This is a genomic window from Methylobacterium sp. SD274 (assembly GCF_017355285.1).
Taxonomy (GTDB): Bacteria; Pseudomonadota; Alphaproteobacteria; order Rhizobiales; family Beijerinckiaceae; genus Methylobacterium.
Map to the genome: position 1 here is coordinate 114014 of NZ_JADIJP010000001.1, position 55814 is coordinate 169827.

Consider the following 55814-nt stretch of genomic DNA (forward strand, 5'->3'; position numbering starts at 1 on the left):
GGTTGGCGGTGGCAAGCGCGATGGCACCGCCCGAGCCGCCTTCGCCGATGACGACGGCGACATTGGGCACGCCGAGGGCGAGACAGGCCTCGGTGGAACTGGCGATGGCCTCGGCCTGCCCACGCTCCTCCGCCTCGATGCCAGGGAACGCGCCGGCCGTGTCGACGAAGGCGAGGACGGGAAGGCCGAACCGATCGGCCAATTCCATCAGCCGCACTGCCTTGCGGTAACCCTCGGGCTTGGCCATCCCGAAATTGTGGCGCAGGCGGCTCTCGGTGGTGGAGCCCTTCTCCTGGCCCAGCACGCAGACGGCTCGGCCCTCGAAACGGCCGAAACCGGCGACGATGGCCTGGTCTTCGCCGAAGGTGCGGTCGCCTGCCAGGGGAGTAAACTCGGTGATCAGCCCGGCGCAGTAGTCGATGAAATGCGGCCGCTGCGGGTGGCGTGCCACCTGCGTCTTCTGCCAGGGCGTCAGCGTGGCGTAGATGTCCGACAGGGCGGCGGCGGCCTTGCCTTCGAGTCGGCCGACCTCTTCGCTGATGGAGACCGCACCGTCGCGGGCGGCCATGGTCCTCAGCTCCTCCAGCTTGGATTCGAGCTCGGCCACCGGCTTCTCGAAATCGAGATAGGAGCGCGTCACCGACATCGGTCAGAGATCCTTGTTCGTCGCCATTGGTGCGCCGGGATGCCGTGTCGGAGACAACGGCGACGGAAGGCGTCCGGGGCGGGCGGGAAAAGCCGCGATTGGCCGGGGGTGTTGGCGAAGGAACACCGCCTGTCAACCATCCTGGCTCTCAGAGCCGGCCTTCGCCCTACACGACGATAGCCTTAAGCTTGGCCTTGGGTCATGGTGCCGTCATCGTTTGGCGTCCACTCTCCAGCCTGTGTGTATGGCGTCTGGGACGCTATGGAGAGGTCCGCGCCCGTGACAGCGTTTCTCAGCGGCGAATCCCACGTCCTCGTACTCCAGGGCGGTGGCGCACTCGGCTCCTACCAGGCCGGCATCTACGAGACGCTGGCGGCCGAGAACATCCTGCCCGACTGGGTGGCGGGCATCTCCATCGGCGCGATCAACGCGGCCCTGATCGTCGGTAATCCGCCCGAGCGCCGCGTCGAGCGGCTGAGGGCGTTCTGGGAGCAGGTCTCGTCGGGCGTGATGGGCTCACCCTGGTTTCCCGGCGAGAAGGCGCGTGCGGCCTTCAACGAGGCCAGCGCCAACTGGATCGCCACTTTCGGCGTCCCCGGTTTCTTCACGCCACGCGTTCCCCCGGCGACGTTCTATCCGCCGGGCGCCCCGGAGGCGCTGAGCTATTACGACACCGCTCCGCTCAGGGCGACGCTGGAGCGGCTGGTTGATTTCGACCTCATCAACGAGGGGCGCACCCGGCTCAGCATCGGAGCCGTCAACGTGCGCACCGGCAATTTCGTTTATTTCGACAATCGCTGCGACCGCATCACGCCCGAGCACATCATGGCGTCGGGGGCATTGCCGCCGGGTTTCCCGCCGGTGACCATCGACGGCGAGCAATATTGGGACGGCGGCATCGTCTCGAACACGCCGCTGCAATACATCCTGGACGAGGAGCGCAGCCGTGACCTCGTGGTCTATCAGGTCGATCTCTTCGCCGCGCGCGGGCCGATGCCCCGCACCCTGGTCGAATCGGCCGAGCGCGAGAAAGACATCCGCTTCTCGAGCCGCACACGGCTCAACACCGACAAGAACCTCGAAGCCCGCCGCGCGAAAGCCGCGTTCCGCCGCCTGGCCGAGAAGCTGCCGCCCGAGCTGATGAGCGACGAGGACGTCGCCTACCTGCGCCAGGTCTCCCACGCCAATTTCACGACCGTGATGCAGCTGATCTACCGGCGGAAAGCCTATGAGGGAAACTCGAAGGATTACGAGTTCTCTCGCGTCACCATGCTGGAGCATTGGGCGGCGGGTGCCGGTGACATGCGCCGCTCTCTGCGCTCTCCAGCCTGGTGCGACCGAGTGCACGACGAAACCGGCGTCGCCGTGTTCGACCTGACGCGGGACGCCCGCGACTGACGTCATCCCGACCGCTTCATCCCGACCGCTTAATCCCGGAGGCCTACACGCCATGACCCGTGACGAGATCCTGCAAGTTCCCTCGATGCCCGCCTTCAGTCCGAGCTATCCGCGCGGGCCGTATCGGTTCCTCAGGCGCGAATACCTCATCATCACCTACGAGACCGATGCCGAGGCCCTGCGCCGGGCGCTGCCCGAGCCGCTGGAGCCCCACCCCGAGAACCTCGTCTATTACGAGTGGATGAAGATGCCGGATTCCTCCGGGTTCGGCGATTACGAGGAGAGCGGATCGGGCGCCGTCGCCACCTATAATGGCGAGGCCTGCAACTTCTCGATCCAGATGTATCTCGACGACGAGCCGCCGATCACGGCCGGCCGCGAGATCTGGGGCTTCCCGAAGAAATGGGGCGTGCCTCGCCTCAAGGTGATGAAGGACACGCTCACCGGCACGCTCCATTACGACGAGGAGCGCGTGGCGATGGGCACCATGACCTACAAGCACAAGAGCCTGGAGAATGAGCTCGACACGGTGAAGGCCGGCCTCGGCCGCCTCAACGTCAACCTCAAGCTCCTTCCCGACGTGACCGGCGCACCGAAAGTGGCCCAGCTCGTCGGCTATCGCTTGGAGAACATCACCGTTCACGGCGCCTGGGACGGCGAGGCGCGCCTCGACCTGATCCCGCACGTGAATTGTCGGGTCGCCGACCTGCCGGTGAAGCGCATCGTCGGCGGCCGGCACATGATCGTCGACTTCACCTTGCCCTACGGGCAGGTGCTGCACGACTATCTCGCCTGATCGCCCAGATGACCCGAGAGGCTTCCATGATCCTGAAATCCAAGACCGCCATCGTCACGGGGTCCACCAGCGGCATCGGCCTCGCCTATGCCCGCGCCTTCGCCAAGGAGGGCGCCAACGTCGTCATCAACGGCTTCGGCAAGCCCGAGGATATCGAGAAGGAGCGCGCCGGGATCGAGGCGGATTTCGGTGTGAAGGCCGCCTATTCCCCGGCCGACCTGACGAAGCCCGGCGAGATCGAGGGATTGATCCGCCTTGGCGAGGAGACATTCGGCTCGGTCGACGTGCTCGTGAACAATGCCGGCGTCCAGTTCGTCTCGCCGATCGAGGATTTCCCGCCCGAGAAATGGGAGCAGATCATCGCGCTCAACCTTTCCTCGGCCTTCTACACCATGCGATACGCCATCCCCGGAATGAAGGCGCGGGGATGGGGCCGCATCATCAACACCGCTTCGGCCCATTCCCTCGTGGCCTCACCGTTCAAGTCGGCCTACGTTTCGGCCAAGCACGGCATCGCCGGCCTGACCAAGACCGCCGCCCTCGAACTCGCCACCCATGGCATCACCGTGAACTGTATCTCGCCAGGCTATGTCTGGACGCCGCTGGTGGAGGCGCAGATCCCCGACACGATGAAGGCACGGGGCATGACCAAGGAGCAGGTCATGAACGACGTGCTGCTGGCGGCCCAGCCGACCAAGCAGTTCGTCACGGTGGAGCAGGTGGCGGCCCTCGCCGTGTTCCTGTGCAGCGACGGTGCGAGCCAGATCACCGGCGCCAATATCCCCATGGATGGCGGTTGGACCGCGCAGTAGCGCGCAGCGAAAAGCCCGCCCCGTCGGCATGACGGGACGGGCTCGTTTCAAGCGGAGCTGGTGTTCAGCGGCGGCCGTGCAGGAGCAGGGCGAGGCCGTAGCCGACGGCTCCGGCGATCACGAGGGCGATGAGCGGGTTCTCTTCGACACGGCTCTCCACGGCGCGGGCGCCATCGCGAACGTAGCTGCCGCCGCGGTCATAGGCATCGCCGGCATAGTCGGAGACGTTGCCGGCCACATCGCGAAGGGTGTCCTTGGCCTGACCGTAGACCTCCTGGGCGCGGCCCTCCGCCTCGCGGTAGCGGCCTTCCGCCGAGGTCCGCGACGATCCGACGGCATCGCCGACGGCGCTCTGCACGCGGCCGCCGAGGTCCTTGGCCGTCCCGACGACTCGATCCGTATCAACCATGGGTCAACTCCTTCAGAATCGCAGATGCGTGAGCGGCGCTCCCAAGGCGGCGCCCGCATCCGATGGTCACAGAACGTGCGAACCGGCCAAGCGCACCATCGCAAGACAACTTTCTTCAGCGAGCGGTTTACGGGGTGTGTCGCTCCCGTGCTTCGATGAGCAGCAGACGCCCCACCTCGGATACCGCCCTGGGAAGGACCGCCAGGGGATCGCGCCGTTTTCGCGCGAGCGACGCGGATCGCCGCCATGCCGCCCGGACGGGTGGGATGTGGAGGAACAGAATCGGGCAGGGCTCGGCCAGCGCCTGGAAGTAACTGGCGTTGCACAGGTAGCGGCCAGCATTCCGGGATGGGATCGCCGAAATCCCCTGCCGTTTCAGGTAGACGAGGGCGCGGGCCGCGATGGGGGCTTCGCGCTGCGCTGGTCCCTGACGGTCGAGCCGCAGGGTGGTCGGAATCCGCCCCGATGCATCGGGAAACAGCCGGCTTGCCCGGTTGAGGGCGCGAGCCTCGACGCGAACCCGTTTGGCGCGGCCAGCGACGCCGATCATCAGCACGGCGGCCGGGCTCTGGGCGAGGGCCGGCTTCAACGACTCGGAAAGAGCCGCATAGGCGGTGCGCAGGATGAGCGTGCGCACCGGGAACCCGGCGATGCCATGCCGGCCGAGATGTCCGACCTGCCGAGCAAGAGTCTCGCTCGGGTTGCGCGGCATGCCGGGGAAAGGGCCGAACCCGGTGACGAGGAGATGCCCCCCCGTCACAGCCCGATCAGCGTCGCGATGGCCTCCGCGCCGGCGGCCGGGGAGGATTCGCCTCGCGCCACGCCGGCTTCCGCCTCGGCCGTCTGCTTGCGCACTTCCGGCGAACCGACGAGCCGCTGGTGCAGGCGTTCGTGGACGAGGGCCCACATCCACTTCACGTCCTGAGCGCGGCGCTTCTTGGCGATTTCGCCTGTGGCGGTCAGCTTGTTGCGGTGGTCGACCACCTTGTCCCACATGGCGTCGAGACGCTTGTTGTTGAGGCCGGAAATGGTCACCACCGGCGGGGTCCAGGTCGAACTCGGAGCGCTGAGGATATGGAGCGCCGCCCGGTATTCGCCTGCTGCCGCGTTGGCCCTGCGCTCGCCCTCGCCATCGTCGGCCTTGTTGACCGCGATCATGTCGGCAAGTTCGAGAATGCCCTTCTTGATGCCCTGCAACTCGTCGCCGGCGCCGGGCAGCATCAGCACGAGGAAGAAGTCGGTGAGGTCGGCCACCGCCGTCTCCGACTGGCCGACGCCCACCGTCTCCACCAGGATCACGTCGAATCCCGCGGCTTCACAAAGAAGCATGGTTTCGCGGGTCTTGGCCGCGACGCCGCCGAGGGTGCCCGATGAGGGGGAGGGGCGGATGAAGGCGTTCGGGTCGAGCGCCAGCTGGGCCATCCGGGTCTTGTCGCCGAGGATCGACCCGCCGGTGCGGCTGGAAGAGGGGTCGACCGCCAGCACCGCTACCTTGTGGCCGGCGGCGGTGAGGTTGGCGCCGAGATTGTCGATCGTGGTGGACTTGCCGACCCCTGGCACCCCCGTGATGCCGACCCGGATCGCCGTGCCGGTCTGGGGAAGCACCGAATCGATGAGGCTGCGCGCTGCGGCGCGATGATCGGCCCGTTTCGATTCCGCCAGCGTGATCGCGCGTGCCAGGGCTGCGCGGTCGCCCGCGAGCAGCCGGTCGCGCAGGGAGTCGATGTCGAGAGAGGGAGGAAGCGCCATGAGCCCTTCATGCCGGGCCGGCTCGGTTTCGTCGAGGGGGCACGTGCCCCCTGAGCTGGCCGGCCTGTACCCGACCGGCCACAGGCCGGCCTCTGCCCGCTATTCACATCGGCCCCCGCCACGCTCATGCCCTGCCATGGTCACGATCGTCACCGACACGGTAGGAGGAGGGGCCGGGACTTGAAGCGCCGGGCCGTCACGAGGCCGTCAGTACGCCATGATCCGAAACCACCTTGTTGGGGCATCCCTGCCGACCCGCCGCTCGCTGTTCCGCGCCGCCGCGCTCATGGGCGCTGCTAGCCTGACGCCGGGCCTCGCCGGCTGCGTCGCCGACGGGCTCGTCACCGGTGGGACCGGACCCGAGCGCCAGTCGAATCTCGACGTCAGCCCGATCCTATTGGTGGCGACGACGCGCAAGCCCGTGGGCAACCCGCCCAAGAGCCCGTATTTCAGTTCCGAGCGCGGCCGCGGCCTGAGCTTTGCCGAGGTGCGGCTCTCAGCGCCGGACCGGTCGCTCATCGGCAAGGTCTCCTCCGTGGTGTCTGGCGATTGGGCGGTGACCGCCGTGCCGCAGGTGGAGACCGGGGCGGGCGCGGCGGCGGCTTTCACCCAGGCGGCCTTCGGGCGCGACGTGCTGATTTATGTCCACGGCTACCGAGAGAGCTTCGCCTCGGCGGCGGTCAGCGCAGCCCGGCTCTCCGACGGCATACATTTCAAGGGCGCATCGGGCCTGTTCACCTGGCCGTCGGCGGCCGCCACCTTCGATTACGGCTACGACCGCGAGAGCGCGCTTTGGTCGCGAGATGCGTTCGAGGACCTGTTGAAGTCCCTGGCCAGTTCGCCGAGCGGCGGACGCATCAACATCGTTGCCCATTCCATGGGAACTCTCCTGACCCTGGAGACCATCCGTATGCTGCGTGCCGAGGCCGGCGAGGCGGCGATGGCGCGGATCGGCGCCATCGTCCTCGCGGCGCCCGATATCGACATCGACCTGTTCACCGGCGCGGTGGAGCGAATGGGGCCGGACGTCTCGAAGATCACGGTGATCTCTTCGACCAACGACCGCGCACTGGAACTCTCCGGTGCCATCGCGGGCGGCGTCGTCCGTGCGGGCGCGGCCGACCGCGAGCGGCTGGAGGCCCTGGGCGTGAGGGTGGCGGATGCGTCCGATTACGGCGGCGGCCTCATCAACCACGACTTGTTCTTGTCGAATCCCGAGGTGCAGGGCGTGGTCAAGCGCGCGATCGGCCGGGCGGCCGGTGGAGCCTGAGCGCAGCACCGCCCCGGACAACGCGAGAGGTCTTGGTGTGAGGTCTTGGTGTGAGGTCTTGGCTTGAGGTCTTGGCTTGAGGTCTTGGCCTCGGCCCCGTTCGCCCCTACACGAGCGGCTGTCGGGCTGACGATTCCCACACCGACGCGGCCGCCTTCCGGCGCGCCCAGAACGAGGATTGTGCGATGTTCACTCTCGATATCGATGGCGTGGCCATCGCGGTCATCAACGGGACCGAGGAAACCGCTCGCGACCTGTTCACCTGCGACGGCTTCAAGGAAGACATCCAGGCGATGAAGAGCGACGGCAAGGTGCTGTGGAACGGCACGTCCGAGCTCAAGATCCGCCCCGCCACTGAGGATGAGATCGAAATCTTCGAGGATGCTCTGGCCGAGGACGATTCGGAGGAAGACGCTCCGTTCGAGCCCGACATGCGTCATGCCAAGAGCGCCGAAGAGCCCGATGAGGACGAAGACGAGGACGGCGAAGACGACGCCGACATCGTGTTCCTCGTGGATATCGACGAGGATGCCGGCCTCGATTCCTAAGGCCTGATCCCGCAGGATCATCTCACGCCGATCGCCTCGCCCGGACACGGGCGGGGCCTTGTATCGCGATCCCTTCTGCCAGCCGTTGACGGTGGCTTCTGCGAGCTATCCCTGAGCCGCTGGGGCATCGGCTGGGATCGGGCAAGGTCTCGAACACGGCGTGGGCGCGATGCCTGCCACGAGTCTCGGCACAGAGTGAGGACCGCATGACTTTCCGCTTCGAACACCTCCATCTTCGCAGCCAGGACGCCGTCGCGGCCGCCGGTTTCTACGTGGAGACCTTCGGCGCCCGCGAGCTCACCCGTGACGGCGGCGCCACCGTGACCCGCGTCGTCCTCGACCTCGGTGGGCTCACCCTGTTCATCGAGCATGCACCGGAAGCCGGCCCTTCTGCCACGCCGCCTAACCGGGGCATCGAGCATATCGGCCTGGCGGTCGACGACCTCGACGGCACGGTCGCCGATCTGAAGCGTCGCGGCGTCGCCTTCGTCATCGACATCACCGATGTCCGCCCCGGGCTTCGCACCGCCTTCCTCGATGGGCCGGACGGGGTTCGGATCGAGTTGCTGCAGCGCGGCTGATCCGATCAGTTCGCGGCCGGTCGCGCCGCCTGGGTGGGTATCCTGGCGGGCGGGACCGGCGCGTCGCCCATGGCCTTGGCGGGTGCCACCGGCGCCGTCTTCTTCGGCGTGATGGAGCCCGTGATGACCGCATCCCGCATCGGTACCGCCGGCGAATCGATGCCGTAGATGTCGTCGCGGAAATGGGCGCGACCATCCGGCGTGGCGTAGCCGGTGAGATACACGAAGGTCACCGGGATCTGTTTCGGCAGCTTGATGTCGACCCGCTCGTTGGTGGCGATGTTGGCCTCGATCTCCATAGGTCCCCAGGTCGAGCCGGGGCCGTTGGGGCCGGGCGTGCCCTCCAGCAGCCAGCCCGCCAGTTCCTTCACCTGAGCCACCCGCACGCAGCCATGCGAGTGGAACCGTACCTCCCGTGCGAACAGCGATTTCGACGGCGTGTCGTGCATGTAGACCGCCTGCTTGTTCGGCATGTCGATGCGGACCTGACCGAGGGAATTATCGAGGCCCGAATCCTGGCGAAGCGTGTAATTCGCCGCCTTCTCGCCCGCCCAGTCGATCGTCGTCGGATCGACCTCGACGCCCCCGGGGCCGAGGATGCGGATCCGCTCGCGGGCGAGGTAGCCCGGATCCTTCCGCATCTTGGGGATGATCTCCTTCTTGATGATGGAAATCGGCAGGGTCCAGGTCGGGTTGAGGTTCACGTCGGTGATGCGCGCCTCGATCCTCGGCGTCGCCTTGTCGGGCTTGCCGACCACGGCCACGTAGCGGCGTACGACGACGCCGTTTTCCACCGCCTCCACGGCGGCGGAGGGAATGTTCACCACCACGTAACGGTCGCCATAGGGAAAGTTGGAGCCGATTTGCCGCGCGGCCGAGGCCGAGAGCTGGCGCTGGCGGGTCGCCGCCGGCACGTTGAGGGCGGTCACCGTCTGGCGGCCGATCATGCCGGTCTCGGGCAGACCATGGCGGGCCTGGAACGCCTTCACCGCCGAAACGAGGACGGGGTCGAGCAGGTCCGAACTCGGCACGCCGGCCGGCAGGTCCCCGGTGAGCACGAGGTGCTGTCGGAGTGCAGGGATGTTCGGGTCGCGGGCACCCGGCTTGATCGTCAGATCGGCGGGCAGCGTACCCCAGCCGCCGGCATCGACGATGGCCTGATAGCGCTCCGCCATGCGGAACGTGTCGAGGAAGGTCGAGGGGGCAAGCGTCGGCACCGGATCGTCAGAGACCCGCGCCACCACGAGGGGAGGGAGTTCCCGGGATTTCTTCGGCGCCGCCGGAGCCGGCTCCGCTCCCTGAGCCAGCGGGGCGGATTGCGGGGCCGCGTTCCCCGATGTTTGTGCGGATTTCGGGGCCGCATCGGTTTTCGGGCTGGGCTCGGCCCTGGGAGCAGGCTTGGCGGTGGCGGGCGGGGCCTCCGGAAGGGATGGAGCCGGTTCGGCTCGAACTCCTGTGAGGCACAGCATCAGCGCGAGCGGCGAAAGGCCGGCACGCAGGATCGACGGGAACACGACGCAACGCGACGACACAGGCAACCCTCGTGAGCAGAGAGGTTCGGATCATGCGGGCCGGATGGTTACCAAGTTCCCACCCATTCCCATCCGCAGGCCCTGACAAATCGGGACGCCTCGCCCTACCTCCAGGCCAATCCGAAACGTCGAGGAGGTCAGGCCATGATTCATCATCCCGCGATCCGGAGTGGCGGCACGGCCGTCGTGACGGGGGCCGCGAGCGGCATCGGCCTCGCCGCCGCCAAGCGGTTCGCCGCCTCGGGCATGAGGATCGTCCTCGCCGACCTGCCCGGCGAGACGCTGGAGACGGCGCGTGCGGAGATCGCGGCGACGGGCGCGCAGGTTCTGGCATGCCCCACCGATGTCGGCCGGCGCGAGGACGTGGAGGCCTTGCGCGAGGCGGCGGGCGGGCCACCCGCCATCGTCATGCTCAATGCCGGCATCGAAGCGGGCGGCCGCCTCTTCTCGGACGAGGCGACGTGGCGGCGCATCCTCGACACCAACCTCTGGGGCGTCGTCAACGGTATCCAGGCCTTCGCGCCCGCCATGGCCGAGGCGAGCGCACCCGGCGCGATCATCGTCACCGGCTCGAAACAGGGGATCACCACGCCGCCGGGCAACACGCCCTACAATGTCTCGAAGGCGGGCGTGAAAGTGGTCACCGAGGCCCTGGCTCACGACCTGCGCGGGCGCGACGGGTCCAAGGTCAGCGTGCATCTCCTCATTCCGGGCTTCGTCTATACCGGCCTCACCAGGGCGCGTGGCGTGGCCGAGAAGCCCGACGCCGCCTGGACACCGGAGCAGACGGTGGAGTTCATGGTCGAAGCGATGGGGCAGGGGGACTTCTACATCCTTTGTCCCGACAACGAGACCACCCGCGCCCAGGATGAACGCCGCATCGCCTGGACGGCGGGCGACGTGATCGAGAACCGGCCCGCGCTCTCGCGCTGGCACCCCGATTACGCGGATGCCTTCAAGCGCCATATGGGCTGAGCGAGGGCTCGGCCCTTTTATCGGCCGATTGGCCTGTTGAAGCTTGGGCGTGCGCTTGGTCCCGGCTATGGCGGGTGCCTTGCATGGTACGGGACGGATGTCGGTCCTCACGAACGCGATCCACGGCAACAGCCCCGTCATCGGGGATATCAGAACGGGAGCCGCCCTTTGGCCACCATCATCCCAGTCGCTTCCTTCGATTGCGTCGTGTTCGGCGCCACCGGCGATCTGACCACGCGCAAGCTGTTGCCGGCCCTGTATTACCGCTACAAGGACGGCCAGATCCCCGGCACCAGCCGCATCATCGGCGCATCGCGTTCGGAGATGAGCGCCGATGCCTTTCGCGAGCGCGCACGCGATGCGCTCAAGCGCTTCGTCCCGGCCCGAGATCTCGTCGAGGACAAGCTCGGCGCCTTCCTCGATCACCTCGATTACGTAGCCGTGGACGGGGCCGGCGACGACGGCTGGGAGGATCTCGCCGCCAAGCTCGCGGAGCGGCCGGACCAGGTCCGGCCCTATTATCTCGCCACTTCGCCCGACCTCTACGGCTCCATCTGCCGTAACCTGTCGGTCCACGGGCTCATCGGCGAGAAATCGCGGGTCGTGCTGGAAAAGCCGATCGGCAAGGATCTGAAGTCCGCCCGCGCGATCAATGACGCGGTCGGCGAAGTCTTCCCCGAAGAGCAGATCTTCCGCATCGATCATTACCTCGGCAAGGAGACGGTGCAGAACCTGCTCGCCCTGCGCTTCGCCAACACGATTTTCGAACGTCTCTGGACGGCGGACGTCATCGATCACGTGCAGATCACCGTGGGCGAGACGGTGGGTGTCGAGGGCCGGGCCGGCTATTACGACACGTCGGGGGCGCTCCGCGACATGGTGCAGAACCACCTGCTCCAGCTTCTCTGCCTGATGGCGATGGAGAGCCCGCTCACACTCGATGCCAATTCGGTACGGGACGAGAAGCTGAAAGTGCTGCGTGCGCTGAAGCCGATCACGCCCCACGATGTCCAGTCCGTCACCGTGCGCGGCCAGTACGCGGCCGGCGCAGTGGACGGCAAGCCGGTCCAGGGGTACCGCGCCGATCTCGGCGGCGAGACGGAGAGCCGCACGGAGACCTTCGTCGCTCTGAAGCTGGAGGTGCAGTCCTGGCGCTGGGCCGGCGTGCCGTTCTACATCCGCACCGGCAAGCGCCTGCCCCAGAAGCTCTCCGAGATCGTGGTGCAGTTCCGCGCCTCTCCCTTCTCGATCTTCCCGGCCGAATCCTTCGGGCGCGAGCCCAACCGCCTCGTCATCCGGCTTCAGCCGGAGGAGGGGATCAAGCTGGAAGTGATGACGAAGGACCCCGGTCCGGGCGGCATGCGGCTGCGCCCCACCAATCTCGACATCTCGTTCGAAGAGACCTTCAAGCAGCGCTATCCCGATGCCTACGAGCGCCTCTTGATGGACGTGGTGCGCGGCAACGCCACCCTGTTCATGCGCCGCGACGAGGTGGAGGTGGCCTGGGCCTGGGCCGATTCGCTGCTGAAGGCCTGGGCCGACCGGCCCGAGCCGCCCCGCGCCTATCCGGCCGGAAGCTGGGGGCCAACCGCTGCCATCGCGCTGATCGAGCGGGATGGACGGACCTGGCACGAGGAGGTGCACTGACCGGAGGGAGGCTGCACACAGGAGAGAAGTTATTTGTGTGAGGCTAATAAAAACAACTAATCGGGCACTCCCTCGACAGGCCGTTGCCCGACGCCTACACGTCTGGAGAGTATCGCCCCTCCAACATCAAGACCTACGCCCCCATGGAAAAGCTCGACTCGGCGATCGGGATCAATCGTCGCTACCTCCATGACGAAGTCGTGGACCGGATGCGGGATCTGATTCAGTCGGGAGAGCTCGAACCGCGCGCGCGGGTGAATGAAAGCGAGCTTACCGAGCGGTTCGGCATCTCGCGCACACCGCTTCGCGAAGCGATCAAGATCCTCGCCACCGAGGGGCTGCTCGAATTGCTGCCGAACCGGGGCGCCCGGGTGGCCAGCCTGTCTCAGGCCGAAATCGAGGAGATGATCGAGGTCATCGCCGGACTCGAGGCGACGGCCGCCGATCTCGCCTGCCGCACGATCGGCGACGACGAGATCGCCGCCATCGAGCAGGACCATCACGACATGGTCAGGGCCTGGAAGGACGGCGAGGAAGCCACGTATTTCCGGCTCAACCGCGCGATCCACGAGGCGATCATGGCGGCCAGCCGCAACTCGGTGCTGGGCACCATCTATGCGAGCCTGTCCGGCCGCATTCAGCGATCGCGCTACGCTGTCCACCAGACCGCCGAGCAATGGAGCCGGGCCGTCTCCGAGCATGAGCGGATGATCGCGCTGCTCCACGCCCGTGATGGCGAGGCGCTGGCCACGGTCATGCGTGACCATATCCGCTCGAAGACCCCGGTCATCGCCGAGAATTTCGGCGCCGGCGAGTGAAGGACCGGGACTTGGTATCACCCCGGCATTCCGCGATGGGCAATCCCGAAGCTCCGCTATCCGGGCCCCGGGACGCGGTGGCGTAACGACGTTGGGCGGTGCTGCTCAGGCCGCGCGGATCGTTGCGAGGAACTGAGCCACTTCCGCGTTGAGATGCTCCGATTCGCGTGAGAGTTCAGAGGCCGATGCCAGGACCTGGGAGGCCGCGGCGCCCGTCTCTTCGGCGGCGCCCGCCACGCTCGCGATGGTGGTCGTCACCTCGCCGGTCCCCTCCGCGGCCTGGTTGATGTTGCGTACGATTTCCTGCGTCGCCGCACCCTGCTCCTCGACTGCCGCGGCGATCGACGTCGCAACGGTGCTGATCTCGCGGATGCGGGCCGTGATGGTCTCGATGGCCGTGACGGCCTGACCGGTGGAGCCCTGGATCCGGCTGATCTGGCTGCCGATCTCGTCTGTCGCCCGTGCTGTCTGGTTGGCGAGTTCCTTGACCTCCGCCGCCACGACGGCGAAGCCCCGGCCCGCCTCACCGGCGCGCGCGGCCTCGATGGTGGCGTTCAACGCGAGGAGGTTGGTCTGGCCCGCGATGGTGGCGATCATAGCGACGACGTCGCCGATCTTTGCGGCCGCATCGCTCAGATCCTTCATCTGCGCACCTGTCCGCGTCGCATCCTCCACCGCACGGTGAGCCAGGCTGGTCGAGCCATCGACCTGACGGCCGATCTCCATGACGGACGAGCCGAGCTCCTCGGCCGCCGCCGCCACCATGGTGACGTTGGTGCCCGCCTGCTCCGCCGCTGCCGCCACGGAGACCGATTGCTGCGCGGTCTGCGTCGCCGTGCCCGACATGCTCTGTGAGGTCGCGCGCAACTGGGTCGCCGCCGCCGAGACGCGGGTCAGGATATCGCCGACCGCATTCTCGAAACCATCGGCCAATGCGAGGGCGGCGATCTTGCGCTGGGTCTCTGAATCGGCACGGGCCTGCGCGGTTTCGGCTTCCAGGATACGGGTCCGCACCAGATTGTCCCGGAACGTGTCGAGGGTGCCGGCCATCGCGCCGATCTCGTCGGTCCGCCCGATACCGGGGATCGCCACATCGGTCTCGCCGGAGGCCAGCCGGCGCATCGCCGCCGTGATCCGCTCGATGGGACGCGACACGCCGAGGAGAGCGAACGCCATGGCGGCCAGCGCCATGGCGACGGAAATGGCGAGCATCGTCCGTGTGGTGAGGACCGCCTCAGCCTGTTCTTCGCGCGCCGCCACGCTCGCGGCGGTCCCGGCCTGCCCATTGAGCTCTACGAGCTTGCGCGCGGCGGCGGTCGCGGCGAGGTACTCGGCATTCATCGGGCCGCGAAAGCGCTCGGTCAGCGACGCGCGCTGGCTGGTATCGATCTCGAGCAGGGCGTTCCAACCCTTCTGCAGGACCTGCCATTTGGCGGAGAAGTCCTCGAACAACGCCTGTTCCGATGGCGAGCTGATGAGCGGAAGATAGGCTGCTCTGCCCTTCTCGGCGTTTTGAATCATGTCGCCGACGTTCTTGATGCTCAGGGCACGCTCGGCCTCGTCATCCGCCATCAGATACCGGAACTGCCAAAGGCGGGTCCGCATGACCAGCGCGCTCAGGCTATGGGCCGCATCGACGGAGGGGAGCGCGTTCGAGGCCAGCAATTCGATACGGCCACCGATGGCGTCGAGCTTCCGCAAGGCAACCACACCCTGCACCGTCGTAATGATGGCGAGCGCGGTGAAGAGGCCGATGAGCGTTGTCTTGATGGAGGGGCGCATGAAACGGTCCAGGGTAACGAGCGAGTCTGTGCAAGAGCGCCGTAACCATGGGGGGCAATCCCTAATGATTATTTTGCCCCCGCCCGAAAGCCTCATGAGAGACATCGACCGTTGTCATCAGGCCGATCTCACGCTGCGTTGTTGATCGAGCGCAGATTGACCACCAGATCGGAAAAGCGGTCACCCTGCACGATGACGTGCGCACGCAGTCGGTCCGCCGCTGCGATCTCGTCGCCGGCGACGATGGCGGCGACGATAGCTTCGTGCTCGGCGAGGGATTGCCCGAGCCTGTGGCGCGCTCGCAACTGCATCCGGCGGAACGGGGTCAGGCGCCGGTGCAGGAGCCGCGCCTGCTCGCACAGGAAGTCGTTGCGGCAGGCCCGATAAATCACCGTATGGAAGACGTAGTTCTCTTGGTAGTAGGTCTCGGGGTCGCTATCCGCCGCTGCTACGGCACAGGCTGCGAGAGCCTGTTTCAGGGCCTTCTCGTCGGCCGGAATCAGCCGGCGCGCGGCGAGCCGGCCGCATGAGGCCTCGATCTCTGCCATCGTCTCGAACATGGCGATGAGCAACTCAGGATCGGGGGCGCTCACGATGGCACCCCGGCGCGGCTTGATCTCCACGAGGCCGGTCATCGCGAGTTGCAGCAGAGCCTCACGGATCGGCGTGCGCGAGACTCCGAAGCGCTCGGCAAGCTCGGTTTCATCGAGGCGGGAGCCGAGGGCCAACCGGCCATCCACGATCTCCGTCTCGATCGTCTGCCGGAGGCTGAGCGATCGGCTCATAGCGATTCTATCCTTGCGTTTCCAATCGAAATTCGCATTCGCTATTATTCATGGGCGTTGACAAAATATACAAGACATAGTTCGCTGGTATATCGAATGGGCGTTGCAGTATAAATGTTGCGCCGCAATACAGCGAGACCGCAAAGGTCCGCATGGGAGAGACGCCATGACGTTGACACGCCGCGCCCTCGTCGCATCCGGCCTCGCCGCCCCCGCCATCCTGTCGATGGGGTTGAAGGCACAGGCGGCCACCACCCTGAAGCTCTCCCACCAGTTCCCCGGCGGCACGATCGATGAGGGCGATTTCCGCGATCGCATGTGCCGGAAGTTCGCCGCCATGCTGGCCGAGCGGTCGAAGGGCGAGCTGGAGGTGCAGGTCTATCCGGGCTCGTCCCTGATGAAGACGAACGCCCAGTTCGGTGCCATGCGCAAAGGCGCGCTCGACTTGTCGCTCTACCCGTCTCCTTACGCGGGCGGCGAGGTGGCCGAGATGAATATCGGCCTGATGCCGGCGCTGGTGAGTTCCTACGAGCAGGCCATCGCCTGGAAGAAGGCGCCGGTCGGCCGGAAGATCACCGAGATCCTCGATTCGAAGGGTATCCTCCTCGTGTCGTGGGTCTGGCAATCGGGCGGCGTCGCCAGCCGCGAGCGTCCCCTCTACGCGCCCGCGGATGCCAAGGGCCTCAAGGTGCGCGGCGGCTCGCGTGAGATGGACCTGATGATGAAGCAGGCGGGTGCGGCCACCCTGTCGATCCCGTCGAGCGAGTCCTACGCCGCCATGCAGACCGGCGCCTGCGATGCGGTGATCACCTCCTCCACCAGCCTGATCTCGTTCCGCCTGGAGGAACTGTCGAAGTCTCTCACCTCGGGTCGCGAGCGCTCCTACTGGTTCATGCTCGAGCCGATCATGATGTCGAAGATCGCGTTCGACCGCCTGCCCAAGGACCAGCAGGATCTCATCATGGCGATCGGCGCCGAACTCGAACCCTTCGGCCAAGCCGGCGCCAAGGCGGACGACACCAAGGTCGAGGAGATTTTCACCAAGGCCGGGGCCAAGGTTCAGAACCTCGACGAGAAGACCCTCGGTCAGTGGCGCGACATCGCCCGCGAGACCGCCTGGAAGGACTTCGCCGGCAAGTCGGCCAGCTGCGCCGAGCTCCTCAAGCTGGCGGAGCAGGTCTCGTGAGCCACGCTTTCGACGCGGCCTCGGCCGCTTCAGAGACCGCCACGGCCGCGCCCGAACCCCGGATTCCCGGTGTGCTCGGGCATCTCGACCGGGGCATGAAGGCGATCAACCGGGTGATCATGCTGCTCGGCGGCATTGCCCTGGTCTGTGCCTGCCTCGTGCTCAGCTACAGCGTGGTCGTGCGCTACGCCCTGCACGAGCCCACCGACTGGCAGGACGAGATGGCGGTGTTCCTCATCGTGGGGGCCACCTTCTTCTCCGCCGCCGCCGTGCAGGCCAAGCGCGGCCACGTGGCGATTGAGGCCCTGAGCGGTCTGCTCTCGCCCCGTGTGAACCGCGCCCGCCTGTTGATGGCCGACATCATCAGCATCGTGTTCGTCACGTTCTTCGCCTGGAAGAGCTGGACCCTGCTGCACGAGGCCTGGGTGGACGGCCAGGTTTCGCAATCCTCCTGGGGCCCGCCCCTGTGGATTCCCTACGCGCTGATGGCGGTGGGGATGACCTTCCTCGGCCTGCAATTCCTATTGCAGATCATCGAGGCGCTGACCTACGGCCCGCGCGCGGCCGGCTGGGCCAATCCGAAGGTCGGCCTCGGCGCCGATCTCAATGCACCTTCCCTCAAGACGGGCACCCACCCATGAGCGTCGCGGCCATAGGCTTCCTCTATGCGGGCGCGACGCTCAGCGCGATGCTCGCCGGCATTCCCATCGCCTTCGCGCTCGGCTTCGTGGCGCTGGCGTTCATGTTCTTCTTCATGCCCGGCGCCTCCCTCGATACGGTGGCGCAGAACGTCTACGAGGAGATGGCCTCCATCACCCTCCTGTCGATCCCGCTCTTCATCCTGAAAGGCGCAGCCATCGGCCGTAGCCGGGCGGGCCAGGACCTCTACTCGGCCATGCATGCCTGGATGCACAAGATTCCGGGCGGCCTCGGCATCGCCAACGTCTTCGCCTGCGCGCTCTTCGCCGCCATGGCGGGATCCTCGCCCGCCACCTGCTCGGCCATCGGCTCGGCGGGCATCCCGGAGATGAGGAAGCGCGGCTACTCGCCGGGCTTCGCCGCCGGGATCATTGCGGCGGGCGGTACCCTCGGCATCCTGCTGCCGCCCTCCATCACCATGATCCTCTACGCGGTCGCCGCCGAGCAGTCACTCGGACGCCTGTTCCTCGCCGGCATCGGGCCGGGCATGCTGCTGGTCGGGCTGTTCGCCGCCTGGTCGGTCTATCGCTTCCGCTCGGAATACGCCGCTGCGAAAGACGCCTATGAGCGTCACGGCACCGCCTCGGCCATCCTGGCCGAGGACACCTACAGCATGCGCCAGCGCTTCTCGACGCTGCCGCGCGTGCTGCCCTTCGTGATCCTGCTCACCGGCGTGATGGTGGCGCTCTATGGCGGCTACGCCACGCCCTCCGAGACGGCGGGCCTCGGTGGCCTGCTGGCCCTTGGGCTCATCGCCATCATCTACGGCGTCTGGCGCCCGAAAGACGTGAATCCGATCCTCGCCGCGACCCTGCGGGAATCGACCATGCTGATGCTCATCATCGGCATGTCGCTCCTCTACGCCTACGTGATGAGCTACCTGCACATCTCCCAATCGGCGGCGGCCGCCATCGTGGCGATGCAGCTGTCCAAATGGGTGCTGTTGGTGACGATCCTCGGCCTCGTGATCCTGCTCGGCTTCTTCCTGCCGCCGGTCTCGATCATCCTGATGACCGCGCCGATCATCCTGCCGCCGCTGAAGGCCGCCGGGTTCGACCTCGTCTGGTTCGGCGTGGTGATGACCATCACCATGGAGATGGGGCTGATCCACCCGCCGGTGGGCCTCAACATCTTCGTCATCAAGAACATCGCCCCCGACATCCCGCTGAAGGACATCATCTGGGGCACGCTGCCCTTCGTGATCCTGATGGCCGTGGCGATCCTGATCCTCTGCCTCGTCCCCGGCATCGCCATGTGGCTGCCGAACTGGCTGTTGCCGACGACGCGGTAGGAATTCAGAGCGGTCGGCGACGGGCGGTTCGGACCCTAAAAGTCCGGACCGCCTTTCGGCGTCCGGAACAGGCTGGTTCATCTCGACCTGACGCCTCGATGTAATTACAATAGTGTCGTTACACCGAGGCGGTGATGCTGCGTTTCATCTGGGACCCGGTCAAAGCCGCGAGCAATCTCAGAAAGCACCGCGTCACCTTCGCGATCGCCACGCGCGTCTTCGCCGATCCATACGCGCTCATGGAGCAGGATCGGATCGAAGGCGGCGAGCGCCGCTGGTTGACGGTCGGTCTCGTCGACGGATTGCTGGTTCTGGCGGTCGCACACACCGTCACGGACGAGGAGGACGGTTCGGAGACAATCCGGATCATCTCGGCCCGGGTGGCGGATCGACGGGAACGGAGGTTCTATGAGCAAGAACGATCACGTCGGATATGAATTCGATTCTCATCATCCGCCGGCTCTCACCGCTGCGGAGAGAGCCGAAATCGAAGCGCTGGCCGCCTTGCCGGATGACGATATCGACCGGTCTGATATCCCACCGCTCACGGAGACCTTCTTCGCGGGTGCCGTCCGCAACCCGTTCTACCGACCGATCAAAATGCAGCTTACCACACGGGTCGATGCCGACGTCCTGGCTTGGCTGAAAGCCGGCGGCCGCGGCTATCAGACCAAGCTCAATGCGATCCTGCGACAGGCGATGCTGCGCGAAGCCGCCAAGGATTAGAACCTCGAGCCGAAATGCCGATTTGGATCAAGGCCCCCGACCTGCGTGGCTCAGCCGTCAGAGCCGCTCGGTCACGAAAGCCTCCGCCTCCGGCGAGGTCTCCGTCGATTCGGTGCGCAGCAGGCCGATGACCTCGGCGGCGTCTTTGGCCACGAGGTAGTTCAGCTCCAGCCCCTCGCGGATGAAGCCCTGGTCGCGCATATGGTCGAGGAGCGTCAGCAGGGGTGTCCAGAAATCGGCGATCGAGAGCAGCAGGATCGGCTTCTTGTGCCGGCCGAGTTGCGCCCAGGTCAGCTGTTCCACGAGTTCCTCGAGGGTTCCGATGCCGCCCGGCAGCGCCACGAAGGCGTCCGACCGCTCGAACATCAGGCGCTTGCGGGTATGCATGTCGCCGACGACGATCGTCTCCTGGATGTCGTCGAGCATCCGCTCGCGCGATTTCAGGAAGTCGGGGATGATGCCGGTGACATGGCCGCCGGCATCGAGCACTGCCTGCGCGACTGTGCCCATCAGCCCGACATTGCCGCCGCCATAGACGAGGCCGAGCCCGGCATCCGCCAGGGCGCGGCCAAGCGTCGCCGCGGCCTCGGCGAAGGCCGGATCGCCGCCGAAGCCCGAGCCGCAATAGACGCAGACATTCTTCACCGCGGCCATGCCGAGCCTCCCACGGTGAGGGGCAGACAGGCACCGCCCAGGGGCCAAACTGCTGATTTCGTGAATGATCCCGCCTTTCGGGGGGAAGCGCGATTTGGTGTTGAGATCATGTCGGCTAGTATGTCGCCATCAATCGACGCTTTGTCGACAGCCAGAGTCGAAACCCGGCGATGTTATCTGCCGCAAAGTCGATGGATTTGAGGAGAGCGGTGCCATGACGGCGGAATGGCGGCGAGGCCTGATTCTCGCGGGCGGCGGCCTGCTGGCCGGATTCGCCCTGGTCGTCGTGCTGTTCGGCGCGGGCGAGATGGTCAAGCGCGTTCAGGGCGACAAGCAGCCCGTGGCCGCGGCAGCGCTGCCCCGGTCGAATGAGACCAGCACGCCGGAATCGCGGGCGGCCGAATCGCCTGCGGCCGCCGGCTCGCCGGTGACGCCGCCCGTGCGCCGCGAGGAGGGGGCTTCGACGACGCCGGGAAAGTCGCCGTCGGGGGGGCGGGGGGCCACCGGACAGACGGGCAATCCATCCGCCGCGCAGGACCAGGCGCAGGCCCCGACCTTCGATATCATTCGCGTCGAGCCGACAGGCGAGACCGTGATCGCCGGTCGCGGAACGCCCAACACCACCGTCGAGATGCTGCGCGACAACCATCCAATTGCCCGTGCGCTCATCGACCCGTCCGGCCAGTTTGCCATCGTCCCGCCTGCTCTCCCCCCCGGTAGCAGCGAGATCACGCTGAGTTCCATCGGGGCCGACGGACAAGGTCGTCAGGCGCGGGAAACCGTCATGGTTGTGGTGTCCGCCGACCGTACCACCAAACCGCTCATCGCTCTGACTTCGCCCGACAAACCTACCGTCGTCCTGTCGCAGCCGGATCGTCCGACGGATGCGGCTTCGGCCAAGGTGGCGGGGAACGTACGGAAGGACAGCGATCCGGCCCCGGCCGGCGCTGCGGGCCGGGCTTCCGCCGATGCCGCAAAGGGGAGCGTCGGCAAGGCTCTCGCGGGCCGAACCGATAGCGCCAAGTCTGGGAGTGGTAAGCCTGACGCTGGCAAGCCTGAGGATGCCAGGTCTGAAACGGCCAAGCCGGATGCCGTGCCGGTCAAAGTCGTCAGCGTCGATGCGGAGGAGGGCGGCCGCCTTTTCGTGACCGGACAAGCGCCGGCCGGTGCCACCGTCCGCCTCTACATCAACGACACGCTGATCGCCCCCGGCAGTGTCGGCGCCGACGGGCGTGTCTCGTTCACGATCGGGCGCGGCGTCGCCCCCGGGGATTACCGGATCCGCATCGATCAGGTCGATCCGGTCTCCGGTAAGGTGAAGAACCGGTCCGAGGTCGGCTTCGCCATGCCGAACGCGGCGAAGCCCGCTCTCGGCAACGGGCAGGAGTCGCCGGCCAACGGCGTGGCGGCCCTGACGCCACCCGCTCTTCCGGCCAAGCCCTTGCCAAGCGCGGCGCTAGCGGCGAGGACGCATGCCAAGTTCGCCGGAGCCCAAGGATACGGGACCCTTCCATCCCCGTCCGAGCGTCCGGCTCAAGGGGCGCCGCAGGATGCCACCCCGAGCGCGCCTGCGTCGCCGATGACGATGGGCCGGTCGCAGCCGGGACCCACCACCGGCGAGGCTGGCGCGACATCTGCTCAGGCCCCGGCGAGCCAGCCCTTGGCCGCGCCGCAGAATGTGTTCGTGCCGGAGATCAACACGGCTCGGATCACGCGCGGCGACAGCCTCTGGCAGATCAGTCGGCGCGTCTATGGAAGGGGGACCCGGTACACGGTGATCTTCGACGCCAACCAGCCGCAGATCCGTAATCCCGATCTGATCTATCCCGGCCAGATCTTCGTCGTGCCGTCCGAGAGCGCGTCGACTCTGCCTGAGGACAAGCGTCGTAGCTGAGACGAGGCGCGGTACCGCGCAGTCTGCAGCCCGGCCCTGCGCCGCCGGGTGCCTGTCTGGAACGGTTCGAGAGACTATATCGGGGGCTGAGTTCGTCCACTCCCGGTTCATCCTCCCGAGTCTGTCTGAATGAGCACCGATCCCACTGCCGTGGCGAACGGCGGCACGACGCCGCCCGAGCGTCCCGGCCTGTTCGCCACGTATCGACGCCTGTGGCCCTATCTCTGGCCCCATACCCGGCCGGACCTGCAGCGGCGCGTCTTCCTCGCCTTTGGCCTCCTCCTCGTCGCGAAATTCGTGACGATGCTGACGCCCTTCACCTTCAAATGGGCGACCGACGCCCTCGTGGCGGCAGTAGGGGACAAGGATGGCCTCGGTGCCACCCTCCCCACGGGCCTGTTCGCGGCGCCGATGCTGATGATCGGGCTCTACGGCCTGTCACGCGTGATCATGGCCTTGCTCACCCAGGTGCGCGACGGGCTCTTCGCCAAGGTGGCGATGCATGCGGTGCGTCGCCTCGCGCTCCAGACCTTCGAGCACATGCACCGGCTCTCCCTGCGCTTCCATCTGGAGCGCAAGACCGGGGGCCTCACCCGCGTGCTCGAACGCGGCCGCGGCGGCATCGAAGAGCTTTCGCGCCTGATGGTGCTGACGCTGGTTCCCACCATCGTCGAGTTCGTGCTGGTGATCGGCGTCCTCGCCTACGAGTTCGACTGGCTCTACTCGTTCGTCGTCTTCGTCATGGTGGCCGCCTATCTCGCCTTCACCTGGAAGGCGACGCAATGGCGGATCGAGATCCGCCGGCGGATGAACAACTCGGATACCGACGCGAACACCAAGGCGGTCGATTCGCTGCTCAATTTCGAGACCGTGAAGTATTTCGGTGCCGAACGCCGCGAGGCTGAACGCTACGATAGCTCCATGGCCAAATACGAGACAGCGTCGACCCAGACCTACGTTTCGCTCGCCGTGCTCAATGCCGGTCAAGCTCTGATCTTCACCATCGGCATGACGGTGGTGATGTGGCTCGCCGCGCGGGACATCATGGCCGGGCGAACCACGCTCGGCGGGTTCGTCCTCGTGAATACCATGCTGATCCAGCTCTCCATGCCGCTCAACTTCATGGGCATGATCTACCGCGAGATCAAACAGGCGTTGATCGACATCGACGACATGTTCCGGATCCTGCATCGCAACCCGGAAATCGCCGACAGGCCCGGCGCCAAACCTCTCGCGGTCTCGGCCGGTGTGGTCCGGTTCGAGGACGTGCGCTTCGCCTACGATCCGGCACGGCCGATCCTGCGCGGCGTCAGCTTCGAGGTGCCGGCCGGCCGCACGATCGCCATCGTCGGCCCGTCGGGGGCGGGCAAATCGACCTTGTCGCGGCTACTGTTCCGGTTCTACGAGCCGCAATCCGGCCGTATCCTCATCGACGGCCAGGACATTGCCGCCGTCGAGCAGGGCAGCCTGCGGGCCGCCATCGGCATGGTCCCGCAGGACACCGTGCTGTTCAACGACACGATCGGCTACAACATCCGCTACGGCCAGTGGGATGCGAGCGACGAGGCGGTGCGCGAGGCCGCCCGCCTCGCCCAGATAGATCGCTTCGTCTCCGCTTTGCCGGAAGGCTACGACACGCCGGTGGGCGAGCGCGGCCTGAAGCTCTCGGGCGGCGAGAAACAGCGGGTCGCCATCGCCCGCACGATCCTGAAAGGCCCGCCGATCCTCGTCCTCGACGAGGCGACTTCGGCCCTCGATTCCTTCACCGAGCGCGAAATCCAAGACGCCCTCGACAAGGTCAGCCGCGGTCGGACCACCCTGGTCATCGCCCACCGCCTGTCGACGGTGGTGAATGCCGACGAGATCATCGTTCTCGACCGGGGCGTCATCGTCGAGCGCGGCGACCACCCGACCCTGCTCGATCTCGGCGGGGTCTACGCTTCCCTCTGGAGCCGCCAGCGCGAAGCCGACGAGGCCCGAGAGATCCTCAAGCGCGCCGAGGAGGAGCGGGTCGATGACGAGGTCCCGCCCTCGGTGGAGCGTGTGGCCCCTCAACCGAAAAGGCCCGTCGTACCCGAGCCGATGCCCGCCGAATAACGTATCGCAAGGGGCGGTACGTAATCATCTGTCGTCGTGTCCGGCTACATGATCCACACGCTGGAGGCGGCGCTCCGGTCAGTCGGCACCACCCAGACCTTCGAGGACGTGCTGATCCTGACCGTCAATCTCGGCGAGGACGCCGATACGGTCGGTGCCGTCACCGGCCAGCTCGCAGGCGCCCTCTACGGCGCCTCGGCGATCCCCGAACGCTGGCTCCGGCCCCTCGCCTGGCGCGAGCGGATCGTCGATCTCGCCGATGCCTTGGCGGCGAAAGCCTGATACCAGGCGCATCGCGCGTTGCCGTCATGATCCGCGTATGGAAAACACCCGTGCGGACGCTCGTACGAGGGTCGACCGGATCGTCCCCGTTTCGAGGGTGTGTATGCCCGTAGCGCCAACGTCCTTCTCGACCACGCGCCTGATCGTGATCCTGGCTTTCGCCGGCTTCGCCAGCACCTTTGCCGGACGGGCCATCGAGCCCCTCGTCGGCGTGCTCGCCCGCGATCTGCAGGGCGATCCGCATACAGTGGCGCTTCTCTCGACGGCTTTCGCGCTGCCCTATGCGCTGATCCAGCCGATCCTCGGGCCGGTCGGGGATTCGTTGGGCAAGGAACGGGTCATCGCGGTCTGTCTCGGCATCCTCACCCTGGCGCTTGCCGGATGCGCGGTCTCGGCCGATCTCACCGTGCTGTTCGGGCTCCGCATTATGGCGGGCGCGGCGGCGGGCGGCGTCATTCCCCTGGCGCTCGCCCTCATGGGCGACCGTATCCCGCTGGAGCGCCGACAGGTCGCCATCGGCCGGTTCCTCGTCGCCGTCATCCTCGGCCAATTGTCCGGCTCGACCTTCGCCGGTCTCATCGAGGCCGATGTCGGTTGGAAGGGCGTCTTCGCCATCACGGCGGCGGTGGCGGCCCTCGGCTGTGCGGCTGCGATCCTCGGCTTCGAATGGGCGGCCGGCGCGGCACCCAAACGCTTCGCGCTGGGCGAAGCGGTGGCCCGCTACCGCACCATCGTCGCGATCCCCCGTGCGCGGGTCCTGTTCATCGCCGTCTTCGTGGAGGCCATCGCAGTCTTCGGCATCTTTCCCCATCTCGCGCCGTTGATCGAGGCGCGCGGGGAGGGCGGCCCCCGCGAGGCCGGGCTGGCACTGGCGGGCTTCGCCGCCGGTGGTTTGCTCTACTCGGCCTTCGTCGCCGTGCTCCTGCGCCTCCTCGGGATGCGGCGGATGCTGATCGGCGGAGGCGTAATCTGCGCCGGCGCCCTTCTGGTCATCGGCAGCGCGGCAAGCTGGCAGGTGGATTGCGCGGCCCTGGTGGCGTTGGGCCTCGGCTTCTACATGCTCCACAACACCTTTCAGGTGCAGGTCACCGAGGTGGCACCGACGGCCCGCGCCTCGGCGGTTTCGCTCCACGCCTTCTCGTTCTTCTGTGGCCAGGCTTTGGGAGTCGCGATCCTCGGCTCGGCGCTTCAGGGCCTCGGCCAGTTCACCGCCCTCGCGCTCTGCGCGCTGGTGATCCTGGGGGTCGGCAGCTTCAGCGCAAAGCTTCTCGCGCGCTGAAAATCCGCTTCCCGACATCGCCGGCTCGCCCAAATCTAACTCTCGTGACCCGCATCGTTGATGCTCACGGGAGCGTTCGCGGGATGGTGCAACGGTTCCGCTATGCCGCCTCCAGCCCCGCATACCACTCGGCATAGGTCGTGTTCGCGACCATGCGGCGGTTCTGGTCGGGCGTGCCGTCCGTCCACCAAACGGGGCCGCGTTCGCCCAGACCGTGCTTGGCGGCGTCGACCGCCGCGCGGGCGCGCTTCATATCGGCCTCGTCGCCCGAGCGCTTGGCCTCCTTCACCGCGCGCCGGGCATCCATCAGCGCCTTGACGAGGTGCTCCCGCTTTTCTTCGCTCAGGTTCGGATTGGTGCGCCGCCAGAGGCGTCCCTTGACGACGATGTAGCGGCCGTCGGGGGTCTCCAGCACTGGCATCGGGAATCCGTCCCATCATCGCGGCAGGTTAGCACGGCAACGCGCGGGCGGGTGCCGGCGTGCCGCGTCAGCGGGGCAGGATCGGCGTGCAGACGAAGCGCCCGCCGCCCGGCAGGGGCACGATGGCGACTTCGACTCCGTAGAGGAGGCGCAGGGTCTCCGGCGTGACGGCTTCCTCCGGTCTGCCGAGCGCCAGGAGCCGGCCCTCGTGCAGGAGCGCCACCCGATCGCAGAGGAAGGCGTGGTCGGGGTCGTGCGTCGAGAGAACGATGCCCATGCCGCATTCCTTCAGGCGCCGCACTTGGTCGAGGACGCGGGCCTGGTTGCCGAAATCGAGGCTGGCGGTGGGCTCGTCCATGACGAGGAAGCGCGGCTCCCCGGCTAGAGCCCTGGCGATGAGGACGAGCTGGCGCTCGCCACCGCTGATCTCCGTGTAACGCCGCTCGGACAGATGCCGGATACCGAGGGTTGCCAGGGCCTCGAGGGCGATCGCCGCGTCCGCTTTGCCGGGGGCCTCGAAGGCACCGAGGCGGCTCGCCCGCCCCATCAGCACCACGTCCTGAACGCGGAAGGGGAAGAAGGCGGCATGAGCCTGCGGAACGTAGGCGACGCTCCGCGCGAACCGCGCCCGCGACCACGTCGCCACATCTTCGCCGTCGAGGAGGATTCGCCCCGCCTGGGTCGGAAGCAGGCCGAGGAGGGTCTTGAAGAGGGTAGTCTTGCCGCCGCCATTCGGGCCCAGAAGGCCGAGCACCTCGCCCGCTTCCAAGGTGAAGCCGATGCCCTCGCCGAGGGGCTTGGCGCCGTAGCCGAAAGCGAGGTTCTGGACCTGCAGGCTCACGCCCAGCCCCCCTTCGCGGTGGCCAGGAGCCAGAGGAAGAACGGTGCGCCGATGAGCGCGGTGAGGATGCCCAGCGGCACCTCGATGGGCGCGACGGTGCGGGCGACGAGATCCACCGCGAGGAGATAGCCCGCCCCCATCAGCAGGGAGGCCGGCAGCAGGCGGCGGAAATCCGGCCCGACGATCAGCCGCGCCACATGCGGGATGATGAGGCCGATCCAGCCGATCACGCCGGTGACCGAGACGGCGGCGGCGGTCACCAGCGTCGCGGCGGCGATGAAGAGCGGGCGCAGCAGGCGCGTCTCCACGCCCAGCGCACGGGCCTCCTCCTCGCCGAGACTCATCAGGTTCATCCGCCAGGCGAACAGGACGAGCGGCAGCAGGCCGAGCACCATGGCCGGCAGGATCGCTCCGACATCGCAGAGGCTGACGGAGGCGAGGCTGCCGAGCAGCCAGTAGGTGATGGCGGGGAGCTGGTTGTAGGGGTCGGCCAGCACCTTGAGCAGCGAGATCGCGGAGCCCAGCACCGCTCCGATGGCGACGCCGGCCAGCACCAGGGTGAGCACCGGATCGTGCCGCCGTACCGCGAGGCCCACCGCGTAGACCGCGCCCACCGCGAGCAATCCCCCGGCGAAGGCGAGGAGCTGGATCGCACCCACGGGGAGCGAGAGAAAGATGCCGAGCACGGCACCAAGGCTCGCCCCCGCCGAGACGCCGAGGATATCGGGCGAGACCAGGGGATTGCGAAACAGGCCCTGGTAGGTCGAGCCCGCCGCAGCGAGGGCAGCGCCGACGACGAGGCTCGCCGCCACGCGCGGCAGGCGCACCTGCAGCACGACGATCTGCGCGGTCGGATCGATGGAAGAGGTCAGCCCGAGCAGTTTCGCCCAGAGGATGCGCGCTACATCGGCGACGGGCACGGAGTACTTGCCCGTCGCCAGCGACACCAGGACCAGCATCACCAGCGCGATGAGCGGGAGTACGCCCGTCACGGCGAGGCGCAAGGCGGGCCGGGCTGCCAGGTAGGAGGCTGTCACGGGCGGGCCGCTCCTGCATCCTTCAGCAGGGTTTCCAGCTGCGCCGCGTCGAGGTCCACGTGGTAGAAGCGCGTGTAGAAATCGCGCGTGATGCTCTCCATCGGCTCGGGGAAGAGGTCGGGATACAGCCGGCCCGCGAGCCAGCGCAGGCCGATCAGGCGGTTGATTCCCGGCGGCGAGTCGAACCAGCCGAAGGGCAGGCGCGGCGTCTGGTAGACCCGGCCGGCGCGAACGGCCCGTAGCGTGCTCCAGAGCGGATCGGTGGATATGGTCCGATGGAAAGCCGGGTCGAGGGTGACGATGGCGTCGGGGTCCCAGGCCAGGACCTGTTCCGGCGAGATCGTGGTGAGCCCCGTGGCGCCCCCGCCCTCCGCGACGTTGTGGGCGCCGGCCAGGTCGAGGATCTCGGTATTGATCGAGCCCGAAACCCCTGTCTCCAATCCGCGTGGCCCGCGAGCGTAGTAGACGCGCGGTAGTCTGTCGGCGGGGATCGAAGCGATCCGGTCCTTCACCTCGGCGATCATCGCCTCCGCATGGGCGGCGAGATCCCCGGCCCGTTCTTGCGCTCCCACCAGATCGCCGAGCTTGGTATAGGTCTCGGAAGTCCGGTCGATGCTGCCGGCGAGGAGAATGTAGGGAATCCCCGTCTGCGCCTGCACCCGGTCGGCGAGCGACGCGTAAGTGGGCGCGGTGCTGCCGACATCGACGATGAGGTCAGGCTTCATGGCGAGCACGGCCTCCACATTGGCGGTGTTGCCCCGGCCGGTGAGCCGGCCATAGGCGGGCAGGCCGCGTGTCTTCGGTGACAGGAAGGCGGCCTCGTCGGGGGAGGGGGCGCGGACCCAGCCGATCATGGTCTCGGGCGCCAGTGTGTAGAGCAGGACCGAGGCCGGCGGACCGGCGGCGAGGATGCGGCGCGCGCGCTCTGGCACCTCCACTTTGCGCCCGGCCGCATCGACGAAGGGGCGGGCAGCGCCTGCCTCTACGGTGAAGACGAGGCCCATCAGAGCCATCGCGGTTGCTGCGAGCACCTGCGTCGCGCGGGACGAAACCTGTCTGCGGCCGGCGGCCGGCGGGATGAAGCGAAGGATCATGGCCGATATCGTATCATGGCGGCGGACGCTGCGCTCCGCGACGCACGCGCCGGGATCGCCCCGAGACCCGGAGTGACCGAACCGGCCTCTCGTTTGTCATCCGCGAGGGGCTGCTATACAGCCCCGGTCCATCGATCCGCCCGGCGGAGGTGAAGGCAGCGAGACCTGCCGACGTGATGGTCCGCCATCCTCCCGGTCCGGTGGGGCCGAGGGTGGCAAGCGCCCGATCCGTCATGGATCTGTCACCGCCGGCGGCGAGAGACGGTTGGTCGAGACGCCCGATCGAGGCGGCCGAGGAGAGAGCCTGATGAAGATCGCGATGATCGGCGCGGGGTATGTCGGCCTGGTCTCCGGTGCGTGCTTCGCCGATTTCGGCCACACGGTCTGTTGCGTCGACAACGATCCGGCCAAGATCGAGGCGCTCGAGCAGGGGCGTATCCCGATCTTCGAACCGGGCCTCAATACGCTGGTGGCCGACAATGTCCGCCAGAACCGGCTGACCTTCGCCACCGACCTGACGAGCGCGGTCGCCGCCGCCGACACGGTGTTCATCGCGGTGGGTACGCCGTCCCGGAGGGGCGACGGCTTCGCCGATCTCTCCTACGTCTATGCGGCGGCCCGTGACATCGCCGCAGCGCTCACCGGCTATACCGTGGTGGTGACCAAATCCACGGTTCCCGTCGGCACCGGAGACGAGGTCGAGCGCATCATCCGCGAGGCGCGGCCCGATGCCGATTTCGCCGTGGTGTCGAACCCCGAATTCCTGCGCGAAGGCGCGGCGATCGGCGATTTCAAACGGCCGGACCGCATCGTCATCGGGGCGGACGATGCCCGCGCGGCCAGCGTCATGAACGAGGTCTACCGCCCGCTCTATCTCAACCAGGCGCCGATCCTCGTCACGGGCCGCCGCACGGCGGAACTGACGAAATACGCCGCCAACGCGTTCCTCGCGACCAAGATCACGTTCATCAACGAGATCGCCGATCTCTGCGAGCAGGTCGGCGCCAACGTCCAGGAGGTCGCGCGCGGCATCGGCCTCGACAATCGCATCGGCTCGAAATTCCTGCATGCGGGGCCGGGCTATGGCGGCTCGTGCTTCCCCAAGGATACCCTGGCGCTGGTGAAGACCGCGCAGGATTGCGGCACGCCGATCCGGCTCGTGGAAGCGGTGGTCGCCGTCAACGACCAGCGCAAGCGGGCGATGGCGCGCAAGATCGTCACCGCCTGCGGCGGCTCGGTGAGGGGCAAGACCATCGCGCTCCTCGGCCTCACCTTCAAACCGAATACCGACGACATGCGCGACGCGCCGTCCCTGTCCATCGTCGCCGGCCTGCAGGATGCTGGCGCCCGCATCCGCGCGCACGACCCGGAGGGGATGGAGGGCGCGAAGCACCTGATGCCCGACATCGCCTATGCAGACGACCCCTATTCCTGCGCCGAAGGGGCGGACGCCCTCGTCATCGTCACCGAGTGGAACGCCTTCCGCGCCCTCGATTGGGCGCTGCTCGCCGACAGCATGGCCGCCCGGGTGGTGGTGGACCTGCGCAACGTCTACCGGGGCGAGGACGTGGCCCGCCACGGCTTCCACTATGTCGGCATCGGCGTGCCGACGCCGGAGGCGTGAACCGCCCGCGGGATCAGAGGATGAAGTCGCTCGCCTGAAGGCCGCCGACGATGGCCTTCAACAGGATCTGGAAATCGGCCCGTCCATTCCCGTCGACATCGCCTTCGAGGAACGTGGAGCTTCCGGACACCCGCATATGCAGGTCGCCGGCTTGGGCGAGGGCGGCATCGCCGATGAAGGTGAAGCCCTGGTCGCCCTCGGCACCGGTCACCGCCTGGATCGCCGAGAGGTCGATCCGGTCCTGGCCCAAAGCAAAATCCGTGATCGTGTCGTAAGTCTTGCCGGCAAGGCTGTCCGAGATGGCCCGGAAGGCGAAGGTGTCGTTGCCGACGCCGCCCGTGAGCGTATCCTTCCCCACGCCGCCCAAGAGGATGTCGCCGCCACCGCCACCCTTGAGCTTGTTCGCCGCATCGTTGCCGAGAAGCACGTTGTCGAGCGTGTTGCCGGTGCCGTTGATGGCCGCGTTCCCCATCAGGGTCAGGTTCTCGATGAACTGCTTACCGAGGGAGAACGAAATGGAGGCTTCGACGCGGTCGCTGCCCGCCATCGGACGCTCGAACACCCGGTCGCCGATACTGTCGACGATGTAGACGTCGTCGCCACCGCCACCGGTCATCGAATCCGCCCCGGCATAGCCATCGAGGAGATCGGCGTATTTCGATCCGGTGAGGGTGTCGTCGCCCGAGAGAATCGCGGCCCGAACGCTCCCGGCATCCTGCTCGCGATAGAAGAGGGCTTGTTCGGCCGTGATGGCGAGCCCCTGGATCTCCAGGAGGGTACTGGCGCCGTAGAACAGGGTGACGCCATTGGTCACGCCCGTGACGGGGTAGGGGCCGGCCTCGTAGGAGAACCCGGAGCCGACGATGTCGAAGAAGATGTCCTCGCTCAGCGAGGCGCGAAAACCCGTCTCGACCTGATGGGAATAGCTGACCTGCTCGTCATACGAATAAATGTCGATCGTATGCGCATCCAAGGGCAGCGAGGATTTGATCGTAACCACGGACGCGTTCTCCATCACCTTGCCCGCCCGTTCCCCGAGAGGAGCGGGCGGTGTCGATGATGTGATTGCAACCGAAACCTGAGAAAGGCTTAAGGCCGAGCATCCGCCCTGTGGGCGGAGCGGTCGGTCGCCGCAGCATGACGCTGCACTTCATCCCGAGCGGCACGCCGCCTCCGAGCCTTGCCCGGAGGCGGCATTTCTCACGCCGCCGCGTCGATGGCCGTAGAGGCGCGCCGCACCTTGCGGTCCATGCCGTCGAGGAAGGCGTGGGCGTCTTCCTTGCGCTCGAAGACATGCGGGGCGAGGCCGCGATTGTTGAGCGCTTCTTCCATCTTGAGACGCAGGAAGGCGCTCGTCGCGTAGCGCGTGGTGGTGAGATAGTAGTTCGCCGACAGGTATTGGATCATGCTGGCGTAATCGTCGTACAGGTTCTCGTTGATGCGAAACCCGTCATGGTTGACCACCGAGTTGACCCGTTGGCCGGCCTTCTTGCAGGCATCGACCAGGACCTTGCGCAGGTCGTCGATGTCGCTCTTGATGCGGGCGTGCCAGCCTTCGAGGTTGAGGAAGAGGATGTTGCGCTCGGCGTCGTAGCTGACCCGTTCCGGCAGGTTGAGGTTGAGGAGATCCGAGAGCAGTTCCATCGGCTCGTCCCGGAACAGCCTCGCATCCATCTGCGCCGGGTGCTTGATGATCGGCATGAAGCCCATATGGGGCAGGATATCGCGCTCGATATCGATGCCGGGTGCCACCTCGATGAGTTCGAGTCCTTCGTCGGTGAGCTGGAAGACGCAGCGCTCGGTGACGTAGATCACCGGCTGAGAGCGCTTCTGTGCATAGGGGCCGCTGAAGGTGATCTGCTCCACCTGGGGCAGGAACTTCTGCGAGCGTCCCTCGGTGACGATTTTGAGCTTGCCGTCTTCGATCGTGGTCTCCAGGCCGCCCACGGTGAAGGTGCCGGCGAAGACGACGCTTCGCGCGTTCTGGCTGATGTTGATGAAGCCGCCGCAGCCGTTGAGCTTGCCGCCGAACGCACTGGTGTTGACGTTGCCGTGCTGGTCGCACTCGGCCATGCCGAGGCAGGTCATGTCGAGACCGCCGCCATCGTAGAAGTCGAACATCTGGTTCTGGTCGATGACGCAATCGGCATTCGTCGCCGCGCCGAAGCTCGACCCGGACGCGAGCACGCCGCCCACGGCACCGGCTTCCGTGGTGAGAGTGATGTAGGGCGTCACCTTCTCCTCGTTGGCCACTGCCGAGATACCCTCGGGTGCGCCGACGCCGAGATTGACCACGCCGTTCGGCGGCAATTCGAAGGCCGCGCGGCGGGCGATGATCTTGCGGGCGTCGAGCTTCATCTTCTTCATGCCGCTCACCGGCACGCGGATCTGGCCGGCCAGCGCCGCGTCGTGCTGTACGCCGTAATTCATGCGGTGCATCTCGGGCTCGGCCAGCACCACGCAATCGACGAGGATGCCCGGCACACGCACGTCCTTGGGCAGAAGGAAGCCGTCATCGACGATGCGCTCCACCTGCGCGATGACGATGCCGCCATTGTTTCGCGCGGCCATGGCCTGGGCCAGGCAGTCGAGGGTGAGAGCCTCCTTCTCGAAGGAGATGTTGCCGGCCGGGTCCGCCGAGGTGCCACGGATGAAGGCGACGTCGATCTTGGTGGCGGTGTAGAACAGCCATTCCTCGCCATCGACCTCAACGAGCTTGACGATCTCGTCCGTCGTCACCTCGTTCACGCGAGCGCCGCCATGGCGCGGATCGACATAGGTGTGCAGGCCGACCTTCGAGAAGAGGCCGGGCTGCCCGGCGGCGCAGGCACGGTAGAGCTGCGAAATAACGCCCTGGGGCAGGTTGTAGCCGACGATCTTGTTGTCCTGGGCGGCCTTGGCCACTTTCGGCATCCGACCGAAATTGGCGGCGATGACGCGCTTCAGCAGGCCCTCGTGGTGGAGGCGGCCGGTGCCGAGGCCTTTGCTGTCGCCGGCGCCGGCGGTCATGATCAGGGTCAGGCCGCGCGGGGCGCCCGTGTCGACGAAGCGCTTCTCCAGGGCGGCATGGAGCGCCTCCGGGATGCAGCTCTGGACGAACCCCGTCGTGGTGACGACGTCGTCATGCCGGATGAGGGCGATCGCCTCCTCGGCCGTGATCACCTTATTTTTCTTCATCGACCGGTCTATCCTCAGAGCGCCTCCCGCATCCCGGCCCTAACGCAAGTGATATTTTGCATAAAGCCGGGGATGAGGAAGTCTTGTTTGGCGCAGGCAGCGTAAAGATACGGTCCAGTTTTCGCAAGGGTCCGGTCTAGCGCCAGTCGCGGCGTTCGCGTCTTGTTGCAGTGCAGCGTTAGCGCGAGTTTTCATGTCCGGACTGCCGGCATTTCCAGTGATCAGTGAGGATTGCGTCTAATCCTGAGGGCTCGCCGCCATTGGCTGAACACTTGTGCGGTGCGGGAAGGTCGAAAGTATTCAACATTTCGAATTTTGGTGGCGATTCGTTCCACCGTTGTCGGTCCCAAGCTCGTTTCTCTCATTCGAACGCACGACGTTGGGGCGGTTCGTCGCTGGTCCGCGTTCGTCACGAGAGCTTGCCTTGCCGGGAGCCGCCGGGTGACGCAGGCTCGGGGATGCCGGTCCTTGGCCTCGACCGGTGATCCCCCCAACGAAACCATAAGTCGTCGATGATCGTCCGTTCGCGTCCCAATCTCATGGCGGTGCTGTTCACGCTCCAGGGCTCGATCCTGCCGCGGGTCGCGCTGAAGGTGAGTTTCATCACCGTGGCGGCCATCGTCGTCGTGGCTGTCGAGCGGGCTTGGCCCCATCCTTTCCCGATGAGCGCGGGGATCGGGCCTTTCACCCTGGTCGGGCTGGCTCTCTCGATCTTCCTGAGCTTCCGCAACGGCGCCTGCTACGACCGCTGGTGGGAGGCGCGCAAAGCCTGGGGAACGCTGATCCTCGAAGCGAGGGCGTTCGCCCGGCTCCTGACGGCGCTCCTGCCCGAGGAGCGGCACGACGCGTTGCGAAGCCGCGCACTGAAACGCGTGATGGGCTTTGCCAAGGCCCTCCACGCGCAAATGCGGCGCGAGGACGAGGTGGCGGCCGCAACCCCCTGGCTGTCCGAGGCGGAGGCCGCGCCCCTTCGCGACCGCCCGAGCATCGCCGACGCCGTGCTCGTGCACCTCACGGCCGATCTCGGACGAACACAGCGGGCCGGTGCTCTGACCGACATCCAGTTCGGCTTCCTCGAGCAGAAGATCGCGGCACTCGGCCAGGTCCAGATCGTGTGCGAGCGCATCCAGGGCACCCCGCTGCCCTTCGCCTATACCCTGCTTCTCTACCGGACGGCCTGGATCTATTGCCTGCTCCTGCCCTTCGGTCTGGCGGGCACGCTGGGCTGGGTGACGCCGCTCGTGACGGCACTCGTCGCCTACACGTTCTTCGGCCTCGATGCCCTCGGAGACGAGTTGGAGGACCCGTTCGGCACCGAGCCCAACGATCTCCCCCTCGACGCGCTGGTCCGCGTCGTGGAGGGGATCGTCCTCGACGCATTGGGGGAGCCCGCGCCGCCGCCTCTCGCGCCGGAGGGCTTCCTCCTGCGCTGAGACGTGGCGCGAGCGGTGGAGGCTCAGTACTCCCAGAAGATCCGCTGAAGCTCCTTGGTGTCCTGCGTCTTCGTCAGGGCCACGGCGGCGAGGATCTTGGCCTTCTGCGGGTTGAGGTCGTGGGCGACGACCCAATCGTACTTGTCGTCCGGCTGCTCGGCATTGCGCAGGACGAAGCCGTCGCCGACGCGGGACGAACGGATGATCTGCACGCCCTTGGAGCGGATGTCCTTCAGGGTGTCGACGAGGTAGCCGGCCACCGAGCCGTTGCCGGTGCCCGCATGGATGACGGCCTTCGCGCCCGTGGCGACGGCGGAGGTGTAGGGCTCGGGATGCATGTTGCCCGAGCCGTAGACGATGGCGACGTCCGGCAGGGTATCGATGGAATCGATGTCGAACTCGGAAGTGGTGCCGTGGCGCTTCACCGGCGCGCGGAACCAATAGGTCTTGCCCTCCACCACCATGCCGAGGGGACCCCACTGGCTGAAGAAGGCCGAGGGCTTGATGTTGACGCGCTTGGTGGTGTCGCGTCCGGCCTGGATCTCGTCGTTCATCGTGAGGAGCACGCCCTTGGCGCGGGCATCCTTCGCGCCAGCCACCACCACGGCATCGAGAAGGTTGAGGGCGCCATCGGCCGAGATCGCCGTGGAGGGCCGCATGGAGGCGACCATGACGATGGGCTTGTCGGTCTTCACCACGAGGTCGAGGAAATAGGCCGTCTCCTCCACGGTGTCGGTACCGTGGGTGATGACCACTCCATCCACGTCGTCGCGTTTGACCAGGGCGGAGACCTGCTTGGCGAGCTGAATCAACTGTGCGTTGGTGAAGCTCTCCGAGGCGATCTGGAACGCCTGCTCGCCGCGCACCTCGGCCACCTGCGCGATGGCCGGCACGGCGGCGATGAGCTTATCCACCGGAACCTTCGCCGCCTGATAGGTGGCGCTGTTGGCGGCATCCGCACCCGCTCCCGCGATCGTGCCGCCCGTGGCGACGATGACCACGCGGGGCTTTGTCGTCGCGGCCGGGGCCGCCGCTTCACCGGGTTTGGCCGGTGCCGGGCCTTCGAGAGCGATGGCTGGGAGCGGCGCGAGGGACAATCCGACGCTCAGAGCCAGGGCGAAGGCTATCGGACGACCGGTGGACCGGTAAGCGGGAGGAACAAGCTGCATCGTGGTATCCTGTCACAGGCGGGAAGACTTCATTGTGGCCGCTCCCCCCGTTCACGCCCAGGCCAAAAAGGCGGCGGTCACAGGCTGTTCCGGCGTCATTCCTTCGACATCGTAACTGGAGGGGCGATCCTGCTGCCCGGCTCGGTCGATCCGGCGCATCCGCCGGCCGCGATCGAAGCATGGGTCCGCTTCACCGATCGGGTAAATGCTTGCAATCGGAATGAAATGGCGAGACTTTCGTGTTGTGGGCTGTCACGGCCCGGTACGACGTACGAGACCCAAGCGCGAGGAACCGATGACGCCGCTTGGGCATCGCGCCGGCCTGATCCGGGGATAGATCGCGTGGTGTATATGGTCGACGCTCCGGAGGAGCATACAGGCTCCACGACGGACCCTTTGCTGCTCGATAATCAGCTCTGTTACGCCCTCTACGCTGCCGCTCACCGGATCACCCGGTCCTACCGCCCGATGCTGGAGCGGATGGGGCTGACCTACCCGCAATATCTGGTCCTCCTCGTCCTCTGGGAGACCGACGGCGTCACGGTGTCGGATATCGGTCGCCGGCTGCGTCTCGATTCCGGAACCTTGACGCCCGTTCTCAAGCGGCTCGAAACCGCAGGTTTCCTGATCCGTCACCGGCGACAGAGCGACGAGCGCGAAGTCGAGATCCAACTGACCCAGCAGGGGCGCGACCTGCGGGCCGAGGCACGGCTCGTGCGGGAATCGGTGATGTGCCAGCTCAACATGTCGGAGCCGGAGGTGCAGGCGATGCGGGCCGACCTGAACGCCCTGATCGAGAACCTCAGCGTCACCGGCTGAAGGCCGTCTCCGGCATGGCCGAGACGCCGTTCGGTCGACCGACCGTCGTGGTCGCACTGTCACAATCGCGCTGTACGCTCCGTTCCGATATCATCTTATTATCCTATGCTATCGATATGGTTTGCCGGATAAGTTTTACCTTGAGGTAAGCGTTCATTTACCGTTAAAGGCCGGCCACGTCCGGCATCGTGCCATGCGGCGCATCGGGTCTTCCCTTTCTCTCCGCCTGCCCGTTCCCGCGTGCCGGTCCTCACGCCACAGGGCAGGGGTGTTCGATGACCTGGTTGTCGAAAGTTCCGAATTTGATCGTCGAGGCAGGGAAGCGGCGGGCCGCTGAACTCGAACCGATCACGCGCGGATCCATCGAACCCACGCGGCATCGCGGCGTTCCCCTTCCATGAGTTCAGCCCTGGTGGAGAGTGAGACGGAGCCCCGGCGTCAGATCGGTGCCTTGCCGTTCCGGCGTCTGTCGGATGGTGGGTTCAAGATTCTCCTGATCACCTCACGTGAGAGCCGCCGCTGGGTGATCCCGAAGGGCTGGCCGATGAAGGGGCGCAAGCCCTACGAGGCCGCTGCGCGCGAGGCCTATGAGGAGGCCGGGCTTCTTGGCGAGATCGGCAAGAGGCCGCTCGGCTTCTACCTTTATGAGAAGCGGCTCAAGAGCCGTGATTTCGTACTCTGCCAAGTGAAGGTCTTCCCTCTGGAGGTCCGCAAGCAGCTGAAGCACTGGCCGGAACGGGGTGAGCGCGAGGATCGCTGGTTCACACCCTCCGACGCGGCCGAGGCTGTCGCCGAATCCGGCCTCGCCGGCATCATTCGCGCGGCGTGCAAAAGGGACACAGGGCTGCTTGTTTCACCAGCAACGATCAAAGGCGGCGAGAAGTGATTGCCAAGCCGCGTTCGATCCGCTAACTCCCCGCTCGTCGCCGACGCGTCGCGACGATCGGCTGCTGTAGCTCAGTGGTAGAGCACCTCATTGGTAATGAGGAGGTCGACAGTTCAATCCTGTCCAGCAGCACCATTTTCCCGAAAGAACCCAGCGTTCGTGCTGCGTCTCCCGCGACTAGGCTTCGTTGCTGGTTGAACGACTTTCGGGCGCGACAGCTTCATTTCTACCCACCGATTCACGTCTTCCAACAGCCTTCACGTGACCGTGCATAGCGCGGTGCCGGAGACGGCAGCATTCGCATCTTCGCCTTTGGTCACGCCTCAGCGAGGGGCATGTTTGAAAAAGGCAGGCCGGTCCGACCACTCTTGGCGCTGCCTTGACGCTGTCGCGGCCCAGGGGATAGGGCTACGCCCCGTTGCGGCAGCCAGGCTGCTTGAGTGAAGGCTGAATGTGGTGCGCGGCGGTGCCGCGGGTTTCTCGACAGGGCGGCTTCGGACATGGAAGCGGCGGTGCGAACGGTTGCACGCGCGGCGCCCTAGATCGATCGAGAGGGTTTCATTGTGAGCTTTGAGCCGGACCATAAGGCACTGGCGATTTCCGGCGCCGACGTTGCCAGCGAGCGGCCCCCGGCCGACGCGGATTCGATCATCGCCGCCTTGGAAAGGGCAGCCGTTGCAGCCTCCGCGTCCCCACCGTCGCGCAAGATGGTGGGCATGGCCAAGCGTCTCCTGGTCGAACTGCGCGCCTCTTGCCGGGGTCGGGCCGATGCCAAGCCGATGATCCTGCGTGGCCGCGCCGCTCTCAAGGAGGTTGAGGCTGCGTACCGGCCCAACGAGGCGGATGTGACGAAGGATACGGTTTCCGCCGAACGTCGCGCTGCGAAGGCCGAAACAGCGAGCCGCCGCGTTGCTGAAGGCGAGGAGGTCTTCGCTCAGAATGCCGAACGCATGCGCAAGATCGTCGGCGCGTTGATCGCTGCCTCGAAGACCGAGGATCCCAGCCGCTTCACGGTCCAGGCCACATTGTGCCAGCAGATCTGGGACGAGATTGGTCCGGCGGGCGCGGAAGGACCGGCCCTCACCAGGGCTTATCGTAAGGCGACGGCCGCGTTCTGGGCCAAGGCCGGTGTGCCGGATCCCGGCGAGGTCGAGAAATGATGACGTTTTGAGGTTCCGGCGGCCGCGAGGATGCCGCGCCCCGGGACGTAGGGGTTACGTCCCGGGGCTTTGTGCTCAGGCCCGGCGGATCAGCGTACCGGCGCCGTGGTCGGTGAAGAGTTCGAGCAGCACGGCATGGCTCACCTTGCCGTCGAGGATCACGACCGCCTCGACGCCCTGTTCCAGCGCGTAGATACAGGTCTCGATCTTCGGGATCATCCCGCCCGTGATGGTGCCGTCGGCGATGAGGCGGCGGCAATCCTCCAGGGTGAGGTCGGTGAGGAGCTTCTTGTCCTTGTCGAGCACTCCCGGCACGTCGGTGAGGAGCAGCAGGCGCTTGGCCCGCAGGGCTCCGGCGATGGCCCCGGCGAACGTATCGGCATTGACGTTGTAGGTCTGGCCGTCGGCGCCGAAGGCGACCGGGGCGAGGACCGGGATCAGTTCCGCCTTCAACACCGCGTCGAGGACGCCGCGTTCCACATGCTCCGGCTCGCCCACGAGGCCGAGATCGATCTCCTTCTCGGTCTGGCTCTCCGGGTCGATCACGGTGCGCGTCGCCTTGCGGGCGCGGACCATGTTGCCGTCCTTGCCGCAGAGGCCGATGGCGCGACCGCCCTCGGCCGAGATCCAGCCGACGATCTGTTTGTTGATCGAGCCGGCCAGCACCATCTCGACCACCTCGACGGTCGCCTCGTCGGTGACGCGCAGGCCTCCGCGGAACTCCGACTCGATGCCGAGCCGGCCGAGCATACGCCCGATCTGCGGGCCGCCGCCATGAACCACGATGGGCTTCAGGCCGGATTGCTCGAGGAGCACGATATCCTCGGCGAAATCTTCCGCCGCGGCGCGGTCGCCCATGGCGTGGCCGCCATACTTGATGACGACGATCTCCTGATCGTAGCGCTGCATGTGGGGCAGGGCCTGGACCAGAACTTCCGCGCGCACATGCACGTTCGGGAGGGCGTCTTTTGCCAGAGATTCTTTCATCGTGAGGCACTGTCCTCGCTACGGCGCCGGATCGGGATGCGCGACGACGCGCTTCTAGCGCAGCGATGTCGCACTGCGAAGCGCCATAGCCGCCAAAGCTCGGAAAAATGGTCCCGTCGTGAAAGGCGGATCGGTGGTGAGGACTGCCAGCACCAAGGGGGGCATAACCGTGCGTTAACCCTGTCCTGTGATCCTTTGGAAGATTGCACAGGACGCTCCCTCCGATGCTTGCCGCGGATACCACCGTCGCCCGTCCGACCCTCACCGGCCTTCGGAATCTGACTGCCGCCCTCGCCCAGATCGGGAAGGACACCGCCTCTCCCGCAGAAGTCTGGCGCAGACTGACCGACAGCTACGTCGTCGATCTCGATGCCGTCGCCAGCATCCTGCCCCGCGCCGAGCCCGAGCCGACCTGGCTCGTACCTCGTAACGAGGACCGCCTCGTCACCCGCCGATCGCGGGCCGACAATGTATCGCTTCGCGCATGAAGCCGAAGTCTTCGCGCCGTGCATGAGAGTCATGTTCGGCCGGGGCCGAGGCCACCTTGCGACAGGTTTGGCATCTGTCATGCTAGACCAAGTCCAATGAAAAACGACGAGGAACGCTCAGGCAACAATCACGCGGCCGCTCGACGCCTGAGCAACACCGCGGACCTTATTCGCCGAACCGAAAAAGGGGTCCGTCATGTCCGAATTGTTAGCCGTCGCCCTCGTTTGCTCCAGCATGATCGCGGCGCAGGATTGCTCCCGCACCACCGCCCTCGACATCATCGTGTCACCTGCGCACACACCGATGGAATGCATGATCCACGGCCAGACCATGGCTGCTTCCACCTGGAGTGAGGAGGGTGAGAAGCGCTACGTCAGGGTGACCTGCGAGCGGCGCCATGCCGATCTTCGCGGCCTACGCCGGGCGGGCTACGCCGCAGCCATCGTGCTCGTCCCGCGCCACCCGATCTGACCTTGCCCAGCGGCGGGAACCCAGGTGCGATTATGGCCTGACTTCGCACGGCTCGAGCAGGAGCGTCTCGCCCTGTTCGAGGCGGCCGCCGCTGAGCACCTCGGCATAGACACCGCAATCGGTATGGCCGAGTCGCGTCGAGAGGGCCTTGGGGATCGCAAGGTCGCGGAGTCCGGTCGCCGGGTCGACATTCGTCGCCGCGCAGCGCTCCGTCCGCTTCGAGACTTGCAGGCGGACGCCGCCTTTCGACCCTAGGACGCGTCCGACCAGATCGAGTTCGGCAAACGGCGCGAGCCCGGAAAGGTGAAGGTTCGCGCGGAAGCGCAACGGATCGACGGGCGCTCCTACCATGTCCTCGGTCGCCGCCACGCTGGCGAGGTTGAGGAGCGAGACGAAGCCGCGCGCCGAATCCGTGAAGCGGAAGCCCTCCGGCGCGGTGAGCAATTTCGGCGGCCCGCGCAGGGCGTCGGCGAATTCCGTTGCGAAGAACGCTTCCACCGCCTCGCGCCCCTCTGGAACCGACAGGTCCGCCTCGACGGCGGAGCGCCCGTCTTGAGAGATTGTCAGGATCGAACTGTCCGCGTCGTAGCGCGTCGCGAGACGCGCCAGGGCCTCGTTGCGCATCAGCATCAGAAACTTGATCTTGGGCTGGTGCTTGGGGGCCGCCGGATCGAACCCGGACGGCCCGTTCTCGATGGCGAAGAGCCGGTCCCCGGGGAAATAGGCTCCGGCCCGTAGCGTCGCCGCGTCCAGACGCTCTGGCGACAGACCCTTCACCGGATAGCGATGAAGCGCCTCGAGGTGCAGTTCGCTTGAGGGCGTCGGCTGGACATTCATCGCGCCAGCTTCGCCCGAAGCTTTCCTGAAGCGCAAGTCCGTGATCGGGTCTTGTGGTGCTCATATGCAACACTACATCGTAAACATCGGCGGCCCTCGCGGCGCCGGTGTTCCCCGGACCATTCGGTCGGGGAGCGACGTCTCGACGGGGCCGCGCCGCTTGGCGGGCGGTGGATCGTCGGCACGGGGGAGAGGAAAGACATGAATTTCGAGATCTATACCGAACGCGCCCGCGGCTTCGTCCAGGCCGCGCAATCCCTGGCCCTTCGCGAAGGCCACCCGCAATTGCAGCCCGGCCACCTCCTGAAGGTGCTCCTCGACGATCCCGAGGGGCTCTGTGCCGGCCTGATCGACCGCGCCGGCGGACAGTCCCGCGTGGCGCTCGCCCAGGTCGAGCAGTGGTTGGCCAAGCAGCCCAAGGTTTCGGGTAATTCCGCGCAGCCCCAGGCGACGCGCGAACTCGTGCGCCTGTTCGACACCGCCGAGAAGGCCGCCCAGAAGGCGGGTGATTCCTACGTCACCGTCGAGCGCCTGCTCCTGGCCCTCGCCGTGGAGAAGGACACCGAATCCGGCCGTGCCCTCGCCGCCGCCGGCGTCACCGCCGCGTCGCTGAACGCCGCCATCAACGCGCTCCGCAAGGGCCGCACGGCCGACAACGCCACGGCCGAGAACGCCTATGACGCCCTGAAGAAATACGCCCGCGACCTCACCGAGGCCGCCCGCGAGGGCACGCTCGACCCGGTGATCGGTCGCGACGAGGAGATCCGCCGCACCATCCAGGTCCTGTCCCGGCGCACTAAGAACAACCCGGTTCTGATCGGCGAACCCGGCGTCGGCAAGACCGCCATCGTCGAAGGATTGGCCCTTCGCATCGTCGATGGCGACGTGCCGGAGAGCTTGAAGGACAAGAGCCTGCTCGCCCTCGACATGGGTGCGCTGATCGCCGGCGCGAAATATCGCGGCGAGTTCGAGGAGCGGCTGAAGGGCGTGCTCTCCGAGGTCACCTCGGCCGCCGGCGGCATCATCCTGTTCATCGACGAAATGCACACGCTGGTGGGAGCCGGGAAGGCGGACGGGGCGATGGACGCCTCGAATCTGCTCAAGCCCGCTCTGGCACGCGGCGAGCTGCATTGCGTCGGCGCGACCACGCTCGACGAATACCGCAAGCATGTGGAGAAGGACGCGGCCTTGGCCCGCCGCTTCCAGCCCGTCTTCGTGTCCGAGCCCACGGTCGAGGACACGGTCTCGATCCTGCGCGGCATCAAGGAGAAGTACGAGCAGCATCACGGCGTGCGCATTCAGGACGCTGCCCTCGTGGCGGCCGCGACTCTGTCGAACCGCTACATCACCGACCGCTTCCTGCCCGATAAAGCCATCGACCTGATGGACGAGGCCGGGTCGCGCCTGCGCATGCAGGTGGATTCGAAGCCGGAGGAGCTCGACAACATCGACCGTGAGGTAGTCCGCCTCAAGATCGAGGGCGAGGCGCTGAAGAAGGAGACCGATTCCGCCTCCCGCGACCGTCTGGTGCGGCTGGAGAAGGAACTGGCCGATCTCGAAGAGCAGTCGGCCGCGATCACCTCCCGCTGGAAGGCCGAGAAGGACAAGTTGGGTGCGGCGGCCGAGCTTAAGAAGAAGCTCGACGAGGCGCGCAACGAACTCGCCTCGGCCCAGCGCCAGGGCCAGTACCAGCGCGCGGGTGAACTCGCCTACGGCGTGATTCCTGGGTTGGAGCGGGAGCTCGCCGAGAACGAGGCGGCCGCCGAAAGCGCTGTCGCCCGCGACGGCATGGTCGAGGAGGCGGTGACGCCGGCCCATATCGCGGGCGTCGTCTCGCGCTGGACCGGCGTGCCCGTGGACAAGATGCTGGAGGGCGAGCGCGAGAAGCTTCTCGGCATGGAGGCCGAACTGGGCAAGCGCGTCATCGGCCAGCGGGAAGCCGTCGAGGCGGTGGCCACCGCCGTGCGGCGTGCCCGCGCCGGCCTGCAGGATCCGAACCGGCCGATCGGCTCGTTCATGTTCCTCGGGCCGACGGGCGTCGGCAAGACCGAGCTGACCAAGGCGTTGGCCGGTTTCCTGTTCGACGACGACACGGCCCTCGTGCGCATCGACATGTCGGAATACATGGAGAAGCATTCCGTCGCCCGGCTGATCGGCGCGCCTCCGGGCTATGTCGGCTACGAGGAGGGCGGTGCGCTCACCGAGGCTGTGCGGCGCCGGCCGTATCAGGTCGTGCTGTTCGACGAGATCGAGAAGGCGCATCCGGACGTGTTCAACGTCCTGTTGCAGGTTCTCGACGATGGACGCCTGACGGACGGGCAGGGGCGGACGGTGGATTTCCGCAATACGCTCCTGATCATGACCTCGAATCTCGGGTCGGAATATCTGGTGGCGCAGACGGAGGGGCAGGATACGGATGAGGTCCGCGAGGAGGTGATGGGCGTGGTCCGCCATCATTTCCGGCCGGAATTCCTCAACCGCATCGACGAGATCATCCTGTTCCACCGTCTCCGGCGGTCCGAGATGGGGGCGATCGTCGATATCCAGCTTGGGCGCCTCCAGACCCTCCTCGACGAGCGCAAGATCGCCCTCGACGTGGAGCCCGATGCCCGCGACTGGCTGGCCGACAAGGGCTACGACCCGGCCTACGGGGCGCGTCCGCTCAAGCGCGTCATCCAGAAGGCGGTGCAGGACCGGCTGGCCGAGCAACTGCTCGCGGGCCGCATCCATGACGGCGAGGCGGTGCCGGTCCGGCTCGGCCCATCCGGCCTGATGATCGGCGACGATCCCGCTTTACCGGAGCGGCGTCCGGCGAGCGCCACGCTCAACTGAGGCGAGGTTCGCTTCCATGCTTCCGGCGGGGACCGCCTCCGCCGGAAGCCGATCTCATGGCAGTCGCCACCACCTCTCGGATAACTTCTGAATAGACGGGGTTCCTGGCACGGGGAAGAAAGCGCAGTTCATCGACCCGAGCCGCGCAGTGCCAGCTTCACGCGCTGTTCGAGCAGGTTCCACCGCGCCGAAACCTCACTTGCTACGCAGCCACCATAGGTCTGTCCTACGAAGAAGCCCTGTTCGGCCCGGTTTCGGCAGTCGAACACAGGTGGCGCCGCCAGGACGACGAGCACAGCACCGGCAATCGCTGCGGCGCTGGCAAGGATGCCGAACAGCCAGGCCAGTTGCGAGCCGTCGGCCCTCCTTCCGTTGTCAGAAGGGCCGGTTTCCATTCCATCGGTGAGATCACGGAACGGCGCATCCGCATTGGGGCGACGGTCGCGAATGATCTCCTGGACGGATTTGCTCACTGGCCGTGTCACACGTCATCCCCTGGAAGGATCGCGGCGCATAGTGAGACCCGCGGTACTGAAGGAAGGTTGAAGGCGACCCATCCCCGCTGACTTTAGCTTGGTGACAAGCCAAAAAGCCGGGCTTGAGCCTGCTCCATGTTTGGGCAACATGCACGGCATCGGCTTGGTGGACCAGGCCGGATCACGGCGGGATTTCAGATGTCGGCACCCAGTCCAGAATCCCGCGATCCGGTTCAGTCCAAACCGGGAACCGGCCGTCCCGTCGGCGAAGTCGCCACCGATGGCGCCCTGTCCCGCCTCGGCATCCGCTTCACCGTCTGGGCCGAGCGCTGGTTTCCCGACGCGTTCATCTTCGTGGCCATCGCGGTGGTCATCGTGGCCCTCGGGGCGCTCGCTAACGGCGCGCCCGCGATGGTGGTGGCCAAGAGCTTCGGTGACGGGTTCTGGAGCCTGATCCCCTTCACCATGCAGATGGCCTTCGTCACCATCGGCGGCTACGTGGTGGCGACGGCGCCGCCGGTGCAGCGGCTGATCGACCGGCTCGCCCTCGTGCCGAAGACCGGCCGGGGCGCGGTCGGCTTCGTGGCGGCGGCGACGATGCTGTCGTCGTTCCTGAGCTGGGGCCTCAGCCTGATCTTCGGCGGCCTTCTCGCCCGCGCGCTCGCCCGCCGCACCGAACTTCGCATGGATTACCGGGCCGCCGGTGCCGCGGCCTATCTCGGGCTCGGCGCCACCTGGGCCATGGGGCTCAGCTCATCGGCCGCCCAGCTCCAGGCCAATCCGAAGAGCTTGCCGCCGAGCCTGCTGCCGATCACCGGCGTGATCCCGTTCAGCGAGACGATCTTCCTCTGGCAGTCGATGCTGATCGCCCTGATCCTCTTCGTGATCTCGATCATCATCGCCTATGTCTCGGCGCCGCAGCCCGCCACCGCCGTGACGGCCGACGATCTCGGCCTCGACGTCTCGCGCGACAAGCCGGACGAGTCTCGGCCGCAGCAGCCCTCGGAATGGCTGGAGCATTCGCCGATCCTGACCCTGCTCCTCGTCATCATCGCCGCCGGCTGGCTCTACCAGGAATTCGCGCGCCAATCCTGGATCACCGCGATCTCCAACCTCAACACCTACAACCTGCTCTTCCTCACCCTCGGCCTGCTGCTGCATTGGCGGCCGCGGAACTTCCTCGCCTCCGTGGCGAAGGCGGTGCCGGCCACCGCCGGTGTGCTGATCCAGTTCCCCCTCTACGCGGCGATCAGCGCCATGCTGACCAACGCGAAGAACGCGGGCGGTACCTCGGTCTCGGATGTCATCACTCACGCGTTCGTGGCGCTGAACACCACGGGCAGCTTCCCGATTTCCATGGGCGTCTATTCGGCGGTGCTCGGCTTCTTCGTGCCGTCGGGCGGCGGCAAATGGCTGCTGGAAGCGCCCTACGTGATGCAGGCGGCCAACGAGCTGCAGGTCCATCTCGGCTGGGCGGTGATGATCTACAACGCTGCCGAAGCGCTGCCGAACCTGATCAACCCGTTCTGGATGTTGCCGCTTCTCGGCATCCTCGGCCTCAAGGCCCGCGACATCGTAGGGTTCAGCTTCCTTCAGCTCATCATCCATCTGCCGGTGGTGCTGTTCCTGCTCTGGGCGCTCGCCTTCACGCTCACCTACCACCCTCCAGTGATGCCGTAGGGGACGGCCTGTTTCTCGGGCCTGACCCGACTACGTGGCGCGAGCCCGCCGCTCTACCGCATAGGACGAGGGGCGGGCTTTCAAGGGCGTCCCTGCGGCGGACCGCCCATGGCGATCACGCCCGCATCGGCGAGGCCCCGGGCCTCGTCGGCGGCCGAGGCCACGAGCGAGAAACTGACCGGCCGCAGCGGACCGCTGTCATGGCCGGTTTCGCCCTCTGACCAGGAGCTGACGGATATCGGCGTGAATGCATCCGCCATACCGCTGCTCGTCAGACCCTCGGCGCGGGCGCGCGCATCGACGCGCTGGAGGAAGCCCTCACTTCGCACGCCAAGGCGCATTGGCCGGGCGTCGGGCTCGGCCTGCCAGACCGTACGGATGAGGCAGTGCCTGCCGTTATTGTCCTGCCCCCAGGATGCGACGTAGCGCGGCGACAAAAGCTCCACCGCCTTCTCCCGGTCCGGTGCACGGTGTGGGATGGTGTCGATCGCCTCACGCGAGGCGGGCCGCGTCGCGAGCCCCCGGAACGGCGTGCGGCCGTGGCGGATATAACCGAGGCAATCCTCGAAGATGATCCGCATCACCAACGGCTCGTTCTCCTCGATCGGCGCGGCGCTGGCGGGGAAGGCCGCAAGGCAGGCGGCGAGCAGAATCCAGGGTTTCAGCAAGCGATCCTCCCTCCGGCGCGGGGGGTGAGAGAGCGTATACCATCACCCCCGCAGGCCGATGGCGACGGTGATCTAGAAGGCGGTCACGGCGAACCGGTGCGTCAGCGCCGGTCCGTGATCAGGGCGGTGGTAACGCGGGTGAACGGGATCTCGCTGTAGCCTGTGTCGTCTCGATCCATTCGGATGCCCGGCCGATGGCGTGGAGCATTCAATATTGCCGACTTCGCCCTGCCGGTGATGACTGATCCTCTCGTCTGAGCGCCGAGATTTCATGCCCCGCCCATCGGGGTTGGGCACTCGCGAAGGATGATTCCGCGCCGTCCCCTCATTGGGCGAACACCTCGATCCCGTGAAGGAGGCCATCAAGGATGAGGCGTCGAGGGCGTTGAAAACTGCAGGCAAAGACCAGAGTTCTAGTTAATACTCATATAAATCAAGTATATATTTCTTGATTGCCTGTCTGCCTGCAAATGTTTAAGCTTGTCATGCAACTCGATCCTCGTTGGAGAATGCGAAGGGAAGGAACGTCATGGCGTATGTAATGGGCACGGGTCAGGCCGATCTCATAGATTACAGCACGGGTGTGACTGACGAGAAAGACTATATTCTCGGCTACAGTGGCAACGATGTGATCTACGGTCGAGGCGGGAATGATACCATTTTTGGCGACTCCGATTCGGCGACGAATTATATCGGCAGCGACACCCTCTATGGCGGCGGTGGCAACGATCTGCTGATCGGAGATAACGGCGTCGATACGCTCTACGGCGGATCTGGCGATGACCGGTTCGTCATGCGCTACGACTTGTTCATCGACGACGTCTACGGCCAGTCGGGTACCGATACCCTCGCGTTCTTTGCTTTCGACCGAGCCGCCAACGTCAATCTGAGCCAGAAGTCTTATTTCATCGTCGGGGGTGAAGAAGGCAAGCAAACCGTCTCCGGCGTCGAGAATGTGAGTGGGACCGACCAGAACGATAAGCTTACGGGCGATGCCGCCAACAATCTCCTGAGCGGCAACATCGGGGACGACCAACTCAATGGCGGTGCCGGCAACGACACGCTTCAGGGCGGGGACGGGGTGGACCGGGTCGTGGGCGCCAGCGGCGACGATGTCCTTTCGGGGGATGGCTCGTCGGACAAACTGTTCGGGGGCGAAGGGAAGGACGTACTGAACGGCGGGTCGAGCGCCGACATCCTGTTCGGCGACGCCGGCAACGACTCGCTCCGAGGCGATGACGGCAATGACACGCTGATCGGCGGGACCGGCAACGACAGGCTGACCGGCGGCGCCGGCCGCGATACCTTCGTTTTCGATCGGCTCACAGGCAAGGACGTCATCACCGACTTCAGCCCCGGATCGGGCTCGCCCGACGTCATTCGCCTGGAGAAGGATGTGCTGGGCTCCTTTGCCGCCGTGGTCTCTCACGCCGAGAACACCAGCGCCGGCGTCGTCATTCAGTATGACGAGGGCAGCATCAGGCTCGCCGGCCTGCAGGTCGCGGATCTGCACGCGACCGATTTCCTGTTCGTCTGAGTCCCACCCGTAGAACTTCCGTTCTGCTCTAAGGTTCGGAACGAGAGCCGTATGTGAACCGGAACTTTCTCGAGGCACTGCAAGGACCGGGTGCCACTCCGATCCGCCCCTCGACCTTGGACGAACGCGCCCAGGGTCGAGGTGTCGCTAGGATCGAATTGCGGGCGTGTGCTGGCCAAGTGGCCCCTGTCGGGTCCGCGACGGAACGAAAGCGGCCAATGCCGCGACCAGCCAGCCGGCCATCAGGATGACGCCGCCGGTCGGCGCGGCCATCGGAAAGAGCGGAATGCCCTTCAGGGCGCGCAAGGACAGATCACCGGAGAACAGCGCGAGTCCGATCACCAGGGCGGCCGCGGCGACCCGGGTCGTGAGGCGGTGAGTGATCCCGGTAGCCGTCAGGGCCACGAGTGCGATGATGGCGGGCGCGTGGAACAGCAGAAACTGCGCCGCCGTCTTCAGGCTGTCGGCCCCGGGGATATGGGCCGCGGCCGCGCTAGCGGCGACGCCGAGCAGGCCGGCGAGCGCGCCGAGAGCAAGGAGGGCGCGGTCGAAGCCGGTCATGCGCCGCGCTCGGCCAGGATCCGGGCGACGCTCGCCCGTAGTTCCGGCACGCCACGGTCGTCGCGGCTGGATGTGATCAGGATTTCGGGGTAGGCCGCCGGGCGCTTGGCGATGGCGGAGCGGATGCCGGCAATGCGCGCATCGACTTCGGCCTTCTTCAGGGCATCGCCCTTGGTCAGGACGATCTGATAGCTCACGGCGGCCTTGTCGAGCCCGTCGAGCACGTCGGTATCGATGCTCTTCAATCCGTGGCGGGAATCGATCAACATGAAGACGCGGGCGAGATTGGCGCGACCCTTGAGGTAGTCGTGGATCAGGTCGGTCCAGGCCTCGACCTTGGTCTTCTCCACGGCCGCGTAGCCGTAGCCGGGCATGTCCACCAGGGTCAGTCGCCCGCCGATATCGAAGAAGTTGAGTTGCTGCGTCCGGCCCGGCGTATGCGACGTCCGCGCCAGGGTATTGCGGCCGGTCAGTGCGTTGACGAGGCTCGACTTGCCGACATTGGAGCGCCCGGCAAAGGCGATCTCGACGCCCTTCATCGGCGGCAGCGCGGCGACGTTCGGCGCGGAGGACAGGAAATCAGCCACTCCCGCGAACAGCAGGCGGCCGGATTCGAGGAGGGCTGCGTCGGCTTCGGGCTCGGTCATCATGGTCTCCGGCTGAGAGAGGGAAACGTGACGTGTCCCACCATCGACCTCATCCTGAGGTGCCGCGAAGCGGCCTCGAAGGAGGCGTCCAGAAACCGCGTCGGGTCCTGGAGGCCTCTTTCGAGGCCTCCGCTTCGCTCCGGCGTCTCGGGATGAGGAGCCGGGGTGGTCTCGTTGGGAAGAACGCGAAGCCTAGCTCTTGGCCGGTGCGTTCTTGTCGGCGGGCTTCTTCTTGAACATCCCCCCGAGGTTGTCCCACAACTCCACCTTCACGCCGTTACGGCGCATGATGACGTATTGCTGGATGACCGAGAGGGTGTTGTTCCAGGCCCAGTAGATCACCAGACCGGCCGGGAACGAGCCGAGCATGAAGGTGAACACGATGGGCATGAAGGTGAAGATCTGCGCCTGGACCGGGTCCGGCGGCGCGGGATTCATCTTCATCTGGATGAACATCGTGATGCCCATCACGATCGGCCAGATGCCGAGATGGATGAAGTCCGGGGCAGCGAAGGGCAGGAGCCCGAACAGGTTCAGGATGTTCGTCGGATCGGGAGCGGCGAGATCCTGGATCCAGCCGAAGAACGGCGCATGCCGCATCTCGATGGTGATGAACAGGACCTTGTAGAGCGCGAAGAAGACCGGGATCTGGATCAGCACCGGCCAGCAGCCGGCGACCGGGTTGATCTTCTCCTTCTTGTACAGCTCCATCATCGCCTGTTGCTGCTTCATCTTGTCGTCGCCGTAGCGCTCGCGGATCGAGGCCATCTCCGGCTGCACGGCCTTCATCTTGGCCATGGACTGGTACGACTTGTTGGCGATCGGCAGGAACAGCAGCTTCAGGCAGAAGGTCACCACCAGGATCGACACGCCGAAATTGCCGAACAGATGGAAGAAGAAGTCCAACGCGCGGAACATTGGCTTGGTGATGAAGTGGAACCAGCCCCAGTCGATCATCAGATCGAACTGCTTGATGCCGAGATCCTTCTGGTAGCCGTTGATCGTGTTGACTTCCTTGGCACCGGCGAAGAGCTGCTGGGTCGACGTCACGGTCGCGCCCGGGTCGACGCTGCGGCCATCGCCGCGCACGCTGGCCTGATAGACCTTGGTGGCGCCGTCGGTGCGCTCGGTGAAGCTGCCGGTATAGGGGGAGGCCTGGTCCGGGATCGTGGCCGCGGCCCAGTACTTGTCGGTGATGCCGACGAAGCCGCCGCTCACGTTCGCCCAGGCCTTGCCCTTGGTGCCGGCATTGCCGAGCGCCGGCTCCTTGGCAACGTGGTCATAGGTGTATTCCTGCAGGCCGTCGGCGCCGAGGACGCCGATCATGCCCTCATGCAGCACGTAATAGCCCTGCGTCGTTGGCTTGCCCCAGCGCGAGACCAGCCCATACGGATACAGCGTGACGGCGTTCGCCCCCTTGTTCTCGACCTCGTCGCGGATCGTGAACATGAACTTGTCGTCGACGGCGATGACGCGCTTGAACAGCAGGCCTGCGCCGTTGTCGTAGGTGAGGGTCAGAGGCTTTGCCGGCGTCAGCGCGGCGGCATCGGCGGTCCACACCGTGTCGCCCGTGGGGAGGGGGCCTGTGTTCTGACCGACCCAGCCGAATTCTGCGTAATACGGGTTCGCGCTACCGGTGGGCGAGAGCAGCACGATGCGCGGGCTCGAATCGCTCACGGTCTCGTGGTAGCCCTTGAGCGAGACGTCATCGACGCGGCCACCCTTCAGGGCGATCGAACCGGCCAGGGCCGGGGTGTCGATGGCCACGCGCGGGGAACGGGCCAGAGCCGCCTCGCGGCTCTCCACCGATACGGCCGCGTTCGGCAGGGTGCCCGGAACGGGAGCCGAGGGACCACCTTCCGCCGGGCTCGCCGAAGGAGCGCCGGTCGGGTTGGCAGCCTGGGCCGCAGCCTTGTTCTGAAGCTCGGCCTGACGCTGCTGCTCCACGCGGGGGGCGGCGATGAAGTAGTTCCACCCGAGCAGGACCGCCAGCGACAAGGCGATCGCGACGATCATGTTCGTCTTGTCATTACCCATCGAGAGATCCGTCGCGTGTGTTCGAAGGAGGGGAGGCGTCGAAGGCTCCGCTCGCCGCGCGAGGCATCGACGGCGCCTCGTGCTGCAGGGGCGCATCGGCCGCATGATGGCAGGATGGTGTCGGGGCGCCGCGAACCGGGCCTTTCACGGCATCGGCCGGGTTGGCCGCGCCGAGGCGACCTTTCCCACGTCCGGGGCGGTTCTTCTGACCCTGCTGCCTGCCGTCGCTCGGCTTGATCACCGCGCCAACGGAACGGCGCAGATCGGCGACCAGCGTGTCGAAAGGCGCATGCAGAGCGGGGCGACGGGCCACGAGCACGATATCGGCCTCGGCGGACGGCAACTCGGCTGCTGCGCGCTTCACGGCATCGCGCAATCGGCGGCGGATGCGGTTGCGCTCCGTCGCGTGACCGACCCGCTTGGTGATCGTGAAGCCGATGCGAAGTCCATCGACCGCCGCGCTCTCCGAGGTGGCAGGCACAGGCGTGCCGGCCGCATGACGCAGCCGGCCTTGGGCACTCATGAGCTCGGTGTGAAAACGGCGCCCTCCCGCAGCAGCGAGAAAGTCCGGTCTCCGCTTCAGCCGTCCGATCGTCGACACTGCCGGTTCGATCCTGCGGCCAAGGGGCGAGGTCATCGCTTGGGCAAGCCTCGGGTTGATCAAGGCCTACCCCAGCGGACTACGCCGCCGGGGCGCCTAGAAATCAGGCCGAGAGCTTCTTGCGACCGTGCGAGCGGCGGGCAGCGATGACCTTGCGGCCGCCGGCCGTCGCCATGCGAGCGCGGAAGCCGTGACGACGCTTACGCACGAGCTTGCTGGGCTGATAGGTTCTCTTCATGGCGCGATCTCCGATGGCCGAGGATCGATCCGGCTGGCTGCAGGAGCCCCACCGACATCTTCACTCGCCCTGAAATGTGTCTGCAAGCGCGAAGAGCGCCCACATGGGGCGCGGCAACGCGATGGCGCGGCTTATGGCGGAGAGGGGGGGCGAAGTCAATTCTGGCGCGGGCATTTCCCAGCGCCCGTTCTGTCGCCGGACCGTGTCCGCCCTTAGTCGGGCGTTAACCTTTTCAGCTTATGAAGAAATCATATCCGGTTTTCCGGATGTGGGGCAGATTTCGGTCTGCCGCTGTTTTGATGCCTCTGTCGACTTCACCAAAGCCGCCCCTCCGGGCGGCTTTTTTTTCGTTCCGCCGATTCGCGGAACGACGTCGCCAAATGCGGTTTCATCGGCACCAGTCCGGCCCATTAACGTTAATCTCCGGTCAACGGCGCGGGGCGGCACGTTCGGCGCTAGTGTTGCGCCTCTGGTCGCGAACGCACTGATCGTGTCTCAGATCGGGACAAAGCGGTCCGGTAGCGGCACAGGAGGCAGGATGAACGAGTTGGATGTCACCTTTCGCGACGAGCGGGACTGGGTCAACTTCGGCGACACGTATGTGAATTCCGAGGCCTTTCGCGTCCTGTTCCGCGAAGGCATGACCATGGTCGAAGAAGCCGCGGTCTATCTCGATGGCGATGGACGCGAGGAATCGCGGCTGCTGTCGCGCGACAGCACCCTGTCCTATGCCAGCGAGAGCATGCGCCTCACCACCCGGCTCATGCAGATCGCGTCGTGGCTTCTGGTGCAGCGTGCCGTGTCGGAGGGCGAGATCACCCCCGCCCAGGCCCTCCAGGAGAAGACCCGCGTCCGTCTCGCGACACCGGAGACCTTCCGCGCCGAGACCTTCGTCACTCTCCCGGCCCGCCTTCAGGACCTCACCGTCCGCTCGCGCCGGCTCCACGCCCGCATCCTGCATCTCGACGGCCTCATCTCCGACGACCGCCCGACCCCGGTCTTCGGGGAAAGCCCCGTCGCCGCGCAGCAGGGTCTGCTGCGGAGCGCCTTCGGTACCGCCCACTGAAACAGGGTTGGGCTTCGATGCCTGAAACGCGAAAGGGCGGCGCCTCGATGGCGCCGCCCTTTCGCGTATCCAAAACCCTCCGCCGCCACCAACCGGTCGCGGCGGTCAGTTCGCTCGAATCACTTCTTGCCGAAGGACAGGGCGCCGAAGCGCGAGTTGAACCGCGAAACACGGCCGCCGCGATCAAGCATCTTCTGCTCGCCGCCAGTCCAGGCCGGGTGCGTATTCGGGTCGATGTCGAGGTTGAGGGTGTCGCCCTCCTTGCCGTAGGTCGACCGGGTCATGTAGTCGGACCCATCGGTCATCACGACCTTGATGAAATGGTAGTCGGGATGTTCGGTACCCTTGGCCTTGTCGGCCGCACTCTTTGCCATGACGAAATCCTTGAATAGCCACGCCGACCGGCCCGCCTGGCGGCCCGCGGCCTTAGATCACGCGCAATCGGATGAAGGCGGGCCTATACCCCACGTGCTTCTTCCGAACAAGCGGTCGGGCGCGGGAGATCGTCGGGACCGCTATTTTCTTGAAACCGATTCTGTGTCGGGGATGATGACGAGGCACGATGGCTCGCGGGCGTAAAAAGAATTCACAGGGCGAAGGCCCGGGCGGCAACGGTCGCGGCAAAGCTCCTCTCGGGTCGCTGAGGCCGCTGATTCCCTTCGCCTTGGTCTATCGCGGTCGCATCCTCGCGGCGTTCCTGTCGCTGCTTTCGGCCTCGGTTGCGACCCTCGTGGTGCCGATCGCCCTGCGCCGGGTGATCGACCACGGCTTCTCGCCCGAAGGCCACAGCGTCATCGACGCTTACTTCATGGCTCTGATCGGCGTGGTGTCGGTGCTCGCCCTGTCGAGTGCCGCCCGGTACTACACCGTGGTGACGCTGGGTGAGCGCGTGGTCGCGGACCTGCGCAGCGCGGTCTTCGCCCGCCTCACCATCCTCGATCCCGCTTTCTTCGACCGCACGCAATCGGGCGAGATCGTCTCCCGGCTCACCGCCGACGCGACCCAGGTCAAGGCCGTGTTCGGGGTCTCCATCTCGATCCTGCTGCGAAACGCCTTCCTGTTCGTCGGCGCAGTGGTGATGATGGTCATCACCAGTCCCAAACTGTCGATCCTGGTTCTCGTGGCGATCCCGCTCATCGTGTTCCCGCTGATCCTGTCCGGACGCGGCGT

At 66.3% G+C, this 55814-nt stretch carries 55 protein-coding genes and 1 tRNA gene (2 of these 56 running past the window's edge); 31 read left to right on the plus strand and 25 right to left on the minus strand.

Features of this window, described 5'->3' with window-relative positions; all coding sequences use genetic code 11:
• Positions 1-646, minus strand: the 5' portion of a protein-coding gene (locus IPV08_RS00525) for an acetyl-CoA carboxylase carboxyltransferase subunit alpha (RefSeq protein WP_207410007.1). 317 nt of this gene lie to the left of the window's left edge; only the first 646 of its 963 coding nucleotides appear in the window; it begins with the start codon at positions 644-646; the stop codon falls past the left edge of the window.
• 261 nt (positions 647-907) lie between these two features.
• Here IPV08_RS00525 and IPV08_RS00530 point away from each other — a divergent pair, with 261 nt between their 5' ends.
• The 3 genes from IPV08_RS00530 to IPV08_RS00540 are packed head-to-tail and all read left to right on the plus strand — an operon-like array spanning position 908 to position 3652.
• Positions 908-2044: a patatin-like phospholipase family protein gene (locus tag IPV08_RS00530; RefSeq protein ID WP_207410009.1), complete on the plus strand. Its 1137-nt coding sequence runs from the start codon at positions 908-910 to the stop codon at positions 2042-2044.
• Between the two features lie 52 nt (positions 2045-2096).
• A complete protein-coding gene (locus tag IPV08_RS00535; protein WP_056423609.1) occupies positions 2097-2840 on the plus strand; it encodes an acetoacetate decarboxylase in 744 nt (247 codons plus the stop codon).
• 26 nt (positions 2841-2866) lie between these two features.
• Positions 2867-3652 carry a 3-hydroxybutyrate dehydrogenase gene (locus IPV08_RS00540; RefSeq protein ID WP_207410012.1) on the plus strand — a complete coding sequence of 262 codons (786 nt, stop codon included), beginning with the start codon at positions 2867-2869 and terminating at the stop codon, positions 3650-3652.
• Between the two features lie 64 nt (positions 3653-3716).
• Here the strand turns inward: IPV08_RS00540 and IPV08_RS00545 are convergent, their stop codons facing one another.
• The 3 genes from IPV08_RS00545 to meaB all read right to left on the minus strand — a co-directional run bounded on the left by IPV08_RS00545 (position 3717) and on the right by meaB (position 5810).
• On the minus strand, positions 3717-4061 hold the full coding sequence (locus tag IPV08_RS00545) for a CsbD family protein (protein WP_056423612.1): 345 nt from the start codon (positions 4059-4061) through the stop codon (positions 3717-3719).
• Between the two features lie 127 nt (positions 4062-4188).
• A complete protein-coding gene (locus IPV08_RS00550; RefSeq protein ID WP_207410014.1) occupies positions 4189-4821 on the minus strand; it encodes a peptidase C15 in 633 nt (210 codons plus the stop codon).
• Positions 4818-5810 carry a methylmalonyl Co-A mutase-associated GTPase MeaB gene (gene meaB / locus IPV08_RS00555; RefSeq protein WP_207410029.1) on the minus strand — a complete coding sequence of 331 codons (993 nt, stop codon included), beginning with the start codon at positions 5808-5810 and terminating at the stop codon, positions 4818-4820. Before meaB ends, IPV08_RS00550 begins: the two co-directional genes overlap by 4 nt.
• A gap of 217 nt (positions 5811-6027) precedes the next feature.
• On the opposite strand from meaB, the gene IPV08_RS00560 reads away from it, so the two are divergent.
• From IPV08_RS00560 to IPV08_RS00570, 3 genes are all read left to right on the plus strand, one after another.
• Complete coding sequence (locus IPV08_RS00560; protein ID WP_207410030.1) at positions 6028-7080, plus strand: alpha/beta hydrolase; 1053 nt, start codon at positions 6028-6030, stop codon at positions 7078-7080.
• A gap of 185 nt (positions 7081-7265) precedes the next feature.
• Entirely contained in the window at positions 7266-7628 is a 363-nt protein-coding gene (locus IPV08_RS00565) for a hypothetical protein (RefSeq protein WP_018045358.1), read from the plus strand.
• Positions 7629-7834: 206 nt separating this feature from the next.
• Positions 7835-8209: a VOC family protein gene (locus IPV08_RS00570; protein WP_207410031.1), complete on the plus strand. Its 375-nt coding sequence runs from the start codon at positions 7835-7837 to the stop codon at positions 8207-8209.
• A gap of 5 nt (positions 8210-8214) precedes the next feature.
• Here the strand turns inward: IPV08_RS00570 and IPV08_RS00575 are convergent, their stop codons facing one another.
• Positions 8215-9741: a L,D-transpeptidase family protein gene (locus tag IPV08_RS00575; RefSeq protein ID WP_207410032.1), complete on the minus strand. Its 1527-nt coding sequence runs from the start codon at positions 9739-9741 to the stop codon at positions 8215-8217.
• Between the two features lie 144 nt (positions 9742-9885).
• On the opposite strand from IPV08_RS00575, the gene IPV08_RS00580 reads away from it, so the two are divergent.
• The 3 genes from IPV08_RS00580 to IPV08_RS00590 all read left to right on the plus strand — a co-directional run bounded on the left by IPV08_RS00580 (position 9886) and on the right by IPV08_RS00590 (position 13181).
• Entirely contained in the window at positions 9886-10716 is an 831-nt protein-coding gene (locus IPV08_RS00580; RefSeq protein WP_207410033.1) for an SDR family NAD(P)-dependent oxidoreductase, read from the plus strand.
• Positions 10717-10884: 168 nt separating this feature from the next.
• Positions 10885-12363 (plus strand): glucose-6-phosphate dehydrogenase, encoded by a 1479-nt coding sequence (zwf, locus tag IPV08_RS00585; RefSeq protein ID WP_056423632.1) that lies wholly within the window; start codon positions 10885-10887, stop codon positions 12361-12363.
• Positions 12364-12506: 143 nt separating this feature from the next.
• Positions 12507-13181 carry a GntR family transcriptional regulator gene (locus tag IPV08_RS00590; protein ID WP_207410388.1) on the plus strand — a complete coding sequence of 225 codons (675 nt, stop codon included), beginning with the start codon at positions 12507-12509 and terminating at the stop codon, positions 13179-13181.
• 105 nt (positions 13182-13286) lie between these two features.
• Here the strand turns inward: IPV08_RS00590 and IPV08_RS00595 are convergent, their stop codons facing one another.
• Both IPV08_RS00595 and IPV08_RS00600 read right to left on the minus strand, forming a co-directional pair.
• Positions 13287-14963, minus strand: a complete 1677-nt coding sequence (locus IPV08_RS00595; protein WP_207410036.1) for a methyl-accepting chemotaxis protein — start codon at positions 14961-14963, stop codon at positions 13287-13289.
• Between the two features lie 128 nt (positions 14964-15091).
• Positions 15092-15748 carry a GntR family transcriptional regulator gene (locus IPV08_RS00600; RefSeq protein WP_207410038.1) on the minus strand — a complete coding sequence of 219 codons (657 nt, stop codon included), beginning with the start codon at positions 15746-15748 and terminating at the stop codon, positions 15092-15094.
• 166 nt (positions 15749-15914) lie between these two features.
• Between IPV08_RS00600 and dctP the strand changes: the two genes are divergently transcribed.
• The 5 genes from dctP to IPV08_RS00625 all read left to right on the plus strand — a co-directional run bounded on the left by dctP (position 15915) and on the right by IPV08_RS00625 (position 19650).
• Positions 15915-16934: a TRAP transporter substrate-binding protein DctP gene (dctP, locus tag IPV08_RS00605; protein WP_207410040.1), complete on the plus strand. Its 1020-nt coding sequence runs from the start codon at positions 15915-15917 to the stop codon at positions 16932-16934.
• On the plus strand, positions 16931-17575 hold the full coding sequence (locus IPV08_RS00610) for a TRAP transporter small permease subunit (protein ID WP_207410042.1): 645 nt from the start codon (positions 16931-16933) through the stop codon (positions 17573-17575). The genes dctP and IPV08_RS00610 overlap by 4 nt, the downstream gene beginning before the upstream one ends.
• A complete protein-coding gene (locus IPV08_RS00615; protein WP_056423642.1) occupies positions 17572-18924 on the plus strand; it encodes a TRAP transporter large permease in 1353 nt (450 codons plus the stop codon). Before IPV08_RS00610 ends, IPV08_RS00615 begins: the two co-directional genes overlap by 4 nt.
• A 131-nt stretch (positions 18925-19055) precedes the next feature.
• Entirely contained in the window at positions 19056-19361 is a 306-nt protein-coding gene (locus tag IPV08_RS00620; RefSeq protein ID WP_056139909.1) for a BrnT family toxin, read from the plus strand.
• Positions 19333-19650 carry a BrnA antitoxin family protein gene (locus IPV08_RS00625; protein WP_207410044.1) on the plus strand — a complete coding sequence of 106 codons (318 nt, stop codon included), beginning with the start codon at positions 19333-19335 and terminating at the stop codon, positions 19648-19650. Before IPV08_RS00620 ends, IPV08_RS00625 begins: the two co-directional genes overlap by 29 nt.
• Before the next feature lie 57 nt (positions 19651-19707).
• On the opposite strand, the gene IPV08_RS00630 is transcribed toward IPV08_RS00625, so the two are convergent.
• On the minus strand, positions 19708-20304 hold the full coding sequence (locus IPV08_RS00630; protein ID WP_207410046.1) for a TIGR00730 family Rossman fold protein: 597 nt from the start codon (positions 20302-20304) through the stop codon (positions 19708-19710).
• Between the two features lie 214 nt (positions 20305-20518).
• Between IPV08_RS00630 and IPV08_RS00635 the strand changes: the two genes are divergently transcribed.
• From IPV08_RS00635 to IPV08_RS00650, 4 genes are all read left to right on the plus strand, one after another.
• A complete protein-coding gene (locus tag IPV08_RS00635) occupies positions 20519-22198 on the plus strand; it encodes a LysM peptidoglycan-binding domain-containing protein (protein ID WP_207410048.1) in 1680 nt (559 codons plus the stop codon).
• A 129-nt stretch (positions 22199-22327) separates the two neighbouring features.
• Positions 22328-24295 (plus strand): ABC transporter ATP-binding protein/permease, encoded by a 1968-nt coding sequence (locus IPV08_RS00640; protein ID WP_207410050.1) that lies wholly within the window; start codon positions 22328-22330, stop codon positions 24293-24295.
• Between the two features lie 48 nt (positions 24296-24343).
• Positions 24344-24577 (plus strand): ADP-ribosylglycohydrolase family protein, encoded by a 234-nt coding sequence (locus IPV08_RS00645; RefSeq protein WP_246747701.1) that lies wholly within the window; start codon positions 24344-24346, stop codon positions 24575-24577.
• 103 nt (positions 24578-24680) lie between these two features.
• Positions 24681-25856, plus strand: a complete 1176-nt coding sequence (locus IPV08_RS00650) for an MFS transporter (RefSeq protein WP_207410052.1) — start codon at positions 24681-24683, stop codon at positions 25854-25856.
• Between the two features lie 100 nt (positions 25857-25956).
• Here IPV08_RS00650 and IPV08_RS00655 read toward each other — a convergent pair whose 3' ends face one another.
• The 4 genes from IPV08_RS00655 to IPV08_RS00670 all read right to left on the minus strand — a co-directional run bounded on the left by IPV08_RS00655 (position 25957) and on the right by IPV08_RS00670 (position 29168).
• Positions 25957-26277 (minus strand): hypothetical protein, encoded by a 321-nt coding sequence (locus IPV08_RS00655; RefSeq protein WP_207410054.1) that lies wholly within the window; start codon positions 26275-26277, stop codon positions 25957-25959.
• A 67-nt stretch (positions 26278-26344) separates the two neighbouring features.
• Positions 26345-27118 (minus strand): ATP-binding cassette domain-containing protein, encoded by a 774-nt coding sequence (locus tag IPV08_RS00660; protein ID WP_207410057.1) that lies wholly within the window; start codon positions 27116-27118, stop codon positions 26345-26347.
• A complete protein-coding gene (locus tag IPV08_RS00665; RefSeq protein ID WP_207410059.1) occupies positions 27115-28155 on the minus strand; it encodes an iron chelate uptake ABC transporter family permease subunit in 1041 nt (346 codons plus the stop codon). Before IPV08_RS00665 ends, IPV08_RS00660 begins: the two co-directional genes overlap by 4 nt.
• Complete coding sequence (locus IPV08_RS00670) at positions 28152-29168, minus strand: iron ABC transporter substrate-binding protein (RefSeq protein WP_246747725.1); 1017 nt, start codon at positions 29166-29168, stop codon at positions 28152-28154. The genes IPV08_RS00665 and IPV08_RS00670 overlap by 4 nt, the downstream gene beginning before the upstream one ends.
• A 388-nt stretch (positions 29169-29556) precedes the next feature.
• Between IPV08_RS00670 and IPV08_RS00675 the strand changes: the two genes are divergently transcribed.
• A complete protein-coding gene (locus IPV08_RS00675) occupies positions 29557-30873 on the plus strand; it encodes a UDP-glucose/GDP-mannose dehydrogenase family protein (protein WP_207410063.1) in 1317 nt (438 codons plus the stop codon).
• A 13-nt stretch (positions 30874-30886) separates the two neighbouring features.
• Here the strand turns inward: IPV08_RS00675 and IPV08_RS00680 are convergent, their stop codons facing one another.
• A complete protein-coding gene (locus IPV08_RS00680) occupies positions 30887-31873 on the minus strand; it encodes a M10 family metallopeptidase C-terminal domain-containing protein (RefSeq protein WP_348646051.1) in 987 nt (328 codons plus the stop codon).
• A 200-nt stretch (positions 31874-32073) separates the two neighbouring features.
• On the minus strand, positions 32074-34050 hold the full coding sequence (locus IPV08_RS00685) for a CoA-transferase (RefSeq protein WP_207410065.1): 1977 nt from the start codon (positions 34048-34050) through the stop codon (positions 32074-32076).
• A 512-nt stretch (positions 34051-34562) separates the two neighbouring features.
• Here IPV08_RS00685 and IPV08_RS00690 point away from each other — a divergent pair.
• A complete protein-coding gene (locus tag IPV08_RS00690; protein WP_207410067.1) occupies positions 34563-35483 on the plus strand; it encodes a bestrophin family protein in 921 nt (306 codons plus the stop codon).
• 23 nt (positions 35484-35506) lie between these two features.
• Here IPV08_RS00690 and IPV08_RS00695 read toward each other — a convergent pair whose 3' ends face one another.
• Complete coding sequence (locus tag IPV08_RS00695; protein ID WP_207410069.1) at positions 35507-36652, minus strand: type II asparaginase; 1146 nt, start codon at positions 36650-36652, stop codon at positions 35507-35509.
• Between the two features lie 351 nt (positions 36653-37003).
• Here IPV08_RS00695 and IPV08_RS00700 point away from each other — a divergent pair, with 351 nt between their 5' ends.
• From IPV08_RS00700 to IPV08_RS00715, 4 genes are all read left to right on the plus strand, one after another.
• Positions 37004-37471: a MarR family transcriptional regulator gene (locus IPV08_RS00700; protein ID WP_207410392.1), complete on the plus strand. Its 468-nt coding sequence runs from the start codon at positions 37004-37006 to the stop codon at positions 37469-37471.
• A 397-nt stretch (positions 37472-37868) separates the two neighbouring features.
• On the plus strand, positions 37869-38357 hold the full coding sequence (locus tag IPV08_RS00705) for an NUDIX hydrolase (RefSeq protein ID WP_207410071.1): 489 nt from the start codon (positions 37869-37871) through the stop codon (positions 38355-38357).
• A 60-nt stretch (positions 38358-38417) separates the two neighbouring features.
• Positions 38418-38492: transfer RNA gene (locus IPV08_RS00710), tRNA-Thr, on the plus strand.
• 428 nt (positions 38493-38920) lie between these two features.
• A complete protein-coding gene (locus tag IPV08_RS00715; protein ID WP_348646052.1) occupies positions 38921-39517 on the plus strand; it encodes a hypothetical protein in 597 nt (198 codons plus the stop codon).
• A gap of 75 nt (positions 39518-39592) precedes the next feature.
• On the opposite strand, the gene argB is transcribed toward IPV08_RS00715, so the two are convergent.
• Positions 39593-40504, minus strand: coding sequence for an acetylglutamate kinase (gene argB / locus IPV08_RS00720; protein ID WP_056431748.1), 912 nt, complete (start codon positions 40502-40504; stop codon positions 39593-39595).
• 224 nt (positions 40505-40728) lie between these two features.
• Between argB and IPV08_RS00725 the strand changes: the two genes are divergently transcribed.
• Positions 40729-40992: a hypothetical protein gene (locus IPV08_RS00725; protein WP_056431752.1), complete on the plus strand. Its 264-nt coding sequence runs from the start codon at positions 40729-40731 to the stop codon at positions 40990-40992.
• 196 nt (positions 40993-41188) lie between these two features.
• Positions 41189-41464 (plus strand): hypothetical protein, encoded by a 276-nt coding sequence (locus IPV08_RS00730; protein WP_056431754.1) that lies wholly within the window; start codon positions 41189-41191, stop codon positions 41462-41464.
• A gap of 30 nt (positions 41465-41494) precedes the next feature.
• On the opposite strand, the gene IPV08_RS00735 is transcribed toward IPV08_RS00730, so the two are convergent.
• Complete coding sequence (locus IPV08_RS00735; RefSeq protein WP_207410073.1) at positions 41495-42301, minus strand: MOSC N-terminal beta barrel domain-containing protein; 807 nt, start codon at positions 42299-42301, stop codon at positions 41495-41497.
• A gap of 201 nt (positions 42302-42502) precedes the next feature.
• Here IPV08_RS00735 and clpB point away from each other — a divergent pair, with 201 nt between their 5' ends.
• On the plus strand, positions 42503-45133 hold the full coding sequence (gene clpB / locus IPV08_RS00740) for an ATP-dependent chaperone ClpB (protein WP_207410074.1): 2631 nt from the start codon (positions 42503-42505) through the stop codon (positions 45131-45133).
• Positions 45134-45261: 128 nt separating this feature from the next.
• Here clpB and IPV08_RS00745 read toward each other — a convergent pair whose 3' ends face one another.
• On the minus strand, positions 45262-45606 hold the full coding sequence (locus tag IPV08_RS00745) for a hypothetical protein (protein ID WP_210348137.1): 345 nt from the start codon (positions 45604-45606) through the stop codon (positions 45262-45264).
• Positions 45607-45807: 201 nt separating this feature from the next.
• On the opposite strand from IPV08_RS00745, the gene IPV08_RS00750 reads away from it, so the two are divergent.
• Positions 45808-47289, plus strand: coding sequence for a TIGR00366 family protein (locus tag IPV08_RS00750; RefSeq protein ID WP_246747702.1), 1482 nt, complete (start codon positions 45808-45810; stop codon positions 47287-47289).
• An 80-nt stretch (positions 47290-47369) separates the two neighbouring features.
• Here IPV08_RS00750 and IPV08_RS00755 read toward each other — a convergent pair whose 3' ends face one another.
• Positions 47370-47957, minus strand: coding sequence for a hypothetical protein (locus IPV08_RS00755; protein ID WP_207410076.1), 588 nt, complete (start codon positions 47955-47957; stop codon positions 47370-47372).
• Between the two features lie 541 nt (positions 47958-48498).
• Between IPV08_RS00755 and IPV08_RS00760 the strand changes: the two genes are divergently transcribed.
• A complete protein-coding gene (locus IPV08_RS00760; protein WP_207410077.1) occupies positions 48499-49494 on the plus strand; it encodes a calcium-binding protein in 996 nt (331 codons plus the stop codon).
• A gap of 147 nt (positions 49495-49641) precedes the next feature.
• Here the strand turns inward: IPV08_RS00760 and IPV08_RS00765 are convergent, their stop codons facing one another.
• From IPV08_RS00765 to rpmH, 5 genes are all read right to left on the minus strand, one after another.
• A complete protein-coding gene (locus IPV08_RS00765) occupies positions 49642-50055 on the minus strand; it encodes a DUF423 domain-containing protein (RefSeq protein ID WP_207410078.1) in 414 nt (137 codons plus the stop codon).
• Complete coding sequence (gene yihA, locus IPV08_RS00770) at positions 50052-50702, minus strand: ribosome biogenesis GTP-binding protein YihA/YsxC (RefSeq protein WP_056432386.1); 651 nt, start codon at positions 50700-50702, stop codon at positions 50052-50054. Before yihA ends, IPV08_RS00765 begins: the two co-directional genes overlap by 4 nt.
• Before the next feature lie 192 nt (positions 50703-50894).
• Positions 50895-52739: a membrane protein insertase YidC gene (gene yidC, locus IPV08_RS00775; RefSeq protein ID WP_207410079.1), complete on the minus strand. Its 1845-nt coding sequence runs from the start codon at positions 52737-52739 to the stop codon at positions 50895-50897.
• A complete protein-coding gene (gene rnpA, locus IPV08_RS00780; RefSeq protein WP_210348138.1) occupies positions 52732-53376 on the minus strand; it encodes a ribonuclease P protein component in 645 nt (214 codons plus the stop codon). The genes yidC and rnpA overlap by 8 nt, the downstream gene beginning before the upstream one ends.
• Positions 53377-53443: 67 nt before the next feature.
• On the minus strand, positions 53444-53578 hold the full coding sequence (gene rpmH, locus IPV08_RS00785; RefSeq protein ID WP_018045311.1) for a 50S ribosomal protein L34: 135 nt from the start codon (positions 53576-53578) through the stop codon (positions 53444-53446).
• Between the two features lie 538 nt (positions 53579-54116).
• Between rpmH and IPV08_RS00790 the strand changes: the two genes are divergently transcribed.
• Positions 54117-54644, plus strand: a complete 528-nt coding sequence (locus IPV08_RS00790; protein ID WP_207410089.1) for a DUF1465 family protein — start codon at positions 54117-54119, stop codon at positions 54642-54644.
• Between the two features lie 119 nt (positions 54645-54763).
• Here the strand turns inward: IPV08_RS00790 and rpmE are convergent, their stop codons facing one another.
• A complete protein-coding gene (rpmE, locus tag IPV08_RS00795; RefSeq protein ID WP_018045309.1) occupies positions 54764-55018 on the minus strand; it encodes a 50S ribosomal protein L31 in 255 nt (84 codons plus the stop codon).
• Between the two features lie 188 nt (positions 55019-55206).
• Between rpmE and IPV08_RS00800 the strand changes: the two genes are divergently transcribed.
• Positions 55207-55814, plus strand: the 5' portion of a protein-coding gene (locus tag IPV08_RS00800; RefSeq protein ID WP_207410094.1) for an ABC transporter transmembrane domain-containing protein. 1255 nt of this gene lie beyond the right edge of the window; 608 of the gene's 1863 nt are visible here — the first part of the coding sequence; the start codon lies at positions 55207-55209; its stop codon lies beyond the right edge, outside the window.

What these genes read in the sequence shown, in the direction of transcription:
- IPV08_RS00530 (WP_207410009.1), top strand. Translation starts at nt 908, where the DNA reads ATGGAGAGGTCCGCGCCCGTGACAGCGTTTCTCAGCGGCGAATCCCAC.
- IPV08_RS00725 (WP_056431752.1), top strand. Translation starts at nt 40,729, where the DNA reads ATGCTTGCCGCGGATACCACCGTCGCCCGTCCGACCCTCACCGGCCTT.
- IPV08_RS00580 (WP_207410033.1), top strand. Translation starts at nt 9,886, where the DNA reads ATGATTCATCATCCCGCGATCCGGAGTGGCGGCACGGCCGTCGTGACG.
- rpmE (WP_018045309.1), bottom strand. Translation starts at nt 55,018, where the DNA reads ATGGCAAAGAGTGCGGCCGACAAGGCCAAGGGTACCGAACATCCCGAC.
- yihA (WP_056432386.1), bottom strand. Translation starts at nt 50,702, where the DNA reads ATGACCGAGCCCGAAGCCGACGCAGCCCTCCTCGAATCCGGCCGCCTG.
- IPV08_RS00645 (WP_246747701.1), top strand. Translation starts at nt 24,344, where the DNA reads ATGATCCACACGCTGGAGGCGGCGCTCCGGTCAGTCGGCACCACCCAG.
- IPV08_RS00640 (WP_207410050.1), top strand. Translation starts at nt 22,328, where the DNA reads ATGAGCACCGATCCCACTGCCGTGGCGAACGGCGGCACGACGCCGCCC.
- IPV08_RS00560 (WP_207410030.1), top strand. Translation starts at nt 6,028, where the DNA reads ATGATCCGAAACCACCTTGTTGGGGCATCCCTGCCGACCCGCCGCTCG.
- IPV08_RS00600 (WP_207410038.1), bottom strand. Translation starts at nt 15,748, where the DNA reads ATGAGCCGATCGCTCAGCCTCCGGCAGACGATCGAGACGGAGATCGTG.
- IPV08_RS00570 (WP_207410031.1), top strand. Translation starts at nt 7,835, where the DNA reads ATGACTTTCCGCTTCGAACACCTCCATCTTCGCAGCCAGGACGCCGTC.
- IPV08_RS00630 (WP_207410046.1), bottom strand. Translation starts at nt 20,304, where the DNA reads ATGGCCGCGGTGAAGAATGTCTGCGTCTATTGCGGCTCGGGCTTCGGC.
- IPV08_RS00705 (WP_207410071.1), top strand. Translation starts at nt 37,869, where the DNA reads ATGAGTTCAGCCCTGGTGGAGAGTGAGACGGAGCCCCGGCGTCAGATC.
- argB (WP_056431748.1), bottom strand. Translation starts at nt 40,504, where the DNA reads ATGAAAGAATCTCTGGCAAAAGACGCCCTCCCGAACGTGCATGTGCGC.
- IPV08_RS00615 (WP_056423642.1), top strand. Translation starts at nt 17,572, where the DNA reads ATGAGCGTCGCGGCCATAGGCTTCCTCTATGCGGGCGCGACGCTCAGC.
- IPV08_RS00790 (WP_207410089.1), top strand. Translation starts at nt 54,117, where the DNA reads ATGAACGAGTTGGATGTCACCTTTCGCGACGAGCGGGACTGGGTCAAC.
- IPV08_RS00695 (WP_207410069.1), bottom strand. Translation starts at nt 36,652, where the DNA reads ATGCAGCTTGTTCCTCCCGCTTACCGGTCCACCGGTCGTCCGATAGCC.
- IPV08_RS00625 (WP_207410044.1), top strand. Translation starts at nt 19,333, where the DNA reads ATGAGCAAGAACGATCACGTCGGATATGAATTCGATTCTCATCATCCG.
- IPV08_RS00760 (WP_207410077.1), top strand. Translation starts at nt 48,499, where the DNA reads ATGGGCACGGGTCAGGCCGATCTCATAGATTACAGCACGGGTGTGACT.
- IPV08_RS00690 (WP_207410067.1), top strand. Translation starts at nt 34,563, where the DNA reads ATGATCGTCCGTTCGCGTCCCAATCTCATGGCGGTGCTGTTCACGCTC.
- IPV08_RS00635 (WP_207410048.1), top strand. Translation starts at nt 20,519, where the DNA reads ATGACGGCGGAATGGCGGCGAGGCCTGATTCTCGCGGGCGGCGGCCTG.
- IPV08_RS00700 (WP_207410392.1), top strand. Translation starts at nt 37,004, where the DNA reads ATGGTCGACGCTCCGGAGGAGCATACAGGCTCCACGACGGACCCTTTG.
- IPV08_RS00540 (WP_207410012.1), top strand. Translation starts at nt 2,867, where the DNA reads ATGATCCTGAAATCCAAGACCGCCATCGTCACGGGGTCCACCAGCGGC.
- IPV08_RS00650 (WP_207410052.1), top strand. Translation starts at nt 24,681, where the DNA reads ATGCCCGTAGCGCCAACGTCCTTCTCGACCACGCGCCTGATCGTGATC.
- IPV08_RS00735 (WP_207410073.1), bottom strand. Translation starts at nt 42,301, where the DNA reads ATGAATGTCCAGCCGACGCCCTCAAGCGAACTGCACCTCGAGGCGCTT.
- IPV08_RS00655 (WP_207410054.1), bottom strand. Translation starts at nt 26,277, where the DNA reads ATGCCAGTGCTGGAGACCCCCGACGGCCGCTACATCGTCGTCAAGGGA.
- IPV08_RS00730 (WP_056431754.1), top strand. Translation starts at nt 41,189, where the DNA reads ATGTCCGAATTGTTAGCCGTCGCCCTCGTTTGCTCCAGCATGATCGCG.
- IPV08_RS00675 (WP_207410063.1), top strand. Translation starts at nt 29,557, where the DNA reads ATGAAGATCGCGATGATCGGCGCGGGGTATGTCGGCCTGGTCTCCGGT.
- dctP (WP_207410040.1), top strand. Translation starts at nt 15,915, where the DNA reads ATGACGTTGACACGCCGCGCCCTCGTCGCATCCGGCCTCGCCGCCCCC.
- yidC (WP_207410079.1), bottom strand. Translation starts at nt 52,739, where the DNA reads ATGGGTAATGACAAGACGAACATGATCGTCGCGATCGCCTTGTCGCTG.
- IPV08_RS00535 (WP_056423609.1), top strand. Translation starts at nt 2,097, where the DNA reads ATGACCCGTGACGAGATCCTGCAAGTTCCCTCGATGCCCGCCTTCAGT.
- IPV08_RS00685 (WP_207410065.1), bottom strand. Translation starts at nt 34,050, where the DNA reads ATGAAGAAAAATAAGGTGATCACGGCCGAGGAGGCGATCGCCCTCATC.
- IPV08_RS00545 (WP_056423612.1), bottom strand. Translation starts at nt 4,061, where the DNA reads ATGGTTGATACGGATCGAGTCGTCGGGACGGCCAAGGACCTCGGCGGC.
- meaB (WP_207410029.1), bottom strand. Translation starts at nt 5,810, where the DNA reads ATGGCGCTTCCTCCCTCTCTCGACATCGACTCCCTGCGCGACCGGCTG.
- IPV08_RS00595 (WP_207410036.1), bottom strand. Translation starts at nt 14,963, where the DNA reads ATGCGCCCCTCCATCAAGACAACGCTCATCGGCCTCTTCACCGCGCTC.
- rpmH (WP_018045311.1), bottom strand. Translation starts at nt 53,578, where the DNA reads ATGAAGAGAACCTATCAGCCCAGCAAGCTCGTGCGTAAGCGTCGTCAC.
- IPV08_RS00750 (WP_246747702.1), top strand. Translation starts at nt 45,808, where the DNA reads ATGTCGGCACCCAGTCCAGAATCCCGCGATCCGGTTCAGTCCAAACCG.
- rnpA (WP_210348138.1), bottom strand. Translation starts at nt 53,376, where the DNA reads ATGACCTCGCCCCTTGGCCGCAGGATCGAACCGGCAGTGTCGACGATC.
- clpB (WP_207410074.1), top strand. Translation starts at nt 42,503, where the DNA reads ATGAATTTCGAGATCTATACCGAACGCGCCCGCGGCTTCGTCCAGGCC.
- IPV08_RS00670 (WP_246747725.1), bottom strand. Translation starts at nt 29,168, where the DNA reads ATGGCTCTGATGGGCCTCGTCTTCACCGTAGAGGCAGGCGCTGCCCGC.
- IPV08_RS00565 (WP_018045358.1), top strand. Translation starts at nt 7,266, where the DNA reads ATGTTCACTCTCGATATCGATGGCGTGGCCATCGCGGTCATCAACGGG.
- IPV08_RS00765 (WP_207410078.1), bottom strand. Translation starts at nt 50,055, where the DNA reads ATGACCGGCTTCGACCGCGCCCTCCTTGCTCTCGGCGCGCTCGCCGGC.
- IPV08_RS00590 (WP_207410388.1), top strand. Translation starts at nt 12,507, where the DNA reads ATGGAAAAGCTCGACTCGGCGATCGGGATCAATCGTCGCTACCTCCAT.